Below are 57,671 nucleotides of genomic sequence, written 5' to 3'. Positions count from 1 at the left end.
AAAGCTTCAGTTCCTTCATTTGTTAAGATAACTACACGTTTTGGATTAGCAGGAACTTCTGTTTTACCCATTGCATGTTCTACAGTAACCACTTCTTTTTTATTATCTTCTTTTGTAGATTCTTCTTTGTTATTTGATTTTCCACAAGCGCTTAAAAGCATTGAAAATGCTAGTAAAAATACAAATACTGTAAACGATTTTTTCCGCATGAAATTCATTATGTACCCCCTACATGTTGAGAATATTTTTCAATAGCAAGCATGATATTAAGTCTTTATCTTTTGATTGTCAATACATATGGTTGAAAATAATTCTCATTTCCGTTGACAATAAGAATTAAGTTGAAATACACTTACAACGTATCATTATACATTGAAGGGGAAACGCTGCATGTTATTAAAAACAAATCAAGCAAAATGGATTGGATTATTTGTTGGAATCATTGCAGTCGTTATTTGTATTTGGGGAAGTATTATTTTCGGATATACAAATACGAGCTGGAAATTAGCGCTAGATGCTTTTTTCCATTTTAATGGTTCTAATGAACATATTATTATTCAAAATGTGCGCCTTCCAAGGGCACTTATAGCAGCAAGTGTTGGTGCTAGTTTAGCCATCGCGGGTTGTCTTATGCAAACTTTAACTAAGAATCCACTTGCTTCTCCAGATTTTATTGGATTAAATTCAGGTGCTGCGTTCTTCATAGTTGTAGCAATTGTAATCTTTTCAGTAACATCATTATCAGCTTTCACATGGATTGCCTTTTTAGGAGCGGCGGTTGCCGCTGTACTTGTATTTGCTTCTAGTTCTTTAGGAAAAGAAGGGACTACTCCTCTTAAGTTAACGTTAGCAGGGGTCGCAATTAGTGCGTTATTTTCATCATTAACGCAAGGATTACTTGTGTTAAATGAAAAAGCGCTTGAAGAGGTATTATTTTGGCTTGCCGGATCTGTGCAAGGGAGAAAGTTAGAAATTTTACAATCTGTATTCCCATATTTATTAATAGGATGGATTGCATCTCTTATGATGGCAGGGAAAGTAAATACATTGATGATGGGAGAAGACGTCGCGAAAGGACTTGGACAACGAACAATTTTAATGAAATCATTCGTGTTACTTATTATTGTACTATTGTCTGGTGGTTCAGTTGCGGTTGCTGGCCCAATTGGATTTATTGGAATTATTACTCCGCATTTTGCTAGATTTCTTGTTGGAGTTGACCACAGATGGAGAGTGCCTTATAGCGGATTGTTAGGTGCAATACTACTAATATTGGCTGATATAGCAGCAAGATATGTCATTATGCCACAAGAAGTACCAGTAGGAGTTATGACAGCATTTATTGGAGCACCGTTCTTTATTTATATTGCACGTAAGAGAGGGCTTAGCAAATGAAGAAATATATTCCGTTTCGTATAGGAAAAGGCGAGCTCTCGTTTTTAATGTATAAACGAGCTTGTCTCGTCTTGTTAAGTTTACTAGTTGTTTTAATAGGATTATTCTTTGCGAGCGCAGGTATGGGAGACATGAAAATTGCTCCTTATGACGTATGGCAAGCAATTACCGGAAATGGCGATGCAATGTCAAATATGGTTGTAAATAAGTTTCGTATGCCACGTATTTTAATTGCTATCCTCGTAGGAATTGCGCTTGCGGTAGCGGGCTGTATTTTACAAGGGCTCGTTCGAAATCCACTTGCTTCTCCTGATATCATCGGGATTACGGGCGGGGCAAGTGTCGCAGTTGTATTATTTTTAGCGTTATTTAGTGATAAAAATAATGCACTAACGGTAAGTATTCATTATATGCCGCTCGCAGCTTTTGCAGGAGCAACGATTGTAGCGGTTTTTGTATACTTATTTGCATGGCAAAATGATGGATTATCACCAATTAGTCTCGTTTTAATTGGTGTTGGATTTTGGGCATTAACGAAGGCGGCGACAACATTATTTATGTTGCTAGCACCAATTTATCAAGCGAGCCAAGCGAATGTATGGATTACGGGTACCGTTTACGGCTCTTCTTGGCAAAATGTTATGGTACTTGCGCCTTGGGTTCTCATTTTAACAGTAATATCATTTATCGCAGCTAGGCATTTAAATGCACAAGAGCTAGGGGATGATATAGCGGTAGGACTTGGGGTTCCTTTAACGAAGTCGCGTGTATTTATGTTATTACTTAGTACAGCTTTAATTGGTGGTGCGGTAGCTTTTGCCGGAGGGATTGGATTTGTCGGTTTAATGGCACCTCATATTTCACGAAGATTAGTTGGTTCTTTATACGGTGCATTACTCCCAGTTGCAGCTATTGTCGGTGCAATTCTAGTACTTGCTGCAGATTTAATAGGGCGTACAATTTTCACACCACTTGAAATTCCAGCAGGGGTATTTACATCAGCAATTGGTGCACCTTATTTCATTTATTTACTTTATAAAAGTCGGAATTCATAAAGGGAGATGAATATGCAAAAAGCATTGGAGACGAAACGCTTGACGTTGTCTTATGGTGAAACAATTATTATTGATGAGCTGAACTTAGAAATTCCAAAAGGAGAAATTACAATTTTTATCGGTTCTAACGGTTGCGGGAAATCAACTTTATTACGTTCACTAGCCAGATTATTAAAGCCAACAAATGGTGATATTTTGTTAGATAATCAAGCAATTCAAAGTATGCAAACGAAGCAAATTGCTCGTCAAATGGCGATTTTACCGCAAGGACCACAAGCACCAGAAGGACTTACAGTATTACAACTTGTAAAGCAAGGACGCTATCCATATCAAACATGGCTGAAGCAATGGTCAGAAAAAGACGAGGAAATGGTACTGAAGGCACTTGCAGCAACAGGTATGACAGAATTTGCTGAGCGTGATGTGCATGCTCTTTCAGGTGGGCAGCGTCAACGTGCTTGGATCGCAATGACACTTGCACAAGATACAGATATCATTTTACTGGATGAGCCAACTACATACTTAGATATGACTCACCAAATTGAAGTGCTAGATTTATTATTCGAATTAAATGAAACAGAACAAAGAACAATTGTTATGGTATTACATGATCTGAATTTAGCATGCCGCTATGCAGATAACATTGTAGCAATTCAAGATAAACAAATATATGCACAAGGTAAACCTGAAGAAGTGGTAGATGAGAAACTAGTACGTGATGTATTCCGAATGGAGTGTCAAATTAGTACGGATCCGTTGTTTGGAACACCGCTTTGTATCCCTCACGGAAGAGGAAGACGTGTAGTTAAAGAAGTTGCTCAGGCAATGAGATAAAAAAACGATGAGTGAGTCATCGTTTTTTTTATTTGGTACAAGAAAATAAGAGGAAGAGAGGAATACGTAAGCGACGTTTATACTCTTCTTCATCTTGAAAATAGGTTGGATTTGGTGTAGCTTCTTTTAATGATGTAATGGTAAATCCAGCTTGCTGTAATAATGTGAAATACTCTTCCGTTGTACGATGATATTTAATAACTTCTTGGTCAATCCATGGTTCAACCCGTTTGCCTAGTTTAAAATAATCATCGACGAGCCAACTCGTTCTTTTACCACTTGTTTGTAAGCTTTCAAATGAAGAAGTAATAACGGGATGTTGAACGCTAAAGATAAAGGTGCCATTTGTTTTTAAAGTTTGAAACACATTTTGAAAAATGATATCAAGATGTTCAATATAATGTAAGGCGAGTCTAGAGGTTACTAAATCAAAAGTGGAAGAGGGATAGGTATAATCTTTGAGGTTTAAAAAATGAACAGATCCATTTTTATTTTCTAGTTGTTTTTTAGCTTTTCCATACATAAGCTCGGAGCCTTCAATGCCGGTGTAAGAGTAGCATCCCTTTTCTAATAATTCCGCACCAAACTTAGCATCACCACAGCCTAAATCGAGAATTTGTTTTCCTTGCACATGACCAATGAGCTGAAAGAATACTGGTTTTTCAATGGATTCATTTGGGCTATTTTCTCGGTATTTTCGTTTCATATATTGTTCGAAAAATGCTGTGTTATTGTATACATCAGATTCTGTAAATGCCATGTTTGAAGCCTCCCTAAATATTTTTTTAATTCTATCAAATATGAAAAGTAAATGATAGATTTATTGTAATGAATCATATATAATCTAGAATTGTAAGCGGTTACTTTAAACTATTTTTCTATAATAAATTCTGAAAACGTGTTAAGCTAGTAGAGGGATTATTAGAACTATTAAGACAATAATCCGCTTACATGAACGATGGGAGGCTTCACAATGTCTAGTAAAACACTTGCGAAATTTTTAGAAGAAAATTTAGAGGATTTAAAATCAAAGGGGCTTTATAACGTAATTGATCCGCTTGAGAGTTCGAATGGACCAATCATTACAATTGGCGGAAAAGAATATATTAACTTATCTTCAAACAACTATCTTGGATTAGCAACAGATAGCCGTTTGCAAGAAGCAGCAATTGGTGCTATTCATAAGTACGGTGTTGGAGCAGGGGCTGTTCGTACAATTAACGGTACTTTAGATTTGCATATTAAGTTAGAAGAAACAATTGCAAAGTTTAAACATACAGAAGCAGCAATTGCTTATCAATCAGGATTTAACTGTAATATGGCAGCGATTTCAGCTGTTATGGATAAAAATGATGCGATTCTTTCAGACGAATTAAATCATGCATCTATTATTGACGGTAGTCGTCTATCAAAAGCAAAAATTATTGTTTATAAACATTCTGATATGGAAGATTTACGCCAAAAAGCAATCGCGGCGAAAGAATCAGGTCTTTACAATAAATTAATGGTAATTACAGACGGTGTTTTCTCAATGGATGGAGATGTTGCAAAACTACCAGAAATTGTTGAGATTGCAGAAGAGTTAGATTTAATGACATACGTAGATGATGCACACGGTTCAGGTGTACTTGGAAAAGGTGCAGGAACTGTAAAGCACTTCGGTCTTTCTGATAAAGTTGATTTCCAAATTGGTACATTATCAAAAGCAATTGGGGTAATTGGTGGATATGTAGCAGGGAAACAAAACTTAATTGACTGGTTAAAAGTTCGTTCACGTCCATTCTTATTCTCTACAGCATTAACACCAGCTGATGCGGCAGCTTGCATGAGATCAATTGAAATCTTAATGGAAAGCACAGAGTTACATGATCGTCTATGGGAAAACGGTCGCTATTTAAAACAAGGGTTAAAAGAACTTGGCTTTAACATTGGGGAAAGTGAAACGCCAATTACACCTTGTATTATTGGGGACGAAGTATTAACACAAGAATTTAGTAAACGTCTAAATGAAGAAGGCGTATACGCAAAATCTATCGTGTTCCCAACTGTAGCAAAAGGAACAGGTCGTGTTCGTAATATGCCTACAGCAGCTCATACGAAAGAAATGTTAGATGAAGCAATTTGTAAGTATGAAAAAGTAGGGAAAGAAATGGGCATCATTTAAGTAACGACATCTTTTGAATAGCTTGCAAATGAGGAGTGGGGAAAATGAAAAAAATTCTAGTAACCGGTTCTTTAGGGCAAATTGGTTCTGAACTAGTAATGAAACTTCGTGATGTATACGGCGCATCAAATGTTATTGCAACAGATATTCGTGAAACAGATAGTGAAGTAGTAACGTCTGGTCCATTTGAAACGTTAGATGTAACAGATGGACAAAAACTACATGATATCGCAAAGCGTAATGAAGTAGATACAATTATTCATTTAGCAGCTTTACTTTCAGCAACAGCAGAAAAAAATCCGTTATTTGCATGGAACCTAAATATGGGTGGACTTGTAAATGCTCTAGAAGCAGCTCGTGAATTAAACTGTAAGTTCTTCACGCCAAGTTCTATCGGTGCATTCGGTCCATCAACGCCAAAAGATAATACACCGCAAGATACAATTCAACGTCCTACTACGATGTATGGGGTAAACAAAGTAGCGGGAGAATTACTGTGTGATTATTATCATCAAAAATTTGGCGTAGATACGCGCGGTGTCCGTTTCCCAGGTTTAATTTCTTACGTAGCTCCTCCAGGAGGCGGAACAACTGATTATGCAGTTGAAATTTATTATGAGGCGATTAAAAAAGGTGCATACACCTCATACATTGCTGAAGGAACGTACATGGACATGATGTATATGCCTGATGCTTTACAAGCGATCATTTCATTAATGGAAGCTGATCCAAGTAAGCTAGTGCATAGAAATGCATTTAACATTACAGCAATGAGCTTTGAGCCAGAGCAAATTGCAGCGTCAATTCGTAAACACATTCCGACGTTTACAATGGATTATGCAGTAGATCCAGCTCGTCAAACAATCGCTGATAGCTGGCCAAACTCTATTGACGCAACAGCAGCAATGAAAGAGTGGGGCTTCAAAGCAGAATACGATTTAGATAAAATGACAACTGACATGCTGGCTAAGTTAAAAAAAAAGCTTGCAGCTGAGTTAGTGATGAATTAATAGGAAGGGTCGATTCTTAGGAATCGACTCTTTTTATTTGTATTTTGGGAATATGCAAATAATTACAAATGTGATAGAATGAGTTAATTTGTGTGTAAAGGGGAGACAAGGAATGGAGAAATGGGAGTTAGCAAAGGAAATTTACAATACGTCACGTTTAACGGGAACATTTAAACTTCGATCAGGACAAGTATCAAATCAATACTTTGATAAGTACTTATTTGAATCTAATCCAGTACTGTTATTAGAAATTACTAAACAGTTGAAAGAGCTCATTCCTCCTGATACAGAAGCACTCGCTGGTTTAGAGATGGGAGGAATTCCAGTAGCAACGGCATTATCTTTACAAACAGGTATACCAGTCGTATTTGTAAGAAAAGAAGCGAAGAAGTACGGCACATGTAAGTTGGCAGAGGGTGTTGATATTGCTGGGAAAAATGTTTGTGTTGTTGAAGATGTCATTACGACAGGCGGTCAAATATTATTAAGCACGAAAGATTTAAGAGAACTAGGTGCGAAAGTTAATCATGTTCTAGGTGTGATTGAACGAACAAAAGAAGGAAGAGATAACTTATTAGAAGATGGATTGCAGTTGCACTCCTTATTTACAATGGATGAGTTAATTGAAGGGGAAATGCAACATGCAAAGAGTTGATGTCGTATATGCACTAATACATGACGAAGAAACAGATAAAATATTAATGGCACATAATGTAGAACAAAACGTTTGGTCATTGCCAGGCGGGGCTGTGGAAAAAGGTGAAATATTAGAGGAAGCACTAATAAGAGAAGTGAAAGAAGAGACAGGTTTAACTGCTGCGTTAGGTGGACTTGTTGCGATCAATGAAAAATTCTTTGAAGAATCAGGGAATCATGCACTATTTTTTACATTCCGAGCGAATGTAGTAAAAGGTGAACTTATTGCGGAAGATGAAGGTGAAATTTCTGCAATAGAGTGGGTGGGTCGAACAATTGCGAATGAGCGCTTCCCATACTATGACGGAGGATTTGAATCTTTGTTAGAAGTAGCCATTCCATACAAGTTTCAACCAGAAACAAAGTAATTGAACGAAAAAACAGGAGCCACAAGGCTCCTATTTTCTATTCAATCGTCTTCAGTAATAACTTTTTCAATAGTGGTTTAATCTTTAGACGTAAATCTTCAGCGTGATTTGCAACTAAGAAGTGATGGTTATAAATGTTTTTCATCAATTGATAAGTTGCTTCTTTCGCTTCGCCTTCTTCGATGAAGATACCGATTACTTCCATACCACTTTTACGCGCGAGTTTAACAGCTTCATGCGTATCTAAAATTCCGTCTTGTTGATAGTCTAGCGCAGAAGGCTCACCGTCTGTGAAGACTAGTAAGAATTTATGTTTCTCAGGTCTTTTGGCAAGCTTTTCAGAAACGATACGAATAATATATCCGTCGCGGTTATCTTCTTCTTCACGAAGTTGCATAATTTCTGGACCAACGTTTGGTAACGTTGAGTTTTTATAATTTACAACTTCATGGATAACGTTCGGCTTATCTTCAGGTTTAGCGCTAGAGGCATCTTCCCAAAATCCGCTAATAGCGTGCGGGATTTTTAAAGATTTTAAAGCTTCATGGAATAGTACAACACTCTTCTTCGTTTCTTCCATTTTGTTATACATAGAACCAGAACAGTCAACTAACAGTTGGAATGCAACATCGAGTTCTTGTGACTCTTGTCCTTTTTTATAAAACATCCGCGGTTGTTTTTCGGTATAAATACGGAGGAATTTCTTACGAAGTCTTCCGTAATATTTATCACTATTCGCATTCGTTTTATTTTCAATCGTTTTTTCGATAATTTTCTTTAATTCTTTTACATCTTTATTGACGACTGATTTGATAGCTTGGTAATCTTTTTTCTCATCAATATTTACTTTGCGAGCTTCTTTAAATGTATGAGAAGCACCTACATTATACTTCCCATATGCACCGTCGTGCTGGCTAGAAGCGTGTGAAGCCCTTGCTTCTTCTGTATCAGCGCCATCAAAGTTGGATTGTGTACTTTTTTGAGAAGTACCTTGTACAGAACCAAGTGCTTGGTCGCCATCTTCTGATTCACGAGCAGTATCGCCCATCATGTTTGTTTTTGTTCCGCTTTCTAATTCAAAGCGTAAAAAGTTCTCGTTTTCGTTATTTTTATTTTCACGATGCCATGTGGAGAAACTTTCATCCATTTTGTTTTTATTTTCATCGTCATCTATAAGCTGCGTATCATCATTTGCTAAATCTTCGACGCGACAGTTCTTTTCGTCTGCAAGAACAGATAAGTAAAGTGGAGCATGTCCGAAATAGTTGTTAAGCATATCACTTTCAAGAAGCGCCTCTAAGCGATAGCGAATTTTCTCAACGATATACATAATATCTTCTGTATTACGTGCTTGGAATGTTTCATGTAAAATCGCTTCAATTTGCTCGAAATATTCATTATTAAACATTTCATATTTATCGCTCGTTAATGAAAGATAGCATAGGCAAAATAGACGATCAGCGTGATAATTACGAACACGGTTTATTTCATTTTGGGAGCCGAAGTAATTGCGGTACATTTCTTTTCGGCGTTTAAAAACATGCTTTGTGCCAGGACGTAAGTTCTTTACGATTTCCTCAACGCGTAAATCTTCTAATAGAACAAATAATTGTGTTAAAAACTTTCTTAGGGGCGATTCTTGCAATTCAATTGCATAAGAACGAATTAAAGTCATGTCCGAGTAATGTTTATTACCAAGTGCTTTTAAGAACACTTCGCTTTTTAATCCGATTACTGTATCTTCTTCTTTTCGATCATCCCAAAAGTGACTAATGACAACTTTCTTTTCAATTTCGTCGTAGTATGCTTTATAGCCATATTCAAGATAGGCATCGTCTTCTTTTAGAAGGGCATACATTAAGTTTTCCATTTGTAGAAACAGCGACGCATCAATTTTTTTGTCACTAAAAATTTGTCTCATAAATTATCCCTCAAAGAAATAACTTTCTGCTAATTCACGGACAGTCATTTGTTCTGTTTCATCATTAAGTTTTGCAATTATGCTTCGTTCAATCGCTCGCATAACAGGAATATATACACCTAAATCACATGCGTCGATAATACCACGAATACTTGCTGCTTCTTCACTTACACGTCCATCGCGAGCTAAAGGCATAAGGTCGCTTGCAAATGCAACAAACTTTTCAATTGTTGCAACATCATTTAATTTTGATTCTGCTAATAATAGTTCTTTTAATGTGTCACCTTGAATGTAAGGAACTTCAATAATAACGAAACGGTTTTTTAATGCTTCATTTAGTTCACTTGTTCCAACGTAACCTTCGTTAATCGCAGCAATTACACGGTATTCGTCATCACCGTATACAACCTCTTGTGTAAATGGGTTTGTGATCATTTTACGGTAATCTAATGCGCCGTGAAGTAGCGGTAAAGTTTCAGGTTTTGCCATATTGATTTCGTCAATATATAGGAAGTGACCGTTCTTCATTGCTTTCATAAGAGGACCGTTAACGAATGAAACTTCAGATGCACCATCGTTCGTTTGTAGTGTGTTGTATCCTAAAATACCTTCTACATCTAAGTCGACAGAGCAGTTAATGCTATGCATTGGTTTTTGGAATAAAGAAGAAAGAGTTTCCGCTAGTACTGTTTTACCACTACCAGTCGGTCCTTTTAATAGAATGTTCTTGCCAAGAAGAAGTGCTGTAATCGCATCTTCAATAATGCTATTATCAGACGCTTTATATATTTTCGTTCCGATTAAATGTGCATTTTCACCAGCTTCTTGTTTATTCTTTTCATGAATCGTAGAAAGCTGTTGTTTTAAATCAGAATGTATATGAAATTGTTCTAACATGTATTTCCCACCTAACATTATTTTCATAAAGTAATACATCTTATGATAACTTGTTTTAATATGGTATGCAAAGAAAAGGAAGGAGGATAAAGGGAAAAGAAAAAGCAATCAAGATGAAGTTGATTGCTTACAGTAAAGGAGAAATGAGCCTCATGAAAGACTCCAATATGCGTTTTTTTATACTTCTTTTTTGGAAAGAGTTCCATTTAATTTCAGTTGAATGTTTAAAGTCTTCTTCAAAATCATGTTTAATATCGTGAACTGTTTTTGATTCATAAAGTACGCTAATAATTTCGTAATTCAATTCAAAGCTACGTACATCCATGTTTGCTGTTCCAATAGTTGCAATTGTATCATCAACGAGTACAATTTTTGCATGCATAAAACCATCTTTATAACTGTAAATAGAAGCACCAGCCTTTAAAAGCGGAGTGAAATAGGATTGAGATGCTTGATCACTAATGATGCTATCACTTTTACCTGGATATAAAATCCGTACATCTATTCCGGCAATTGCACTTAAGCGTAATAATGTTAAAGTTTCTTGATCTGGAATAAAGTAGGGTGTAGCAATCCAAATTGATTTTTTTGCAGAGCCCATAACAGCTAATAATGTATTACGAATACTTTTATCATCGGAGCTTGGTCCGCTGGCTACGATTTGAACAGCACCTTCTGCATTTGAAATCTCTTTACCTGGGAAGTATTGTCTATTCATGAATTGATCCCAGGAATAAGTATTTAAACCACTAGAGGCATAGAGCCAGTCTTCTAGAAAGATTGCTTGTAATTTATATAATGCTTTTCCTTCTATTTTTAAATGACTATCACGCCAAACAGGAAATTTCTTTGAACGGCCAAGATATTCATCACCGACATTGAGTCCTCCGGTAAAACCAATTTCTCCATCTACAATAACAATTTTTCGATGGTTACGATAATTGACAGTTTCAAGTAACCAAGCTGAAAAAATAGGGTCAAATTCTACAATTTCAATCCCAGCTTCTTTCATAGGTTGTAAAAATCGTCTTCTTAACGTATTACTTCCAAGGCCATCATAAAGGAAGCGTACAATAACACCATCTTTTGCTTTTTGTATTAAAGCATCTCGAACTTTTGTACCAATTTCATCAGATTTATAAATGTAGTATTGAATATGTATATGATGTTTTGCCTGCTCTATAGCTCGCAAAATTTCTGAAAATGTTTGATCTCCGTTTGTTAAAAGTTTTGTAGTTGTTTTATCTGCGGCAGGACCGCCTCCAAATTTTTGTATGACTTCTGTTAAATGTAAGGAACGTTCATTTAGTGGGACTGTGAGTAATAACTCTAGTCTTCTTCCTTCTAATATTTCACGGAATAATTTTCTTTGTTCTTCTGAACGATGGAGATGTTTTTTTCTTCTCCAGCGGCTGCGTCCAAAAATAGCGTATAAAAGCACACCTATAATAGGAAGAAGTGCTAATACTAAAAACCATGCTAATGTACTTTGTGGAGATCTATTTTCTATAAAAATAACGAATGAAATTCCTACGATTGTGATGGACCATAGAGCACCGACAAATGTATATAACGAGATATACGATGTATTTAATAGGAACAGAACGATAGATACAATTGTAAATATTAATAGTAATTGAACGATAGGCTTCTTCATTTCTATATAATTCCCCTAATCTTTTTTCAATATAGACTTCTTAAATAGAAGATGTAATATGACATCTTTATTATAAGGTGTTTTGCTTTTTTTACAAAATATAGACATTTCACCTATACTTTCCGCATTTGTCCTACATACAGTGTACTATCCCATTTTTTATCTCACTCTTAACGCATATGAAAATGAAAAAATCGAAAAGGAGCGGAGAAACATGAATTATATAGAAAATAATGGATTGTACTATCGGAATCATCATGGAGGACACAATCATGGTGGGCATAATCATAACGGCGGACATCATCACCATGGAGGACACAATCACTATGATCACCATCATCATCACGGAGGCGGATGGGGCTGGGGTGGTGGTAGTTCATGGGGAGGCGGATTTTTCCCTGGAAGCTTTGCAGGAGGAGTGTTAGGCGGACTGACAGCGGGTGCGTTAACAGGTGCAACAAGTGGAGGATATTATCCGGCTCCATATCCAGTAGCTTATCCATCACCATACCCTGTAACGTATCCAATGCCATACCCAGGTTATCAGCAAATACCATATTCGTATTAAACTAAAAAAGAGGCTATCCTCTTTTTTAGTTTAATACGGTATTTATTTATAAAATACTTCCAAAATTAAGGTGAAAATATGTTAATATTTTGTTATTGTAATTCAAAAACATATACATTGATGTAGAGTTTTATATTATTATTCGTGAATAGTTATGTAGTATGTTCTAATTTCTATTTCGTTATTAAAAACAAAGAGATCAGATGTGAGTGGTATTAGTTGGAAATAAGGCTTGCATAGAGCCACTTAAAGGGATTGCAGTATAATAAGGCGCGAAATAATTAGGGAGATGAGAAGCTACTAGTTATAATTGGAACGGTATAATATTGCTTTTTATTACAAATAATATTATGTTATTTTAATCGGTCTATTTAAAAAGATAATTTATGTAATGGGCTAGTGTTAGAAAATGAAATATCTCTATTTCTATGAAGAGAAACAGGTTGTGTTTTAGTCAGATAGAAGCAAGGAGAGATGCGCATGCTAGAACAGAGAGGTCATGCATTATATGACTCTTCATTGCGAGATTTAAAGTTAGCATTAGATGAGTCTTCAATTGTTGCAATTACAGATCGAAAAGGTCTTATTACATATGTAAATGATAAATTTTGTGAAATCTCTAAATACAAAAGAGAAGAATTAATTGGAAAAGATCACCGTATTTTAAATTCAGGACATCATCCAAAAACCTTTTTTCAAGACTTATGGAAACGTATTTTGAATGGGAAAGTATGGACAGGTGAGATTCGGAATCGAGCAAAAGATGGTACATATTATTGGGTCAAAACAACAATTGTTCCATTTTTAAATGAAAAAGGAGAGCCATACCAGTTTATCGCAATTCGAAATGATATTAGTAGTAGAAAAGAAGCGGAACATAGATTGCGGCTAAGTGAAAGTCGTTATAGGGAACTTGCCTATCATGATGCTTTAACGAGTTTGCCTAACCGTTTACAATTAATAACGACCGTTAATAAATTGATTGCAGATAAAAAAGAATTTGGTATGATTTACTTTGATTTGGACCGTTTTAAATTAGTAAATGATACGTTAGGTCATATGATAGGGGATTTACTTTTAAGCGAAGTTGCTTCACGGTTGCATTATGTACTAGGAGAGAAAGATGTTCTGGCTAGGCTAGGTGGCGACGAATTTGTGCTGTTAACAAAAAATCATAGACAAGATGATATGAGTCAGTTAGCGACATCTGTGTTGTCATGTTTTCAGGCACCATTTATGCTGGAAGGCCATGAAGTATACATTTCAGCTAGTCTAGGACTTTGTTCTTATCCACAAGACGGACAAGATGTGGAAACTTTATTGAAAAACTCTGACTTAGCTATGTATAGTGCAAAAGAACAGGGGAGAAACGCTGCGTGTTTCTTTACAGATGAGCTACGCGCGAAAATAAATCGTAGAATGAAAGTTGAGTTTGCTTTGCAAAAGGCAATTCGTGATGAAGAGTTAGATGTAGCATTGCAGCCTATTATTGATTTGAAAACGAAGAGATATTCTGGTATAGAAGCTCTAGTACGTTGTATGACAGAAGACGGACCTATTTCACCAAGCGAATTTATCCCTGTTGCTGAAGAGTCTGGACTTATTATAAAGCTAGGAGACTGGGTATTAGAAAAGTCATGCCGATTGTTTAAAACTTTGCCAAATTATCAAGAAGGACTAAAGTTATCTGTGAATTTATCTATACAACAATTAATGCAGAAACGTTTTATTTTGTCTGTACGTAGCATTTTAAAGAGAACTGGTTTTCCTCCGAACCGTTTAATATTAGAAATAACGGAAAGCATTGCAGTTCGCCATTTTGATTATATTATTGCTACATTACAAGAATTAAGAAATATGGGTGTTTTAATTGCTTTGGATGATTTCGGAACTGGCTATTCTTCCTTATATTATTTAAAACAACTACCACTGGATATTGTAAAAATTGATCGTAATTTTATTCGTGAATTTCATTATGATCATGCACAACCAGAACGAACGATTGTAAAATCCGTTATTGAAATTGCTCATAGTTTAAATTTAGCAGTAGTTGCTGAAGGGGTAGAAACAGTAGAGCAAGAGAGTTTGTTACAATCAATGAGCTGTGATTATGTACAGGGATTTTATTATGCGAAACCTTTATCTGTAGGAGAGCTAAAAGAAAAGTTAATTACAGATTTTTAATAAAAAAGAGAAGCCAGCAGCTTCTCTTTATTTAATCCGTTTTTTGTGAGTCTTTCATTAGTACAGGATAAAGAATAAGACCTAATACGAACAATCCAATTCCTAAGAAGAACGTTTTTAAGTCAGCAGTTCCTGTTTTGATAACCCAAATTGAGTATATAAATGCTAATGTAGTGATGATTCCGTCCTTTATTCGAGAACCAGGCATTATATCATACGTTTCTCCTGTAATAACCAGTTTGAATTGGTACAGAGTAGAAACAAGGTATGGAATTAAATAGGCTAATGTTGCTACGACGATAGCGAAACTATACGCTTCTGAAACAGTACCAGAAATCGTTGAAAATAAGAAGATTTGCGTCATTACATTTGTAATCAATAATGATTTTGAAGGACTACCTTTTTTATTTGTTTTCCCGAAAAACTTAGGGAAAAGTCCATTCTTTGCTGCCTGGTAAGGTACTTCTGAACTAACAACAATCCAGCCAACTGTAGATCCAAATAAAGATATAAGAGCGAGTAAAGCCATGATATATGCGCCTTTATTTCCAATTGCTAAATTTAATGCGTCTACTAATGGTTTTTGAGACTCTTTTAAAGCATCTTGCGGAAGAGCTCCCATTGTAAGTAAAGTAATTGACATGTAAATAAGAAGAGCGATAATTAATCCGAAAATCGTAGCTTTTTTTACATCGCGCTGTGATTTTGCACGATTAGAAAGCATAACTGCTGATTCAATACCGATAAATGCCCAGAGTGTTGCAATAGCAGCTGAATTGATTTGTCCCCCTAACGAGATGGATTGTCCTGCTTCATTCATAAAGGTTTGACCGTCTCCGAAATTAGAGGCATTGAAAATGAATAATGTAATTACAATAAACATTGTAAATCCGATAATTTTTGCAATGGTAGCAAGTAGATTCATGTTTCCAGCTCGATCAATATTTTGAGAAAGAATATATTGAATTCCCCACAGCATAAGGCTACATACGAGTAAAGTTAATCCTTTTCCGAGTTCCAGTGAAAATCCATTTATTGAAAAAAGAATTTGCTTACTTTGTAAAACTGGAAAGAATGTTGATAAATATCCAGCAAAGGAAATAATAACAGATGCTGTTGCAGCCCAGTTAGCAGCCCAATATCCCCATGCCATACTATATCCTGCAACTTTACCAGCTTTTTTTGAAGGAAACATAGCTTGAGCATAGCTTTGTGGTCCAGCTTTTAATTCTGGTTTCCGAATCGCTAAATTTCCAAATACAAGTGCAATCATAAATACGCCAAGTCCTGTAATACTCCATGCGAGTGTAGAACCCATCGGACCTGATACTTGTGCTAAATTTGCTGGAAGCATAAATACGCCACCGCCAACCATATTCCCGATAACAAATGCTGTTAAAACCCATAATCCCCATTTTTTCGTTTCCATTTTTGTTAACTCCTTTGTAGTAAGTTTTGCTTAAACATCATTTTTTACTAGCTTTTTGACAATAAAAAAAGAGCCATGTAGATAAAAAATACCTACATGGCTCTTTGCCTAACGTAGGTACAACGGGAATAACCCTTGTACCTACGCGTAATTTTTCCGCTAGGTTTCAAGGGTTACGTATGATGATGATGTTTTTGTGCAAATGTAACTACAGTTGTTGTATAAGTAAGCATAGTTCTTTGCTCCCTTTCTCCTCTGATTTTGAAGTTAGTATACTACATGTTTTTTTGAATGAAAAGAAAAATATAAAAATTTTTATAAAAATACGTTTTAAAGATTAAATATTTACCTATATTTTTCTTGTACTGGAAAATAAGTGAGAGATTGGCAGAAGAGTGAAGCATGTTATAATACATATAGAATTAGAAGGTGACAAGGGGCTATTGTAGATGATGAGTAAGTATGAACAAATTTATACAGAAATCAGTAAATCTATTGATAATAAACAATTAAAAGAGGGATGCAAAATTCCATCAGAAACAGAATTAATGAAGCAGTATGAGGCAAGCCGAGGCACGGTAAGAAAAGCTGTAGATTTACTGCAAGAGCGTGGATATGTGCAAAAAATTCATGGAAAAGGTGTTTTTGTTTTAAAGCGAAAAAATATTGAATTTAATTTTGGCGGTATTGTAAGTTTCCAAGAAGAAAATGAACGTTTAGGACGTCATTGTATTACGGAAGTTGTGGAAATGGACAAAGAAAAAGCCACAAAAGAAATTGCGAAATTATTAAATGTAAAAGAAAAAACAGAGATTGACCATATTAAACGTGTACGAAATATTGATGGAGAAAAAGTAATTTTAGATATAAATCATTTTGTATCTGAATTTATTCCAGGATTAACGAAAGAAATTGCAACAGCATCGATTTATAAATACATCGAGAAAGAGCTTGGGCTACATATTAGTTATTCGCAGAGGGTAATAGAAGTACAGCCATGTACAGAGGATGACAGAAAGTATTTAGATTTAAATGGAACAGACTATGTTGTCGTTGTGAAAAACTTTACACATTTGTATGATGGAAGTCAGTTCGAATATACAGAATCACGCCACCGTTTAGATATTTTTCATTTTTCGGATGTGGCACGCAGGAAGTAAAGAGGTGGAACAAAATATTGTTTCATCTCTTTTTTTATAAAAAAAAAACACGAACTCGTATATACGAGTGTTGACTAACTTATATATACGAGTTAATATGTAATTGTAAACGGTATCAAAAAAAGAAAAGAGGGACGGGAATATGGGGAAAGACTATCGTAAAACAGCAGAGGAAGTGTTGCAGTATATTGGTGGGAAAGACAATATTGAACAAGCTGCACATTGTGTGACGAGGCTCCGTATCGCTTTAAAAGATGAAAGTAAAATAGATAATGATAAATTACAGTCTGTTTCATTAGTGAAAGGAGCGTTTCATAACGCTGGTATATTTCAAGTTGTAATTGGTCCAGGGGATGTAGATCGTGTTTACGCTGAATTGATAACGCTTGCAGGTATGAAAGAATCGACTGTAGCTGACGTAAAAGACTCTGGAAATCAGAAGTTAAATCCAGCTCAAAAGTTTGTAAAAATATTTTCGGATGTATTTATGCCTATATTACCAGCGATCGTAACGGCTGGTTTACTAATGGGTATTAACAATCTATTAGGGGCAAAGGACTTATTTTTTGATGGGAAAAATTTATTAGATGTTTATCCGAACTTAGGTGGGCTTTGGGATTTAATTAATATGATGGCCAATACAGCATTCGTATTCTTACCAGCACTTGTCGGGTGGTCAGCAACGAAGCGTTTTGGTGGTAGTCCAATACTAGGGATTGTTATGGGATTAATGCTTGTGCACCCGGCCTTATTAAACGCTTGGGACTATGGAAAAGCAGCGACTGGTTTAGAGGGTCAAAAGATTGAGTACTTCAATATTTTAGGACTATTCCAAATTGAGAAGGTAGGATATCAAGGACAAATTTTACCTGTTTTAGTAGCAGCATTTGTATTAAGTAAAGTGGAAATTTTCTTAAAGAAACATGTACCAAATGCAATTCAATTATTAGTTGTACCAATTACAACAATCGTTGTGACAGGTGTGTTAGCACTAGGAATTATCGGTCCGGTTACACGTCATATTGGAGATTTATTAACAGTAGGATTAGTAGGTGTATATGAAACAGTACCAGTAGTTGGAGCAGTATTATTTGGAGCGTTATATGCACCCCTTGTAATTACAGGTATGCATCATATGTTTATTGCAATTGATTTACAATTGATTGCACAACATGGCGGTACATTTATTTGGCCGATGATCGCTCTTTCTAACATTGCGCAAGGTAGTGCGGCACTTGCGATGTTCTGGATTTCTAAAAATCAAAATGATAAAAGTATGGCATCAACATCAGCCATTTCAGCATACTTCGGTATTACAGAACCAGCGATGTTTGGTGTGAATTTACGAAATAAGTTCCCGTTCTATGCAGCGATTATAGGGTCTGCTGTGGCAGCGATATTCATTACATTAAATGGTGTATTAGCACCTGCTATCGGAATTGGCGGATTGCCAGCATTTATTTCTATCATTCCGAAATCGATTCCAATGTTTATTGTAGGAATGATTATTGCAGTTGTAATCCCATTTACTTTAACATGGTTATTTGCAAAAAGAGTCAAACAGAAGTAGGAGGAAGTTAAACATGAAGGATTGGCATAAAAGTGTAGTCTATCAAATTTATCCGAAGAGCTTTAATAGTTATTACAATAGAGAAACCGGTGATATAAAAGGGGTTACAGAGAAACTAGATTATTTAAAAGAACTCGGAGTGGATTATATATGGTTAACACCGATATACCAATCACCACAAAATGATAATGGATATGATGTAAGTGATTACTACAGCATTGATCCATCTTACGGAACGATGGAAGAGTTTGAAGAACTTTTAGCAGAAGCGAAAGTACGTAACATTGAGATTATGCTTGATATTGTTGTAAATCATAGTTCGACTGAACATAAGTGGTTTAAAGAAGCGAAGGAAGATAAAAATAGTCCATATCGTAATTACTATATTTGGCGTGATGAAAAAAATAATTGGCAGTCTAAGTTTGGTGGATCTGCTTGGAAATATGAGGAGAAGACGGAGCAATATTATTTACATTTATTTGATGAAACACAAGCAGATTTAAATTGGGAAAATGAAAAACTTCGTGAAGAAGTATATGATATGATGCGTTTTTGGCTGGATAAAGGGGTAACAGGATTCCGATTAGATGTCATTAACTTAATTTCAAAAGACCAATGCTTTTTAAACGATGAAGGTAGTACTGCGACAAGTGATGGACGCAAGTATTATACAGATGGTCCGCGTGTTCATGAATATTTACAAGAGATGAACCGAAATGTTTTTGCAGGAAAAGATGTCATTACAGTTGGAGAAATGTCATCTACGACAATTGATAATTGTATTAAATATTCTAATCCTGAGCGTAATGAATTAAGCATGACGTTTAGTTTCCATCATTTAAAAGTAGATTATCCGAATGGTGATAAGTGGACGAAAGCAGAGTTTGATTTTATTAAATTAAAAGAGATTATGTCTAACTGGCAAATTGAAATGCAAAAGGGCGGAGGATGGAATGCGTTATTTTGGTGTAATCATGACCAGCCTCGCATCGTGTCACGCTTTGGTGATGATGGAAAGTACCGAAACGAATCTGCAAAAATGTTAGCGACAGCCATGCACATGCTGCAAGGAACGCCTTATATTTATCAAGGGGAAGAAATCGGTATGACGAATCCTAAATTTGAGTCCATCGAGCAATATCGTGATGTAGAATCGTTAAATATATACGATATAAAGCTAAAAGAAGGGCTATCAAAAGAAGAGATTATAGGGATTTTAAAGCAAAAATCTCGTGACAACTCTCGCACTCCGATGCAGTGGAATGAAGAGATGAACAGTGGTTTTACAACAAGTACACCTTGGATTTCAGCGGCTGAAAATTTTAAAGAAATAAACGTAGAGAAAGCATTAGAAGATAAAGAGTCCGTATTTTATCATTATAAAAAGTTAATAGAGCTTAGAAAAACGTATGATGTAATTACAGAAGGAGAATATGCTATTTTGGATAAAAATGATCCTAAAATTTGGGCATATACTCGTACTACAGAAAGTGAAGTACTACTTGTTATAAATAACTTCTATGGAGAAGAAATAACGTATTCAGTACCAGCGCACGTTCAGTTAGATGGAATGAAACAAGAAGTACTACTTTCGAATTATAAAGATGCCAGCAAGGATATTGCAAAACTTAACTTAAGACCATATGAATCAATTGTGTATCGATATACGAAATAAAAAGGTTGTATGCCCGAGCGGCATACAACCTTTTTATTTTAAGACACCACTATACAAAATGCTTACTTCTACTTCAGGTTTGAATTTTACTTTTGCATAATCTTTATTCCAATTTTTTTTCTTCCATAAGTTAGGATGATAAGCGATAAGATGTCTTCCAATACCGAAAGCATCACAATTTGCTTTTTGTAGTTTTCGTGTTATTTTTTTCGCTTCTTTCGTGAGTTGTTTAGAAAGTTCTTTATTTAGTTTTTCTCTATCGTCCATTGTATACATATTATCTCTTGGAGATTCAAGTGCTATAACTTTTAATTGGAGCTTAATGTGAGCATAAACATTTCCTTTTTTATCTGTTGTTATTTTTAAGTCGCGTTTTAATTTTCGATTACTAATTTCCATTGTTAAATAATCAGATGTCTTCTCAGATTCATCACTAGTCAGTTTTTGGGTTATACGGGCACTTGTTCCCATTTTTCCGGTTAATAACACGAATAAAACAGATTGTTTCAAAGGTAAATGCCCAGTTAATTTATCATTGTTAAATAAAGCTAACCCGTTTGTAACTACTTCTTTTCCTTTTATTTTTATAGAAGGAAGGGTAAAGTCTTTACCGGGATCTAACATTTTTGTAGCAGCTGTTTCTAAAGTTTCTTTTGGAAATACACTCATATCTTCTAAGCTTTTCACTTTTTTCTTTAGAAAATCTCCAATTAGTAAATTTCCTATTTTCTTTTTTTCGAGTATCTCCGATGTTTCACCATCTACTGCAATAAGTTTTACTAAAGCAGTTGGGTTTGTTGGATCTCGAAAGCTGACATCTAAATAGGGGAGTATACCCTTTTTTAGAATTTTGGTTCCGAGTAATTGAACACCATATTTAAAATAGCGAATATTCCCAGTCACATTTTTTTTTAGGGCATCGCCTGTATCCATTATGTTATGCCCGGTTGCTGAATATATTTCATTCTCAAATGAAGATTGCTCTCCGCTTGAACTTTTTACGAGCTCGATTGTTTGCTGGAGTTTATTCTCTTCCGTAATATCAGCTCCAACGCTATAAGCTAAACTTGCCTCCCTTAATGGTTCTTGATCCCAACAGCCAGAAAGGAGGGAACTAGCACATAATATTAAAAGTAATTTAACTCTTTTTTTGAACATACTGTTCTCCTTTCTTATTTCGTATCACAGAATAAAGTAGAAATAAAAGAGGAAGGACAACTATGAAAATATAGGTGAACTTATCAGTGAAAGTTGAAATTACTTTTAATTCTTCAGGTGTATCTATAAATAAGGCTACACTAAAAGCAATAATACCAACGATTGGAACAGCCTTTTTATGATTAGCAAGGTTGAATATATGTCCAATTCCGATTGAAGCAGCGCAGTAATAACTAGCAATAGAAGCGACAACTGTTATCATCCAAATTGGGATGAAGATTAGGTCCGTTCGATCTATAATTCCAATATGCAAGGAGCGTAATAAGTAAGCAACTGGCTCTGGAATAAGCTCAATTTGCTTTGGACTAAATACGATAAAGCAAATCCAAACGGTAAAAGTATAAAAAAGAGTTACAAATCCATTGGCGATAGAAATGGCCTTCAGTTTTGCGATAGAACTCCCATTTACTTTTGGGAAAGCGATAAGAATAATTTCAAAACCATACATGGCTGTAATTGTTTCCTTGGATGCTTGAATTATATTCCACCATCCGGCTTCTGTAATAGGAAAAATATAAGAGAAATCAGCTCGTGAAAGCCCTAGGGCAATTAAAAGGGCCATTGGAATAATGAGAATAGAGGCCATGACATAAAATCGTACGATGACTTTAAATGTGTTATAAGCTACATAACAACAAGCTACTGTACATAATATGAGAATTGCAGACCACGGAGTTGCGTGTAAAACCCATACTTTAATGACGTTACAAGCATTCAACATAACCGTCATACCGATAAGGGTAAAATAAAAAACATAAGAAAAGCCCAATAGTTTTCCTAACTTATTACCAAATAGCATACAAACACTTTTATACATATCTGCATCAGGAAATCGTTTTAAGAAAAGCCACATAAGTAAAATAATAAGTTGAATGGCAAGCCCCGCGATGAGCGCAGAAATCCAACCACCACCTTTTGCTATCGGATGAAGCCGGTTAGGTAGAGATAGTATACCGACCCCAATTTGGCATTGAATAACGAAAAAGGTAAATTGAACAAGTGAAATTTTACTTTGCGTGTTTGTCACCGTCCTCATCCTCTCTCGTTACAGGTTGGCGCTGCATTTTTTTCGGTTTTGGATCATGTGGTCTTTCCCAAAATGACCAAATTGGTAGTCTTATGAAAGAATCTTTCATATCTTTAATCCGCATCGGGGCAACAGGAGAAAGATATGGTGTATGAAATGAATGAAGCTGACATAAGTGAACGAAAGTTATAATGAGACCGAATGATATTCCTACATATCCGAATATGGCAGCAAGGAGCATTAATGGAAAACGAAGAATCCGAACTGCTGAACTCATATCGTTTGATGGAACGAGGAAAGATGAGATTGCAGTTAAAGCTACAACGATGATCATTGTGTAAGAAACGAGTCCAGCTTTTACAATTGCATCCCCAATTACTAAACCACCTACAATACCGATTGTTTGTCCAACGCGGCTCGGCAAGCGAATACCAGCTTCTCGTAATAACTCGAAAATTAACTCCATTAAGAGAGCTTCAAAAATAGGAGGAAGCGGTACTTTCTCTAATGAAGCTTTAATCGTATACACAAGTTCGAGCGGTAACACATCAGGATGAAAAGCGACAGTTGCAATATATAAAGCTGGTAAGAGAAAGGCAATTAAAAAACTTACTAAGCGAATCATTCGGACGAAAGAACCGACAATCCAACGGTTATTATAATCATCTGGTGATTGATAAAAAGCGAATAACGTAACCGGTACGATGAGTGCTGTTGGATCTCCGTCAGATAAAATAGCAACACGCCCTTCCATTAAATTAGCAACAGTTCTATCTGGACGCTCTGTATTTAATTGCTGCGGAAATGGGGAGAAAGACGTATCCTCTATAAATTCTTGTATGTATCCTGGTGGCATAAGTGCATCCGTTTTAATGGTTTCCAATCTTCTTTTCACTTCTATAACTAAATCGTCATTCGCTATATTTTGCATATAAGTAATTGCCACTTTCGTGTGCATTTCTTCACCGAGTGTAAAATATTTAACAACTAAATTTGGACTCTTAATGAGTTTACGAATAGAGGTTAAATTAGTTGCTAGATCCTCTACAAAACCAGTATGTGGACCGCGCACAACTCCTTCATTATCAGGCTCTGCTATATCTCTCTTTAAAGATAAGGCTGTTTCGAAAATACAAAAACTGTCGACGTGTTCATGAAAATATAAGGATTTACCTTGTAATAAAAGTTGTATCCCATAATTTAAATTCGTTTCTTTTTTCATATTTAACGTAGAAAAAGCTTTATCTAAAGATAAATCTGATCGCGTTAATAATGGCTCAAGGACTAACTGATGAATTAGATTTGGATCTGCTAAAGATTCGATATATAAGATTGTTCCTTTTCCGTTTTGAAAAGGGAGATCTAATTTTTTTATATCATCAGAATGAGAAAGTTTATTTTCAATGTAATTAATGTTCTCCGGAAGTGATGGAAACATATGCTTTTGGTTTTTACTCTCTTGTTGTTCTTTTTGCTCTGTCATAATTTCCACCTCTCTTAAAGTGCAATTGTTTCTGTTAATTTTTGTTGTTTGTGAGAAATTTATGCTTGAATTATTTTAAAAAAAAGAGGATTGAAGGTTACGTTACATTGTCTTTTGTGCATTATTCAATTTCATAGCAGTACTTCTAACATTTGTGTCGAATTAAGAAGATATATAGGAGGGATATATATGGAAATAGCTGTAGAACGTGTTTTTACGAAAGAGATTTTAAAAAGAGCAGCGAATTTGTTTCATGTAACAGTAGAAGAAAAGCCACTTGGAGATTTTGAGAATTATATTTTTAAGGCGAAGGGTGATAATGATGAAGATTACGTATTACGTTTAACACATTCTTCTCATCGTTCTAAACAAGAGGTAGAGGCTGAACTAGATTTTTTACGATATGTTGCGGAGAATGGGGCAAAGGTAGCAGGACCTCTTTATTCAACGTCTCGAAATCTCGTAGAAGAAATCGTAGCAGAGGATGGGACTTTCTTTTTCGCTTCTTTATTTACATATGCAAAAGGTGAGCCAGTAAAAGGAGCAGAATCGCCTTATTGGGGAGATGCTTATTTTGAAGCGTGGGGAAAAGCGATTGGGCAACTGCATCGCCTTACAATGGATTATCCTAAAACAGACTACCGTGAAACGTGGGAAGAAGACGAAAGTGGAATTGTTAATGAATTAGAAGATGGTCAAGTGAAAGAGATTGCAGCGGTATTAATGGATGAAATTAAGGCTCTTCCAGTTGAAAGAGAAACGTTCGGTCTTATGCACGGTGATATCCATCAAGGTAATTTCCATTATGATGGAAAAGAGCTTACAATCTTTGATTTTGACGATGCAGCTTATAATTACTTTATACATGATTTAGCGATGGTTCTATACTACTCTGTTCTATTTACACCGTGGACAGCAGAAGAGAAGACAGATTTTGCTCGTAAACAGTTACAAGTGTTACGAAAAGGATATGAGTATGAGCACAGGCTGGCGGATAGTTGGTATGAATCGATACCACTATTTTTACGTTTACGTGATATAGGTTTATATGGAACGCTTCAGAAGAAGTTTAAAGGGAAAGATATGCCTGATAACTTCTTGAAATTATCAGAAGAGCTATACGAAAGAATTATTAAAAGAGAAGCAATTGTGAATATATAATACATTTAGTTCAAAACAAAGTATATAAAACAAATATATACTTTGTTTTTTTATACAAAAATATGTTTACTTTATTAAAATAATATTGTCCTGGATTCGGTATACACTTATAATTTTATATATATTCTGAATATTCTTTATAAAGAAGGAGGGGGAATGTTGGAAGCTTTCGTAAATTGGTTAAATAATATTGTTTGGAGTCCAGCACTTGTTTATTTATGTTTAGGAGTAGGTTTATATTTTTCCATTCGAACGAAGTTTTTACAAGTAAGGCACGTAGGAGAAATGGTGAAGCTAACATTTCAAGGAGAAAAATCAGAAGCTGGTGTTTCTTCATTCCAAGCGTTAGCACTTTCATTATCAGGACGCGTTGGAACAGGAAATATTGCTGGAGTAGCAACAGCGGTTGCATTCGGTGGACCAGGAGCTGTATTTTGGATGTGGGCAGTAGCCTTTTTAGGGGCAGGATCAGCTTATGTAGAATCAACACTCGCGCAAATATATAAGACGAAACATCAAGGGCAGTTTCGTGGTGGGCCTGCTTACTACATCGAAAAAGGTCTAGGAGTTAAATGGTATGCTTTAGTATTCGTTGCAGCGACAATTCTTGCAACAGGACTTTTATTACCAGGTGTACAAGCAAATAGTATTGCTGTAAGTTTAGAAACAGCTTTTGGTATTAATACTACCGTATCAGGGGCTATATTAGTTGTCGTATTAGCTCTTATCATTTTCGGTGGAGTAAAGCGGATTGTTAACGTAGCGCAAGTTGTCGTACCGTTTATGGCAATAGGCTATATTTTAGTAGCTTGCGTCATTGTTGCTATGAATATTGAAAAATTGCCAGAAGCATTTATGTTAATTATAAGAAGTGCATTTGCATTAGAAGCTGCATTTGGTGGTATTATCGGTTTAGCAATTTCTTGGGGAGTAAAACGTGGTATTTATTCTAATGAAGCAGGGCAAGGAACTGGGCCACATGCAGCAGCAGCAGCTGAAGTATCACATCCAGCTAAACAAGGTTTAGTGCAAGCATTTTCCGTTTACATTGATACATTATTTGTTTGTTCAGCAACAGCATTTATGATGATTATTACAGGCATGTATAACGTATTTGATGCAAGCGGAAAAAACTTTATCGTTAATAAATTAAATGGTGCTCAGCCAGGACCAGGATATACACAGGCAGCGGTAGAATCTGTTTTCCCTGGATTTGGAAACGGTTTCATTGCAATCTCGCTATTATTCTTCGCGTTTACAACAATTATGGCGTATTACTACATTGCAGAAACGAATATAGCGTACTTAAATCGTGATAAGGATCGTCCTTGGCTGTCCATGATACTAAAGTTTGTATTTTTAGGAGCAGTATTCTATGGCTGTATAAAAACAGCAGCAACGGCTTGGGCTTTAGGCGACATTGGGGTAGGAATTATGGCATGGGTAAATATCATTGCGATTTTACTATTACAAAAACCTGCATTAGTCGCATTAAAGGATTATGAAAAACAGAAAAAAGAAGGAAAAGATCCAGTATTCGATCCAGGGCCATTAGGAATTAAAAATGCTGATTTTTGGGAGCATGAATACGGGAAAGATAAGAAAGAAGAAGTATCTTAATAGAATAGAAATGAAGAAGCAAAGGGGAAACCCTTTGCTTTTTTTTATGGACAAATTGAAGCTAAAAGTTATTTTTGGGACTATTTTTGAATATAAAAAGAATGTACATGCGTTGTTAGGGGAAGGGGGGAGTATGTTGATAGAATTTCGTAATGTAAATAAATATTATGGTAACTTTCAAGTTTTGAAAAATATTAATGTGCAAGTGAAAAAAGGCGAAGTAGTAGTAGTTGTCGGGCCTTCAGGATCAGGAAAAAGTACATTGCTTCGATGTATAAATCAATTAGAGGCAATTACAGATGGAGAATTAATTGTACAAAATACAGAGGTACACAATAAAAAAACGGACATGAATGAATTGCGGCGAAATATTGGGATGGTCTTTCAACATTTTTATTTATACCCACATAAAACAGTTCTGCAAAATATTACATTAGCACCGATTAAAGTAAATAAAGTTTCCAAAGAAGAAGCAGAGAAAACAGCAATGCTTTATTTAGAGAAAGTAGGAATCCCAGAGAAGGCTAATGTATATCCGCATCAATTATCCGGAGGACAACAGCAAAGGGTAGCAATTGCTAGAGGACTTGCGATGCAGCCGGAAATTATGCTGTTTGATGAGCCTACGTCTGCTCTTGATCCAGAGATGATTGGAGAGGTACTTGATGTTATGAAGGCGCTGGCTAAAGAAGGGATGACGATGGTTGTCGTTACACATGAGATGGGATTTGCTAGAGAGGTAGCAGATCGGATTTTATTTATGGATGATGGTCAAATTATTGAAGATACAACACCGGCACAATTTTTTGCAAATCCTGAACAAGAAAGAGCTCGTTTATTTTTAAGTCGGGTGCTAAATCATTAGAGGAGGAATTTCATGCTTAAAATGAAAAAGTTATTTACTTTAATCGTATTTTCATGTTTATTCGTGCTTGTTGTTGCTGGATGCGGAAGTAAAAAAGATGAGGCGAAAGAAACAAATACGAAGCAAGGCGGGGCTGTTGAACAAATTAAGAAGCGCGGGAAACTAGTAGTTGGAGTGAAGAATGATACGAACTTATTTGGCTTGAAAAATCCTTCAACAGGGCAGGTAGAAGGATTTGATGTTGATATCGCAAAGGCGCTTGCGAAAAAAATCCTTGGAGATGAAAAGAAACTAGAATTAAAAGAAGTAACGTCTAAAACGCGTATTCCACTACTGAAAAACGGTGACATTGATACAATTATCGCAACAATGACAATTACGGAAGAACGTAAAAAAGAAGTTGATTTTTCAGATGTATATTTTAAAGCAGGACAATCGTTACTTGTGAAAAAAGGAAGCAACATTAAGAGTATAGATGATATAAAACAAGGTGTGAAAGTATTAGCTGTAAAAGGCTCAACATCTACAAATAACATTCGTCAAAAGTCACCAGAAGCGACTGTATTAGAATTTGAAAATTACAGTGAGGCATTTACGGCGTTAAAAGCAGGAAAAGGTGATGTTTTAACGACAGATAATGCAATTCTTTACGGCATGGCAAAACAAGATTCAAATTATGAAGTTGTAGGGAAAATTTTCACGGATGAACCGTACGGAATTGCAGTGCAAAAAGGGGCAGATGATTTAACGAAAGAGATTAATACTTTAATTAAAGACATGAAAGCAAGCGGGGAGTATGACAAATTATATGAGAAATGGATTGGACAAAAACCAGAAAAGTAGATAGTAAAAGTGAGAGGATGAGAGTACTCATCCTCTTCTTGTAAAGAAAGAGGGGAGAATATGTGCCTGATTTTTCTATATTAACGAATAACATTGATATGTATTTAGAAGGGTTTAAATATACAGTTATGTCTAGTGTAATTGCATTGATAGGTAGTTTTATTTTAGGAGTAATTTTGGCAGTAATGCGTATTGCACCTATTCGTATTTTAAATTGGATAGGATCAGCTTTTGTGGAGTTTGTAAGAAATATTCCACTCGTATTAATTGCATTTATATTCTATTTTGCTTTACCTGTAATAGGAATTACTTTAAATGGTTTTGTAGCAGGAACAGTTACGCTTACGGTATATACGGCAGCTTTTATTGCAGAAGTAATTCGCGCTGGTATTTTATCAGTTGCGAAAGGGCAGATGGAAGCTGCTCGCTCTTCAGGGCTAACGTATGTGCAGGCGATGTATTATGTTGTCTTACCCCAAGCAGTGAAAATTGTAATTCCCCCTTTAGGAAACCAGTTTCTCAATTTAGTTAAAAACTCCTCAATACTTGGAATTATTGCTGGTGCTGATTTAATGTATCAAGGAGATTTAATTTCAACGAAGACGTTTGTTACGTTTGATGTTTATATATTTGTCGGGATGTTTTATTTAATATTAACAATTCCGCTCAGTATGCTAGTGCGTTATTTAGAAAAACGCTTAGCAAAGGAGGCGGTGTAAATGGATTTTAAGGGAGCTATAACAGGTGATCATATCCTCTTTTTATTAAAAGGATTGCTCATTACATTAGAGGTAGCGCTCGTAGCAATTGTACTTAGTTTTATTATTGGAAGTGTAATCGGTATATTGCGCTACACGAAAATACCTGTCGTCTCACAAGTATTAGGAATTATCGTTGAAGTGATTCGAAACTTACCACTACTGTTAATTATATTTTTCACTTATTTTGCACTTCCAGAAGCAGGCTTGAAATTAGAAATTATAACAGCTGCAATTGTTGCTTTAACAATATTTGAGGCAGCAATGATATCTGAAATTGTTAGAAGTGGTCTATTGTCTATTGAAAAAGGGCAGGTCGAAGCCGCAAGATCTTCGGGATTAACGTATGTGCAAGCGCTTTGGCATATTATTTTGCCACAAGCATTAAGGAGAATGGTTCCGCCGCTTGTCAGTCAATTTATTTCATTGCTGAAGGATACATCGCTAGCGGTTGTTATATCACTCCCTGAGCTTATACATAATGCTCAAATTATTAGCGGGCAAAATGTGAATTACATGATTCCAACGTTTATAGTAGTAGCTTGTATGTATTTTATCGTAAATTATAGTTTATCAATTTTATCGAGAAGATTAGAACTTCGTTGACTCTTACAATATATGTAAGGGTTTTTCCTTGTTTCTCCTTATTTTCCTCTAAATAGAATCTAAATCTTGCAATAATTCGATTTTTATATTATTTTATCAGAAAAGTTTTAATTTTATATAGAAAATGTAATCGCTTTCGTGTATATTTTTATTATCAGAAAATTTTAACAAGACATAGGGGTATGGTAGGGGGAGGATTTAGATGCAGCAACCAACGAATGAGAAATTACATCGTACGATGAAGAGTAGACATTTATTTATGATCGCACTAGGTGGTGTAATCGGAACTGGTTTTTTCTTAGGTTCAGGTTACACTATTAATCAGGCTGGACCAGGGGGGGCCATCCTTTCATATTTAGTAGGCGGATTTATTATGTATTTAACAATGCTTTGTCTTGGAGAGTTAACGGTAGCAATGCCAGTTTCAGGTTCTTTCCAAAAGTATGCAACGAAGTTTATTGGACCAGGAACGGGCTTTATGATCGGCTGGCTATATTGGCTTGGCTGGGCAGTAACAGTAGGACTAGAATTAACGTCAATCGGTTTAATGATGAAAAGATGGTTTCCAAATGTTGATGTTTGGGTATGGTGCCTTGTATTCGGCGTTATTTTATATGCTTCAAACGCAATTTCGGCGAAAAGTTATGCCGAATTAGAATTTTGGTTTTCTAGTATTAAAGTAATTACAATCCTTGCATTTGTTGTTCTTGGTGGTAGTGCATTATTAGGATTTATATCATATGACGGAAAAGAAGCAGCACCTCTTTTCTCTAACTTTGTAAGCGATGGTGGACTTTTCCCAAATGGACTAGCTGCCGTATTACTTACAATGATTACAGTTAACTTCTCGTTCCAAGGAACAGAGTTAATCGGAATTGCAGCGGGAGAAAGTGAAAATCCAGAAAAAACAATTCCACGTGCGATCCGTAATACAGTATGGCGTATTATGTTATTCTTCATTTTAACAATGACAATTTTAGTAGGATTAATTTCTTGGAAAGAAGCAGGCGTAATTGAAAGTCCATTCGTAGTTGTATTTGATAAAATCGGTATTCCATATGCAGCTGATATTATGAACTTCGTTATTATTACTGCGTTATTATCTGTAGCGAACTCTGGATTATATGCAGCGACACGTATATTATGGTCACTTGCAAATGAAGGAATGGCACCAACTTCTTTCAAGAAAGTAAATAAACGTGGTATTCCAATTACAGCGCTAGTCGTAACGATTGCGGTAGCTGGATTATCTCTATTCACAAGTTTCCTTGCAGAAGATACAGTATACATGTACTTATTATCGATAGCTGGTTTATCAGCTGTTTCAAGTTGGATCATTATTGCTCTATCGCAACTTCGCTTTAGAAGTCAGTATATAAAAGGCGGAGGAAAGTTAGAGGACTTAAAGTATAGAACACCACTATATCCGATTGTTCCAATTTTAGCTTTAATTACAAATAGCATCGTTGTTATTAGTTTAGCGTTTATTCCTGAACAAAGAATGGCTTTATACTGCGGTATTCCATTTATCATTTTCTGCTATATATATTATTATTATATGAGTAAGAAACAGCAGAAACCGATGAAAGTGGAGATGGACAAAACAAATGAAACTAACAATCAAACACGATGATATAAAGGCAGATTTATCGTACGCTCAATTAGCGATTGGAAAAGAAAACGGGTATTCACCGTTACAATTACTCGTTTCTTCTATCGCAGGATGTAGTGCAATTGTCTTTCGAACAATTTTAGAAAAGAAACGTATTACATACGATACGTTTACGATCGAAACTGAAATTGGTAGAAGTGAAGCTTTATCCAAACCAGTTGAAAGTGTTCATTTGCACTATAAAATTAAAGCGGAAAACATTACAGAAGAGCAGTTGGACAAAGCATTGCAGCTTGCAGTGAAAAATTGTACGATTGTTCAATCTGTAAAAGATAGTATAAAGGTTACGGAAACAATTGAACTAATAAAATGAAACATAAAAACGTGAGAGCCGTATTCTCACGTTTTTATGTTTTTAGAAAGAGGGGAAAGTGTAGTGGACTGTTTAGGTTGTAAATTAGCAAACGAAGAGAAAAAAATATATAAAGTATATGAAGATGATTATGTAACTTGCTTTTTAGATTATGCGCCTTTCTACCCAGGACATACTTTAATTGTGCCAAAGCAGCATGTTGTAGAAGTAGACGAATTAGATGACGTTGTAGCAAGATCAATTATGGATGCTTCTAAGCTGATTGCAAAAGCGATTAAGGCATTATATAAACCAGATGGAATTACAGTTTGTCAAAATGGTGGAGTATTTAACGAGTTAACACATTACCATATGCATGTCGTACCAAGATATAAAGAGCGTTCGTTTGCTGAGTTTTATACGGTGCAACCGGAGGAAAAGAAGAATCATAACTTTGAAGAGACAAAGAATTTGGTAAAAGAAGCGATAGAGCAAATACTGTATATTGAAAAGGTGTAAAAGAATTTTTCTTAGAGATACAGTCAGGAAAATTCTAATATTAAAAAGCCCAATTTCTCAGTTACAATAGAGAAATTGGGCTTTTGTTTATTCTATTATTAAATTTTATCTATAAAAAGATTTTGCAGTGTCACAAAGTTACAGTGCTCATTCGTTATATAGAGTGAGAGGAGGAATTATATGAAAGTTACAAACAAAGATTATGAAAAGATGGAAGAGCTATATGAGTTGTATGAACAAAAAATTTATTCTGTAGCTTATTCTATTTTAAATAATATTCAACAGGCTGAAGATGCGGTTCAAGAGACGTTTATTACTCTTTATAAGAACTTGGAAAAGCTCCATAGCTTGAGCACTGAAGAGCTTAAACGCTATATTTTGAGGATCGCGAAAAACAAGGCGATTGATAGTTACCGGAAAAATAAACGACATGAAACATTTTTAGAAGAATATGAAAGAGAATCAATAGAAGCAGTAGATGAAAATATTGAAGAGTGGGAAAAACGTAAAATGTCTGAGGTTCAAATTGATACATTGCTAAAAGAGTTAAATGAATCTAACAGACAGGTGTTTAAGTACAAAGTCTTCTATAACTTAACGTATCAAGAAATTTCAAGTGTAATGGGGATTACGGAGGCTAATGTCCGCAAGCAGTTTGAACGCGCTCGAAAACGAGTCCAAAATATGATAGGAGGTATACAACATGACGAATTCAAAGAACTCCAAAGAAATATATGAACTTGCTGAAAAAATTGCTTTAGATGATTTTGATAAATCCGAAGAACAACATGAATTTTCACATACATATACGCGCAAAAAGAAACTGTTTATGGAGGAAATGAAGCTGAAGGGCGAGCAACAACAGAAAAAGAGTAAAAGAAATCGTATGTTAATCGCTGCTGCCTGCTTATTGATTGGTATGCCGACAACCGTTTTTGGTGCAGTAAAAGTCTATAATATGATTGTTCAAAAACAAAATTATGAAGTAAATGTTTCCTTAACAAATAAGGATTCGAAAAAGAGTGATCAGTGGTATAAGTTGAAGGTTGGTAAATTGCCAGAAAATATGGAAGCAATTGATGACACTGCTATGAAATATTCATTTAAAGATAACGACGCAAATGGAGGCTTTTCATTTAGTCTTTGGAGAGTAGGGGAAAATGCGGACTTTCAAACTTTATATTCAAAAAGCTACGAAGAAAAAGAGATAGGTGGCAAGAAAGCAGTAATTGTTCATAAAGAAACTGGAAACAACAATGTAATGTTTGATAGGAAGGTCTTTCTCTTTTTTGAGAAAGAAGGGATTATGTTAGAAAGTTTTATTGGATCAGATATAAATGAAGAACAAATGATAGATGTCTTAGGGAATATTTCACTTGAGCCCACGTCAAAAGAAAAGGCATCACATATATCAAATTATGATAAAAAGTATTTTAGCCAAGCAGATGAACCTAAAAAATCTAAAGTGATTCCTTTGAAAAAAGATAGCAAACGACTATTTCATATAGGGCAAAAGGTTCCAGTAACGATATCTATGGATAACAGCCAAATTGAATATGTGATAGAAAAAGTTGAAGTTTTTGATTCGATTAAAGATTTTAAACAAGAGAACTTTAATGAACTTGGCCTAGGGATATTAAGCAAGAAGAAGGCTTTAGATCAGACGGGAAAACTGCTATCGTACAGACGGGATGTATATAAATTAGGGAATGGTAAAGATTCAATTGATACATTAGTAGATTCGCAATTAGTTAATGTTAAATTTGTCTACTTGACAACAACAGTGAGAAATATTGGTAAACAGGCAACAGAAGAAATCTATATGCATCCATCCATAAAGCAGCTTAAATTTGAAGGGAATGCATGGAAATACGCTAAAGAAGAGGGAATGGATGCAACGCGTATTATGACGGGAGAAGTTGATTATTTAGAGCCTCACGGAGATGGGAAAAGCTTCTACAATATTGGCAGTATCCGACCAGGAGAAACGGTAAAAGTTAACTTAGGTTACTTTGTAGATGAAGATAAACTAGATTCAATCTTTTTGGATGCTTTCCATTACAGAGGGAATGGAAGTACTGAAAATATGAATGCGTCATATCGTTGGTGGATTGATATTCGTCAACAGTCAAAACAATAGGAACAAATACACAAAAAGCTGCTTATATTTAGCAGCTTTTTTCGTCTTCATACATATGTAAAACTTCTTTCGCACGTATACGTAAACCATCTATCAATTCTTTCGGTTCTAAAACTTTTGCATCTTTTCCAAGTCTATAAAATAAAGGAGTAATAAAGTTAATCTCACCTTTATCAATTGTTGAATTTATATATCCTGTCCCATCCTCGTTTACTATAACGAATTCCTCAAGATAAGGAACGCTTTTACATTGGCGTACGCCTTCTGTTGTCAGTAAAACATGTAACTGAGTAGGATTGTGTACTACGTTAGAGTTAGAGGCAAACCACTCTTCTAAATTCATGAATGTATCTGTATTTTCTTCCATCGATAATATTGAGAGAATACGATCAACGCGATACAGTAATACTTTTTTTCTACCGAAGTCATAGGACGGTAAGTACCATAACCCGTCGTGAGCATATACACCAATCGGATGAACATGTTTTGTTTTTATCCCTGATTTAGATTCGTATTGAAAGTGTAAATTTTTATTTTCAATAGCCGCTGTTAACACTTCGTTTAAAAGTGGGGTCTCAATTGTTCTCTTCGGATTCCAAAAGGCGATATAAGAACGTATTTTATCAACTTTCACTTTCGCCTCATGTTGTAGAGAGCTATATAGTTTATGAGTGACAGAATTGATTTCTGTATTAAAAGGTAAGTCTCTGTAGTAGCTTAAAGATTGAAAGGCAAAAAAGATGGAGACTGCTTCTTCTTCGGTAAATAAGATAGGTGGAATGACCCTAGTTGTTAATACTTTATATCCTCCGTTGCGACCTTGTTCAGCGTAAATGGGTAATCCCATATCACTTAAATCTAAAATATATCTATGGACAGTACGAACGGAAATATTAAATTCATCGGCTATTTCTTGAGCTGTAAATGCTTTTTTTGCAGAAGCAAATATAAGAATATCTAATAAGCGTTTAGCTTTTGACAAATGTATCACCTTTTTTCTTTTTAACATGACATAAATTGTCATGTTTTATTGTTAGTATATTGTTTACATCATATGTTATCAAGATGAGATGCAAGGAGGAAAAGATATGTCACGTGAAATAGTTTTATTTATAGCGGCGAGCTTAGATGGGTATATTGCGAAAGAAAATGATGATTTAGAGTGGTTAATGGAAACGGAAGGAGAGGGAGATAACGGTTATACAGAAATGTATGAAACAATTGATACAATAATAATGGGAAAGAGAACGTACGATTATGTAGTAGAGCATACAGAGACATTCCCGTATTTAGATAAAAAATGTTATGTGTTTTCTAATTCAGAAAAAGGCACGAACGGACATGTAGAGTTTGTAAATGAAGATGTAGTGGAGTTTACAAAAAGGTTAAAAGTACAAGAAGGATCTAAAATATGGATGGTTGGTGGAGGAGAGCTACTGAGAGAATTCTTTAAAAATAATCTAATTGATGAATATATTGTTACGATTACACCGCATATATTAGGCTCGGGTGTTCCATTATTTAAAGAAAAGAATCCAGAAATTAATTTAACTTTAACGGATACGAAACGTTTTGGGCAATTTGTAAATTTATATTATAAAGTAAAATGATAAAGTGAAACTTTAATCAGTGGGGGTTTTGTTCATCTCCCACTGATTATTAGTTGAACCAATCGGGCTTTTACGGGCAGTTGATCCCCCACCTAACTTCTTTGCTTCCGCTGAATTTTGATGTAGGGGTCTTACTGCCCGTTAATGCGGGATAAAGAAACACGACTACTGATGATAGTCGTGTTTCTTTATAGATGGTAATGAAATTATAAAGCAAGACCCGTGATTGACTTCACTCGTTACTGTAATATTCCCGCCGTGTAGCTCTACAATTTCCTTCACGATAGATAGTCCTAAACCAGTTCCACCTGTAGCTCGTGATCTAGCTTTATCAACACGATAAAAGCGGTCGAAAATGTGAGGGAGGTCTTCAGGCGGGATACCTTCGCCTTCATCTTCAATTGTAATGGAGATACGTTTATGTTCTTCTGTAATAGAAATGTTTATATGAGAATGTTCTTTTGAATGTCTATAAGCGTTATTTAAAATGTTTACTATAACTTGTTCAAATCGCTGTTCATCTAAGTTTACTAGCAGTGTAGGAGGACAAGAGAAAGAAACTTTAATGTATCTTTCTTTATACATGGCGTTTACTTTTTCAGCTATACGAGTAAGGAAGGTGTGTAAATGCACTTCCTTTACTTGAATAGAAAAGTTATGTTGTTCCATTTGTGCAAGTGAAAATAAATCTTGAACTAAGTTTGTAATGTAATCAGATTCATCTTTTATAATCGATAAATATCGCAAACGTTGCTCAGGAGGGGTGCTTTCTTTTAAAGCAATGTCAGCATAACCTCTTACGTATGTTAACGGTGTTCGTAATTCATGAGCAACACTTGCTAGAAATTCACTTCGCTCTGTTTTCATATAATGTAAATCATTTGCGAGCGTTTGAATAGATGATGCTAGTTCACCAATTTCATCATTTCGAGTAGTCGTTAACGAAACGGACAAATCGCCTTTACTCATTTTTTCAGTGGCATGTTTCATGTGTAACAATGGTTTTGTTAATAAACGTGATAATAGAAAGATGGTGATGGCTGTTAGTAGAAACGTAATGACTCCGGCAATAATGAATTGTCTTGTTAGCCCGTTAACCATTTCCTCGATTGATTCCGTCCCGAGAAACATATATACGTATCCTTCCGTTTTTCCAGCCACTACAATGGGGCTAACTGTACATATATAATTAGATGTTTTCCAATGATTCTCTATAATTGCTCCGTCATGATCTGTCCGTGTTTGCATCTTTTCAATATGCTTTTTTATAGTAGTATTTATTTCATTGGATTTAGCTAGTACCTCCTTATTTGCATTTGTAATAACAACAGTAGTTTCGGCTTCGGATTCCATTAGTGCAACATGGGAGATTGTTTGCTTATCAAAATACTTTTCAAGGACATCTCTGTGACTATTTCCGCGCTTTAATAAAGCTGTCATTTCTTCATTTACTCTATTGTTGACAAGGCTATAATAAAGCGAGACAAATAGAACACTTTCGATTAAAAGTGTAACAATCAAAAAATAAAATCCGAGCTGAATAGAAATTCGCTTCATTGCTTTGCTCCTTAATCTAGAGTATCAACCCATCGATATCCGACTCCGTAAACAGTTTTTAAATGGTAATCAATAGGGAAATTTGCTTTTCGCAATTTATCACGTAAATTACGAATATGTGAATCGACTGTGCGATCTTCTGTATTTGTGTTTAACCCCCAAATTCGTTCGATGAGCTGATCACGGCTTAATACGTAGTTCACATGGCGTAAAAATAATCCGAGTAAAGAAAATTCAATTGGTGTGAGAAGGAGTTCTTCATTATGGACAGAAACGAAGTGTTTTGTTTCATCCCATACAATACCGTGATATTGGATTTGTTTATGTTCATTTGTACGTCTTAAAACGGCTTCAATTCTTGCGAAAAGTTCTTCTTCATGGAAAGGTTTCGTTACGTAATCATCGGCTCCAAGTTTTAATCCTTGAACGACATCTACTGTTTGATCACGAGCTGTAACCATAATAATAGGAATGTTACTAAAAAATCGGATTTTTTTGCACGTTTCCCATCCGTCCATCTTTGGCATCATAATATCGAGTAAAACAAATTTAAAGTTTCGATTTTCTATATGTAAAATAGCTTCTTCTCCTGAAGTCGCACATACGCAGTTATATCCAATTGGGGTAAGATAAAGCGTTAATAATTCAAGCATTCTCGGTTCATCGTCTACGAGCAGTATATCAATCATAGAGAGCCCTCCATATTTATAATCGTTACTTAAAGTGTAATGCAAAATCATGAAGAAATGGTGCAGATTATGATGTGTCTGCATAATTTCTTCAGAATTGCTTGTTATTGTGGAGTTGAAATTACATTTTAGGTAATCATATTGGCTCAAAAATGATTAATACGGAGGCGGTATAATGAAAAAAATGACCCGAATTTTTGGGATAACAATAATTACAGCAGTTGGTCTTGCTGCATGCGGACAAACGAATACAGACCATAAAAACCATGAATCTACAAAAGAGAAAAAAACAGAGCAAAAGGAAATGAAAATGAATCAGGAGGTAACGGCGCCAAAAGAAATGAACGAAGGGGCATCGTATGATTTATTAACGACAAGTTTAAAAAATGTGACGAGGTTAAATACAAATGATCCCCTGCAAATGGCAGTGTTAACTTCGCAAACGATATGGCCAGCAACCCATAAAGAGAACCAGCCGGGTGCTGTTATTTTAGTACCAGCAAGCGAGTGGCAATTAGGTATTGCGAGTGCAGACCTTATTCATCATCCGAATAACGGGCCGATTTTATTTATAGAAAAAGAAAAGATACCGGAAATGACGTTAAAAGAAATAAAACGATTAAATCCAATCGGAACGAAAGATGGAACACAAATTATGGTGATGGGGGATGTAGGTACTAGCGCGCTTGAACAATTAAAAGGTTATAAAGTAAAACAAATAAAAGAAACGGACCCAGCTATATTTGCGAAAGATGTTGATAAGGAGTATGCCGATATAACAGGAAGCTACCCAAATAGTGTTATTATCGGTTCATCTGCAGAAGAAGGACGTTTATATACAACACCCGCTGTAAATTGGATTTCTCATATGCCGGAACCACTACTCTATACAGAAAAGAATAAAGTGCCAGAAGCGACAATAGAGGCATTAAAGATGAGAAAAGATAAAGCAAATATATATATATTAGGGCCAGAAAAAATTGTTTCAAAAGAAGTAGAAAAGGAGTTAAGCAAATACGGGAAAGTAACGCGTATTAGTGGAGAGACCCCTACAGAAAACTCGATTGCGTTCGCTAAATTTAAAGATGAAAAAACAAAATTTGGCTGGGGATTCACAAAACCTGGTCACGGTTTATCATTTGTTTCAAGCAAAACACCAGATTTAGCAGTTGCTGGGGCACCTTTTTCACATATGGGTAAACACGCACCTGTTGTATTATTAGAAGAAGGTAAAGTTTCACAACCAGTGTATGACTTCCTTGCAAGCATTCAGCCGAAGTTTAAAGATGATCCAACACTTGGACCATATAATCACGGTTTCTTATTAGGAAGTACGAGTGATATTTCATTTGAAACACAAGGAATACTAGATGAGAGGTTAGAAATTGTTCAGGAAAGTGGTCAAGGACACGGTGGACATTAATGAAATGAGAAAAGATGCTACTAAGGTAGCGTCTTTTTCTTTAGGAAACTTTTACATAGCAAAAAATCTTCTACTCGTTATATAATAGCTTTCGTGCAGTCGGCTAGATTTTCTTATGGAGAAAATCAAATTATAAAGGAGTAGAGGAGTGGTATTTTGTTTCAAATGATAAAAAATGACTGGTTTTCTAATGTGAGAGGGGACGTGTTATCAGGAATTGTCGTTGCTTTAGCATTAATCCCTGAAGCGATAGCCTTCTCTGTTATTGCAGGCGTGGATCCAACAGTTGGACTATACGCAGCCTTTTGTATTGCAGTTACCATTTCATTTGTTGGCGGAAGAACTGGAATGATTTCAGCTGCAACAGGTGCAATGGCATTATTAATGGTAACGCTCGTTAAAGATCATGGTTTGCAATATTTATTTGCTACAACAATATTAACAGGTATCGTCCAAATTATTTTTGGCGTGTTCAAACTGAGCTCATTTATGAAGTTTGTTCCGAAATCTGTTATGAGTGGTTTTTTAAATTCACTTGGAATTTTAGTTTTTACAGCGCAATTACCGCATTTTAAAAATGCAACTTGGCAAATGTATGCACTCGTTGTATTAGGACTTGCAATTATATATTTATTTCCACGTATTACAACGGTTGTACCTTCTACGCTTATTTCAATTATTATTGTGACGAGTATTGCACTTATGAGCGGATTACAGTTGAAAACAGTAGGGGATATGGGAAGCCTGCCGAAAGAATTACCGTTCTTTAGTATTCCTGATGTGCCATTTACATTAGAAACATTAGGGATTATTTTACCTTATGCAGTTATGCTTGCAATCATTGGTTTACTAGAGTCTTTATTAACAGCTTCAGTTTTAGATGATATGACGCATACAGAAAGTAATAAGCATAAAGAGGCACGCGGACAAGGGATCGCAAACATCGTTGCTGGATTTTTCGGAGGAATGGCAGGATGTGCAATGATCGGCCAATCTGTTATTAATATTAAATCAGGTGGACGAGGTCGCCTATCAACATTTGTAGCGGGCGGATTTTTAATCGTATTATTATTCGTTTTAGGAGATTATGTCGTTCATATTCCGATGGCAGCTTTAGTTGCGGTTATGATTATGGTTTCAATCGGAACGTTTGATTGGAACTCTGTAACAACGATTCATAAAGTACCAAAAGGAAACGCATTTGTTATGATCGTAACAGTTGTGATTGTCCTAATTACACATAACTTAGCATTAGGTGTAATTATCGGAACAGTAATTAGTGCGGTGTTATTTGCATTCAATATGGCAAAGATTCACGTGAAACATTTATATATTGAAAATAAGAAAATATACGAAATTCACGGTCAACTTTTCTTTGCATCCACAGCCGATTTCATAAATAATTTTTCATTTAATGAAGATGTAAAAGAAATTGAAATGAATTTTACTCATGCGCACGTATGGGATGATTCAGCGGTGGCATCAATTGATAAAGTTATCATAAAGTATGAGCAAAGTGGTGTGAAAGTAAGTATAACAGGATTAAATGAACGTAGCTCAAAACTTGTTGCAAATTTAGCTACTTATAATAAAAGAATTGCTAGTTAAAAGCCTCCTTTTTAGGAGGCTTTATTATATAATACGAGTAGGATAACGAAAAGGGGATTCAGCATATGTACAAACAAATTATATTAGCATGTGACGGTTCTGAACATGCACTTCGAGCAGCGGAACATGCAACATATATTGCGAAATGTAGCGCAGAAACAAATGTTGAAGTTGTGTACGTAGTAGATAATAGAACGGCAAAATCAGATATTATACAAGGTCAAACAGATTTAGAAACAATATCGGCTAGTCGAAAAGATAAATTAAAAGAGATTGAAGTTTTATTAAAGAAAGAGAACATATCTTATACAATTACGATATTACATGGTGATCCTGGAGATACAATTGTTCAATATGTAAATACAGGAGATATAGATCTTGTTATCGCCGGAAGCAGAGGGCTAAATACACTGCAAGAAATGGTACTTGGTAGTGTAAGTCATAAAATAGCAAAACGAGTGAAATGTCCGGTGATGATTATAAAATAAAATGTAACTAAAGACCTTAGTATAGCTGAGGTCTTTTTTATGTATAAAGAACTCTCATTTGTGGAAATACTAGATATATAAGTTGAAAAGATGTTAACTTACAAATTTGTAAGTTAGTTGTTAGAGAAATCGATGTTATGAAATTTTTCCCATTGGTAAAATAAAAGTATCAAAGGGGAGATAGGGAGGATGGAAGCAATGAAATCATTTCAAAATTTGTCATATAGTCAAGGGGTAAGCTTAATTTGTTTAGGGGGATTTGCTGGATCTGTTACGTTAGCTGTTTTAATAAAGGTATTTCATCAAATCTTTTAATATTAGAGTAGGGAAGGAATTGGTTGTTATCATTAGTAGGAAAAGCAATGAAAATAAAAAATAGCTCTTAGCATGTATGTAAATGCTAAGAGCTATTTTTATGTTTATTTTTCTACTTCTGGCTTCTCACTTGTTACAGTAACGTCTTTCCAATGTGAAGTTATTTGATTCACTTCAGTGTTGACATCATAATTTTTTACGCGCTTATTAACACCTGTTAAATCAAATGTGTAATGAATTGGAATCATCGGTGCTTCGTCATGAATTAATTTTTGCCATTTATCGTATACTTCTTTACGATATTTTTCATCAGTAGCTTTTTCTGATAATCCTGCTTCTAATAACTTCGTATTTTCATCATTTACCCAGCGTTGATAGTTGAATCCGGCATTTTTGCCCCATAGGCCAGAAAGGTCAGGGTCAGAGCCAGTGTTCCAAGCACCGGCAAAAATATCAACCTTCGGATCATCTTTTTTAATCATGTCACGCATAGCATTAAATTCGTGTAAGCGTCCATCAACAAGTTCTACTTTTAAGCCGATATCTTTCCAAGATTGAATGTAGAATTTAGCCAGCGGTTCACTTGTTTCACTACCACTACTAGTTAAGAAGTTAATCTTCAATTCATTACCTTTTGGATCTTCACGGAATCCATCACCATTTTTATCTTTATACCCAGCTTCATCTAATAGTTTTTTCGCTTTATTTACATCGAAATTATACGCACCAACATCATTATTATGGTACTTTGGCATAGATGGTGGAATTGGAGAGTTAGCTGGAACGCGAAGTCCGTGATATACTTTCTCTCCTAATTTTTCTCTATCAATTGCATGTGCCATCGCTTGACGTAAACGAACGTCTTTGAACTTATCGTTATCCATTACAGCTTCATTCTTTGCTTTGTCCATATGTCCGAACTTAAATCCGATATAAGTGTAAGCAAGGTCAGTTTTACCAATTAGTTGTGTGTTTTTTAATTTACTTACGTTCGGATATTGATCAGCAGTAATTGCTGCAATATCAATATCACCTTTTTTCAGAGATGCACTAACAATAGATGGATTTACAACTTTTAATGTTACATTTTTTAGCTTAGGTTTGCCGCCCCAGTAATCATCAAAACGCTCATACTCAACTGATTCACCAGGAACGATTTTCTTCACTTTAAATGGACCGAATCCAATTGGATTTTGACGGATTTTATCTGATTCAGCTAGTTTTTCAATTGGTACATCACCTAAATATTTTTTAGGTGTAGGATATGTCCAAATACCAGTTTTTAGTGAAGGGTTTACTTCTTTATAAGTAATGGAAATTGTTTTTGGATCGACTACTTTAATACCAGAAATTTTGTCAGCTTTTCCAGTGTGATATTCTTCCATACCTTCAATCATTTGCATTTGTGTATCGTAACGGATACCTGTATATTTGCTATTACCGATTATTAAGTAAGAATATTCTAAATCCTCAGCTGTTACAGGATTACCATCGTGCCATTTTACATTATCTTTAATTTTAATTGTAATTGTTTTTTTATCTTCAGAAATTGTATAAGTTGCAGCACCGTCATTTGTAATTTCCCAGTTTTTATCTGTAGCTAATAATTGTTCATCAAAGAAATCCATAATCTCTGAATCTGGAGCAACTTCATACAATACCCTACTTAAAACACCAGCGAAAGGTGAATTTGAAACGAGTCCATAAGTTAATGATCCGTCTTTAATTTCTTTACCGTCATTTTTTACAGCAGCACTAAATTTATTTGTTTCTACTTTTTTTGTGTTTGCCTTTTTACTACCGCTATCAGCACCCCCACATGCAGATAGTAATAATGTTGAAGCAGCAAGTGTACTTAATACTTTGTACAGTTTTGGTTTGTTCATAACTTCTCCACCCCTTATCCTTTTCTTTGTCTCGCATCAGCCGCACGCTTTAACGCTTGACCAATAAAATTTATACACAGCATCAACACTAAAATCATGATTGATGCGGGTAACCAAATCCACCACTTTTCTTGTAATACATCTGGGTTAGTTGCGTAACTTACAAGTGTACCAAGACTTGGTGTGCTCTCTGGTAGACCGAAGCCTAAGTAAGTTAAACTAGATTCAATTCCGATGTTACCAGCAAGATTTAATGTGATATTTACGATAATAATAGAACTTAAATTAGGTAATATTTGCTGGAAGATTATTTTCCAATTTGGTGTTCCTAATGTTTTTGATGCAGATACGTAATCAAGTTCTTTCTCAGTCAATACTTTAGAGCGTATAAGCCTTGCTTTTCCGACCCATAAGAAAGCGGTCATTATGAGAATAAATGTCGTAATATTGAAAGTTGGAACGAGTGAGATAAACACGATAACAATCATTAAGAATGGTAAAATCATCATAAAGTCGATAAAACGCATAATGATGTTATCGACAACTCCTCCAAAATAGCCAGCAATTAGTCCCGTCGTAAGACCGATAAGGGTTGCTAAAAGAGTGATGGCTAAACCAACTGTAAAGGAGTTACGTGTACCAATAATTAATTGTCCGAAAATATCACGGCCTCCATAATCAGTTCCTAACCAATGTTCAGCAGAAGGAGGGTCATAAATAGCGAACAAATCGACTCGGACGATATCTTCTTGCTTCATAATAAATGAAGTTGCGTAAACGGCTATTAATATTAAAGCTAAAAAGAATAGAGAAAACATTGCTAGTTTATCTTTACGAAATTCTCGCCACATAATGGAGAAACCAGAGGGGCTCTTTTCGTAATGAATGACTTCAGTTTGTTTTTCAGGATTTGCTAACATAACGTTTCTTCACCTCCATTAATCAATACGAATACGTGGATCAACGATGCTTAGAATAATATCGGAAAGAAGAGTCCCGAGTAGCGTTGCGAATCCAGTAAATAATACAAGAGCAGTTACGACACTGAAATCACGTTGAGTGATAGATTGGAAAAATAGTTGTCCAATTCCTGGATAGCCGAAAATATTTTCTAGAATAATAGAGCCTCCAACTAAACCTGTAATTTCATATCCTAAAAATGCTGCAATTGGTAAAAATGAATTTCTTAAAATATGTCTAGAATATACTTTAGATTCTGGTACACCTTTTGCTTTTACTGTGCGTACAAAATCTTTATGTTTCGTATCGATAATTTCACTTCGTAAATATTGTACAGTTCCTACAGTCCCAATTAATGCCCCAGATAAAGCTGGTAAAATCATATGATTGAATTTACTTAAATAGTAATCAAATGATCCTGTTGCAACTTGTGGATCAACGCTACCACTCGTAGGGAAAATTGGATATAAAAAGCCGAATAAGAATAACATTACTAACCCGAAAATAAATAGTGGTGTACCGAATCCTAAAAAGTTATAGAGCGTAATGAGTCGATCAGCCCACGTATCATTCCAACGTCCACTTATAACTCCAAGTGGAATAGCAATTAAGTAAGTAAGAATAAGAATAAGAAGAGCTAACAGTATGGTATTGCCAAGACGTTCCCCGATAATATCTGTTACTTTTATTTTATGTGCATAAGAAATACCGAAATCCCCTTGTACAGCATTTGAAATCCACCTTACATATTGAGTGGGAATAGGATCGTTTAAACCTAGTTTTTCACGTTGTTCTTCGAGCACTTTTGGATCGGCTTTTGGGTTTGCTAGTTCAGCGCCACTTAATGCATCACCTGGCATTGCCTTAGCCAGTGTAAAGACGAGTACGCTTAATATGAATAATTGCGGTATCATAACTAAAACCCGGCGTAATATAAATTTCCACATATTTTATCACTCCCTTAAGGTAATGCCACCCGGTGTGTTGGCGAGATTGTTTTTAAATCGTAAGCACGACCATTTTCGTTGAAATAGTTTTCGTATGATTTTTCGTATTCAGCGCTTACTTCACGACGTAATTTACGTTGTTGTTCGCGGTTTTCAGGACGAATATCAGGAATAGCTGATATTAAGCGCTTCGTATAAATATGTTGTGGATTATTATAAATTTCTGCACTTGTTGCTTCTTCAACGATGCGTCCGCGATACATAACACCGATACGGTCACACATATGGCGAATTACGCCTAAATCATGACTAATAAATAAGTATGTTAGTCCGAGTTCAGCTTGTAAATCTTGCAAGAAGTTTAAAACTTGAGCTTGTACCGACACGTCAAGTGCAGATACAGGTTCGTCCGCGATAATAAGCTTCGGTTTTAATGTAAGTGCCCGTGCAATACCAATTCGCTGTCTTTGTCCACCAGAAAACTCATGTGGATATTTATAAACAGATTCTGGATTTAATCCAACTATACTAAGATACTCTTGAACGGTTCTACGTTCTTCATCAGGTGAGAGCTTCTCAAAATTCCGAAGAGGTTCAGCGATAATATCGAGAACACGTTTTTTCGGATTTAATGATGAATAGGGATCTTGGAAAATCATTTGAATATCTTTTCGTTGTTCACGTAGCTCAGAGCGACTTAACTTTGTTAAGTCTTTATTGTTAAAATGAATGCTACCATTTGTCGCTTTCGTTAAATGCATAATTGCTTTACCTGTTGTTGATTTACCACTACCAGATTCACCAACGATTCCATATGTTTCACCCGGTTGTAATTCAAAACTTACGCCATCGACAGCGCGCACGTAATCTAATGTACGTCCGAAGAAACCACCTTTAATTGGGAAATGTACTTTTAAATCGTCTACTTTAAGCAGTGCCATGAGTTACGTCATCTCCTTTCTTATCTTGGAAGTTGAAATGCTTGTAGCAAGTACAACGTACCCAATGGTCTTGTTTTACTTCATGTAAAACGGGATTTTCTTCATGTTGATCAGGTCTAATCCATGGAATCCGTGCTTGGAATCGACAACCTGTGCGAGGTAACTTAGCTAATGTCGGTACAACGCCTTGAATAACATGTAATTTTTCTTTTTCAGCAGATGCAGACGGGATTGAATTTAATAAGGAACGAGTATATGGATGAAGAGGGTTATTAAAAATCTCTTCGACTGTTCCTGTTTCTACAACTTGTCCTGCATACATAACGACGATACGATCAGCGGTTTCGGCCACGACGCTTAAATCGTGTGTAATTAAGATGATGCCCATTTTCGTTTGTTCTTGAATGGAACGTAATAAATCTAAAATTTGCGCTTGAATGGTTACGTCAAGTGCAGTTGTTGGCTCATCTGCAATAATGAGCCCTGGCTTACAAGCAATTGCAATTGCGATAACAATTCTTTGTCTCATTCCGCCAGATAATTCGTGTGGGTATTGTTTATATGTAAGTTCTGGTTTTGGAATACCAACTTGATGGAGTAGTTCTAAGGTGCGTTCTTTCTTTTCAACTTTTGAAAGGCTTGTGTGGTAGTCTAAGTTTTCTTCGATTTGTTTTCCAACTGTCATAAGAGGATCGAGTGCTGTAAGAGGTTCTTGGAAAATCATTCCGATATTTGAACCGCGTACTTTATTTATTTCGGCGGTTGACATGCTAAGTAAGTCCTTATCTCTATAGTAAAGCTGCCCTTGTAATTTTGTATTTGCTTCATTATGCAGTCGCATAATGGAAAGGGCAAGTGCACTTTTTCCGCATCCTGACTCACCAACGATAGCAACAATTTCATTTTCATGAACAGTTAAGGATACATCATCAACTGCTGCATGATACTGATCTTGTATACGAAAGGAAGTTTGCAAGTTTTCAATACGAAGAAGTGGATTCTTCATGGCTATCCCTCCATCTTTTCTGAAAAGACTAAATATTTTGTATGTTGTTATTTTAATATAAATTGACAATGTTTGACAAGGATAAGTTGAAAAAATATTCAAAAATCTTTTTATATAAAAGTGGAATGCAGTTGTATTAGGTGTTGAAGTTATTTGGAAGCGCTAACATATATATGAGAGGAAAATGAATCTTTTGTAAGAAAAAAGATTTATATGTAGAAAAAAGAGAGGCATTCTGGAAAGAATGGTCTCTCTTTTTTTGATAAGTATAATATTTGTACTTAAGCTTGCTTTTGTTTTGTTGACCCTGTATTTAAAGTAAGGGCAAGGAAGAACATTGCAAGTATGCAAGATGCAAGTAATAAGATGAATCCGCCATCCCATCCGAATGCATCTACGATAAAGCCCATAGCGGCACTAGCGAAAGCAGCTCCGCCTAAGTAACCGAAGAATCCAGTTAAGCCTGCTGCAGTTCCAGCAGCTTTCTTTGGTGCTAAGTCTAGAGCGTGTAGACCAATTAACATAACCGGTCCGTAAATTAAAAATCCAATTGCGACAAGTGCGATACTATCAACCATTGGATTACCAGGAGGGTTTAACCAGTAAACAAGAACTGCGATAAATACACCAACCATAAATAAAATACCAGCAGGTGCACGACGTCCTTTAAATAGTTTATCACTCATCCATCCGCAAAGAAGTGTACCTGGAATACCAGCCCATTCATATAGAGCGTAAGCAGTACGTGAGCTACTATGAGTAAAGCTTTTTTCTTCTACTAAATAAGTAGGAGCCCAGTCTACAACGCCGTAACGTACGAAATATACGAAAACGTTCGCAATAGCGATGTACCATAAAAACTTATTGTTTAGTACGTATTTAAATAAAATTTCTTTTGCCGAAAGTTCGCGTTCGCGATCTTTTATTTTCTCATCTGGTGGATATTCTCCAGTATGCTCTTCAATAGAAGGTAGTCCACAAGATTGAGGCGTATCTTTCATCGTAATTAATACATAAATACCAACTAAAATTGAAAGAATACCTGGGAAGTAAAAAATACTTTTCCAGTCATTTGCAAAGAAGTATAAGCCTAATGTTACAAGAGAAGGCATAAGCGCGCCGCCGACATTATGAGCGACGTTCCAAATAGACATTTTTGTACCACGTTCGCTAATAGAGAACCAGTGAACCATCGTACGACCACAAGGAGGCCAGCCCATACCTTGTACCCATCCATTTAAAAACTGAAGTACAAACATAAGTATAATGCTCGTTGTAATGAAAGAAAATGAGCCGAAAATAATATTAATGATACCTGATAAAAATAGCCCAGCTGCTAAAAAGTAGCGAGGATTACAACGATCGGATACGATACCCATCAAGAATTTACTTAATCCGTAAGCGATAGATACTGCTGAAAGGATAACCCCAAGTTCCCCTTTACTAAAGCCTTGTTCGATTAAGTATGGCATTGCTAGTGAAAAGTTTTTTCGAACAAAGTAGTAACCTGCATAACCGATGAAGATACCTAAGAATACTTGTAAACGTAATTTACGGTATTCGCTATCAACGCGATCAGCTGGTAAGCGTTCCGCGTGGGGCGCAGGTTTAAATAATTGTGTGAAAAACATAAAATGAAAATCCTCCCCTAATTAATTCGAAGCGTTTTAAGACAGAGAATATAAAAAGGCCATGAAATATAAAAAAGTTTCCTTTTTTATGATTCATAGCCGTGTACTCCGTTTCTCCGTGACTGTCAATATTAACTTCGTCGAAAATTATACAACTTTGTGACAAAAATGTAAACGTTTTTATGAATAAAAGTATTGACGGATTTTGTTCGCGGGATTAATATTTAAATACGTTAAATATTTTATTGTTTAAATAAGAGGTGGATAACATGCCAAATGATATGACGCATATCGATAAAATTCAAGCTCTTGCCTTTTCGATTGGAAAGAAAATGCAGACGGAGTTATTAGAACAAATGCAAGCAACAGGACTTACACCACCGCAGTTTTATATTTTAAAGATTTTAGATCATTATGGGGCTTCAAGAGCGACAACATTAGCAAAAAAGATGTATGTGAAGCCTAGCGCGATTACAGTGATGATTGATCGTCTAATCGATCAAGAACTTGTAGAACGCTATCACGACAAAGATGACCGTCGTGTTGTCATCATCGAGTTAACGAAAAAGGGGAAAGCTAGAGTAGAAGAGGCAATGACAGCTCGCAACGAGCATATTGCAAAATACTTTTCACATTTAGAGTTGCAAGAAAGAGAAGATTTATTACGTCTCTTTGAGAAGTTAGCAACCATTATTTGCGGGACACAAGAGAAAAAAGAGAATAACTAAGAGGAATTGAGGAGATTACATGGAGCAACAAGAAAATCAAAATAGAAAGTTGTTGTTAATCGGTTTAGTAATCGCGATGCTATTTGCTGCATTAGATGGAACAATTGTTGGTACAGCAATGCCACGTATCGTCGGTGACCTAGGCGGATTAAGTTTAATGACATGGTTAACGACAGCTTATATGTTAACATCAACGACAGTTGTACCAATTGCAGGTAAATTAGCGGATTTACTTGGTCGTCGTAACGTATATATAACAGGGCTAGTTATTTTCATGATTGGTTCGGCGTTATGTGGTATGGCGAATGGTATGACAGAATTAATTATTTTCCGTGGTATTCAAGGTCTTGGTGGCGGTATTATGATGCCAATGGCTATGATTATTATTGGAGATATGTTCACGGGAAAAGAACGTGCGAAATGGCAAGGTATTTTTGGTGCGTTATACGGTCTTGCTTCTGTAATTGGACCGCAAGTTGGTGGTTGGATTGTAGATGCAGTGAACTGGAGATGGGTATTCTACATTAACTTACCGGTTGGTATTTTAGCAACAATCTTTATTGCAATGGGATTAAAATCACATAAACAAACAGGACCAATTAAAATTGATATCGCTGGAATCTTTACAATGATTCTAGGTGTTGTAAGTTTATTACTTGCGCTAACGTTTGGCGGAAAAGATTATGCATGGGATTCTTGGCAAATTATCGGTTTATTCGCACTAGCTGTAATTGGTATCGTTAGCTTTGTTATTGTTGAAACGAAAGCTGAAGAGCCGATTTTACCAATGCATTTCTTTAAAAATCGCACATTTACAATACTGAATGCGATTGGATTCTTTATGAGTATTGGAATGTTCGGCGCGATTATGTTCGTACCATTCTTCATGCAAGGTATTGTAGGAGTAAGTGCTGCTGAATCAGGAACAATTATGACTCCAATGATGATTACAATGATTGTAATGAGTATTATCGGTGGGCAACTTGTATTAAAAGTTGGTGTAAAACCACAAATTATCGCAGGTATGCTTATTATGGCCGGTGGTTTTTGGTTATTAACAACGATGGATATGCACACAACGAAGCTTACAGCTACTTCTTATATGATGGTTATCGGTTTAGGAATGGGTCTTGTAATGCCGACATTAACATTAGCGTTACAAGAAAGCTTCCCGAAAAAAGACCTTGGTGTCGTAACGTCATCAAGTCAGTTCTTCCGTCAAATTGGTGGAACATTTGGTATTACAATTTTAGGATCAATTATGAATAACACTTCAGGTACAACGTTAACAAATAAATTAGTACCTGTATTAGATACATTCCCGAAAGAAGCGGGACAAATGGTAACGAAATTTAAAGATATGATTCACACAGATCCACAAGGTTTATATTCGATGCTATTTAGCCCAGAGGCATTAAAACAAATGCCAGAAGCGTTTGCTAACAGCATTGTACCTATTTTGAAAAACTCTTTAGTAGACTCGCTTCATACTGTATTCTTAACAGGATTAGTATTTATCGTAGTAGGTGCCATCTTTACGATTTTCTTACAAAAAATTAAACTATCAGATCGTAAAAAAGATGCTGAAGAGCCTGCTGTAGAAGAAAAAGAAAAAACTGTATCATACTCGTAATGAAGAAGCATCGCCTTATGGCGGTGCTTTTTTGAGTATAACCTTAAAAGCTTTTTAGTGAGAAATGATTGACGTATTTTTAGAAATACGTTATATTATTTTCTGTAAACGGTTACATGAAATGAGGAGAAAAGAGAATGAGTACGATTAAAGACGTTGCGAAATTAGCGGGAGTATCTGTTGCGACCGTTTCCAGAGTTTTAAATAAAAATGGATATGTTCACGAAGATACATTAAAAAAGGTAGAGCGTGCAATTGAGATGTTAGATTATAAGCCTAGTACAGTAGCGCGTTCACTGTATAATAAAAAGTCTCGTTTAATTGGCTTAGTTGTTCCAAATATCGTGAATCCGTTCTTTCCAGAAGTTGCACGTGCCGTAGAAGATGTAGCACATAAACAAGGTTACACAGTTGTCCTTTGTAACTCTGATGAAAGTTTAGAAAAAGAGAAACAATACATTGATGTACTTAGACAAAATAATGTAGATGGATTTATTGTAGCAACAAATCCACAAAATAGTGTTAATTACATGAATTTATCTGTCCCGGTTGTTGCGATTGACCGTATGTTTAATGAGCGTATTCCTACTGTATATGCAGATAACTATACAGGAAGTCAGGCTGCGACAAAGCTGTTACTAGATAAAGGATGTAAACATATTGCACATATTCGCGGTCCACGTGATGTGAGTACTGCAAATGAACGTTTTGAAGGTTTTGTAGACGTTATTACGCAAAATAACCTTTCGTATATGATTGCGGAGAGTACGTTTGAGCCAGCAAATAGTGAGCGTGTAGCGATGGAATTATTAGAAGAATACCCGCATATTGATGGTATTGTTGCTGGGAATGATTTAATTGCGATTGGTATTGTAAAGGCTGCACTTCAAAAGGGGATTGCCATTCCAGATGATTTACAAATTATCGGATTTGATGGAATTTCTTTAACAGAAATGATGTATCCATCTATTACAACAGTTGCACAACCGATATATGAAATGGGGAAAATTGCAACAGAGTTGTTATTAGAGCAAATGGAAGGAAATACATTAGAAGAGAAACACTATCGTTTGCCGATTGAAATTATAGAACGAAATACAACGAAGTAAGGAGATGAAACAGATGCCAAATATTGCAGTAGTAGGAAGCATTTCAATGGACTTAGTGGCTGTTTCAAAAAAACGGCCGAAAGCAGGAGAAACAGTAATTGGTGAAGCGTTTCATACAATCCCAGGAGGGAAAGGGGCAAACCAAGCAGTTGCTGCAGCTAGGTTAGGAGCAAATGTAGCAATGGTTGGAGCGGTAGGAAATGATGATTATGGAACAGTAGTTAGAAAAAATTTAGAGAACGAACGCATTTTTATCGATTATGTGGTACCGGTTACAGATAGAACGACAGGAATTGCTCATATCGTTTTAGCAGAAGAAGATAACAGTATTGTTGTCGTACAAGGGGCAAATGCTCTTGTAAATAAGTCAGTTGTAGATCGCTCCAAAGACCTTCTTGTAAAAGCGGATATGGTTGTTCTTCAACTAGAAATTCCACTTGAAACAGTAAAATATGTATTGGCTATTTGTGAGGAACATAATATTCCTGTTATGTTGAATCCAGCGCCAGCACAAGTTTTATCAGAAGAAATTTTAGAAAAAGCAACTTATATTACGCCAAATGAACATGAGTGCCGCATCGTATTAGATGATTTTACATCACCAATTGAAGATTTATTGGCGAAGTATCCAAATAAATTATTGATGACAGAAGGTTCTAACGGTGTTCGTTTCCATAATGGCACGGAGATTGTACATGTTCCTAGCATTGCTGTTGATGTAGTGGATACAACTGGAGCTGGTGATACATTTAATGGTGCGTTAGCAGTTGCACTTTCTGAAGGAGAGACACTTCAAAAAGCAATTCGTTTCGCGAATATTGCCGGTGGTCTTTCTGTAACGAAACTTGGAGCACAGGGCGGTATGCCAACGAGAGATCGAGTACGTGAAGTGCAGGTGATTGTTGGATGAAAAAGCATGGTGTATTAAACAGTGAAATCGCGGCAGTCCTTGCTTCACTTGGGCATACAGATACGGTTGTAATTGCTGATTGCGGGTTACCGATTCCGGATGGAGTAAAACGAATTGATTTAGCTGTTGAGATTGGAAAACCGAGTTTTTTAGAGGTGTTACAAGTTGTAGCCGATGATATGGCAATCGAAAAAGTGACGTTAGCAGAAGAAGTCATTATAAATAATGCGGAAGTAAATAAAGAGATCGAGCAAAAATTAATAGAGCCAGCATTTGAGTATGTATCTCATGAACAATTTAAAGAGCATACAAAGAAAGCGAAGGCGATTATTCGTACAGGCGAGGCTACGCCTTATGCAAATGTAATTTTACATGCAGGCGTGATTTTTTAATAAAGGGAAGTGATGGGAATGCATATTGAAATGAAAAACATTTCAAAGGCGTTCAATGGCAATCCTGTTTTGAAGAATGCACAGTTTATGATTGAAACAGGAGAAGTCCATGCATTGATGGGGGAAAATGGAGCGGGTAAATCAACGCTCATGAAGATTTTAACAGGTGTATACAAAAAAGATGGTGGGACAATCACGATTGATGGGCAAGAGCGCACCTTTAAAAATGCGAAAGAAGCTGAAGAGTACGGCATCGCATTTATACATCAAGAACTAAACATATTGCCGAATTTAACAGTAGCTGAAAATATGTTTCTTGGTAAAGAGTTAATGTATGGGAAAACAGGTATTTTACGCACTCGACAAATGAACGCGATTGCGCAGCAGCAACTAGCAGAGCTAGGATTGCATGTAAGAGGTGCTATGTTAGCAGAGGAACTATCGGTTGGACAACAGCAAATTATTGAAATTGCGAAAGCGTTAATGACAAACGCGAGCGTTATTATTATGGATGAACCTACTGCGGCACTGACGGATCGTGAAATCGAAACGCTCTTTACAGTAATCAATAAGTTACGTAAAGAAGGTGTTTCATTCGTGTATATTTCGCATCGTATGGAAGAGATTTTCTCAATATGTGATGCCATTACGATTTTGCGTGATGGAGAATACGTTGGAAAGAGATTAATTCCAGAAACATCATTTGATGAAGTAGTGAGTATGATGGTGGGGCGCAGCATTGGTGAACGTTACCCAGAGCGAAATAGTCAAATCGGTGATGTCATTTTTGAAATGCGTAACGGAACGAAGAAAGGGAAATTTGAAAATGTTTCGTTTCAAGTGAGGAAAGGTGAAATCCTTGGTGTAGCTGGTTTGATGGGGGCTGGTCGCACTGATATTATGAAAGCGATATTTGGTTATGAACCTTTAGATTCTGGACAAATTTTTATAAATGGACAAGAAGTAAAGATTGATAGTCCGATAGATGCAATTAGACAAAGAATTGCTTTCATTACAGAAGATAGAAAGTCTGAAGGATTAGTGTTAGATTTTTCAATTCGAGAAAATTTAGCTTTACCGAATTTAGAAAGTCTTTCAAAGGGAAGTGTTCTAAGCAACGAGCTAGAACAACAGTTTACAGAGGATATGATGAAGCTTCTTAATGTGAAAGCATCTAGCGGAGAGCAGGCAGTGAAATCTCTTTCTGGTGGAAATCAGCAAAAGATTGTAATCGCAAAATGGCTAGGCATTCATCCGCAATTACTCATTTTAGATGAGCCAACAAGAGGTGTCGATGTTGGAGCGAAAAAAGAAATTTACTCTATCATGAATAAGCTTACTGAGCAAGGCGATGCCGTTATTATGGTATCATCTGAGCTTCCGGAAGTTTTAGGAATGAGTGATCGAGTTCTTGTTATTCATGAAGGAAAAGTCGGCGGCATTTTAGGGAAAGATGAGGCATCACAAGAGTCTATTATGGCACTAGCTACAGGGGGAGAGTAAGGATGGCTAAGAAGGGGAATGTATTACAACAACTCGGTTCTTTAATCGGTTTAGTATTAATTATCGTCGTAATTACAGCTTTAAATCCAGCGTTCATTGAAATTCCAAATTTATTTAATATACTGCGTCAAGTATCGATTAATGCGCTTATTGCATTCGGAATGACCTTTGTAATTTTAACAGGGGGTATTGACTTATCGGTAGGTTCTATTTTAGCATTATCAAGTGCACTTGTTGCTGGAATGATGGCAAGTGGCATGGATCCGTTCCTTGCAATGGCAGTTGGACTATTAGCAGGTCTTGTAATGGGAATTGTAAACGGTATCATCATTGCGAAAGGAAAAGTAGCTCCATTTATTGCAACTTTAGCAACAATGACTATTTTTCGTGGGTTGACGCTTGTTTATATGGACGGACGTCCGATCACTGGTCTTGGTGATCATTTAATGTTCCAAATGTTTGGCCGCGGTTATTTTCTTGGTATTCCGGTACCAGCTGTTACAATGATGATCGCTTTCGCAGTACTGTACTTCATTTTGAAGAAAACGACATTTGGCCGTCGTACATTTGCAATTGGTGGAAATGAAGAAGCAGCAGCACTATCAGGTATTAATGTTACGAGAATTAAAGTAATGATTTACGGTCTTTCCGGAATTTTGGCAGCGCTTGCAGGTATTGTCTTAACATCACGACTAGATTCTGCACAGCCGACTGCAGGTACTTCTTACGAATTAGATGCAATTGCAGCAGTTGTATTAGGTGGAACAAGTCTTTCTGGGGGAAGAGGATGGATTGTTGGTACATTCATCGGTGTACTAATTATCGGTGTACTAAATAACGGTTTAAATTTATTAGGTGTATCTTCTTTCTTCCAACAAGTTGTAAAAGGACTTGTAATCTTACTAGCTGTATTAATTGATCGCCGAAAAGAAGCGTAATGGAGGGACAGTTCATGAAGAAATGGTTACTTATACTCGTTGCATGTATTATGGTCATTACTGCTGGTTGTTCAATGGAACCACCAGAATGGGCAAAGGATTCTAGCGATAAAGGTCGAAATAAAACTATTAAAGTTGGATTCTCTGTTTCAACTTTAAATAATCCCTTCTTTGTAACTTTGAAAAAGGGTGCAGAAAAGAAAGCGAAAGATAGCGGCATCGAATTGATTGCTGTTGATGCGCAAAATGATGCAGCGAAGCAAACGAACGATGTTGAAGATTTAATTCAAAAGGGTGTCGATGTAGTTGTTATTAATCCGACCGATTCAGATGCTGTTGCTTCAGCGGTAAGTGCGGCAAATGCAGCAAATGTTCCTGTTATTACAGTAGATCGCGTTGCGAATTCAGGTAAGGTTGTTTCTCACATTGCATCTAATAATATCGAAGGTGGTCAAATGGCTAGTGATTACATTCGTGAATTAGTCGGCGAAGGAGCAAACGTTGCTGAGTTAGAAGGAATCCCTGGATCGTCTGCTGCTCGTGAACGTGGGAAAGGATTCCATAACGTAGCCGATAAGTCTTTAAAAGTAGTTGCCAAACAAGCGGCTGA

The 57,671-nt window shown here is 35.8% G+C and carries 54 protein-coding genes (2 of these 54 cut by a window edge); 36 read left to right on the top strand and 18 right to left on the bottom strand.

Annotated features, from left to right (window positions below; translation table 11 throughout):
* A protein-coding gene (locus tag AC1Q8M_RS25505) for an ABC transporter substrate-binding protein (protein WP_098361481.1) crosses the window boundary here: on the bottom strand, positions 1-218 show its 5' end (the start). It extends 751 nt beyond the left edge of the window; 218 of the gene's 969 nt are visible here — the first part of the coding sequence; its start codon is at positions 216-218; the stop codon falls past the left edge of the window.
* 172 nt (positions 219-390) lie between these two features.
* Between AC1Q8M_RS25505 and AC1Q8M_RS25500 the strand changes: the two genes are divergently transcribed.
* The 3 genes from AC1Q8M_RS25500 to AC1Q8M_RS25490 are packed head-to-tail and all read left to right on the top strand — an operon-like array spanning position 391 to position 3,284.
* A complete protein-coding gene (locus AC1Q8M_RS25500; protein WP_000925211.1) occupies positions 391-1,395 on the top strand; it encodes a FecCD family ABC transporter permease in 1,005 nt (334 codons plus the stop codon).
* Positions 1,392-2,450 (top strand): FecCD family ABC transporter permease, encoded by a 1,059-nt coding sequence (locus AC1Q8M_RS25495; RefSeq protein ID WP_000760059.1) that lies wholly within the window; start codon positions 1,392-1,394, stop codon positions 2,448-2,450. Before AC1Q8M_RS25500 ends, AC1Q8M_RS25495 begins: the two co-directional genes overlap by 4 nt.
* A 12-nt stretch (positions 2,451-2,462) precedes the next feature.
* A complete protein-coding gene (locus AC1Q8M_RS25490; RefSeq protein WP_098855761.1) occupies positions 2,463-3,284 on the top strand; it encodes an ABC transporter ATP-binding protein in 822 nt (273 codons plus the stop codon).
* A gap of 28 nt (positions 3,285-3,312) precedes the next feature.
* On the opposite strand, the gene AC1Q8M_RS25485 is transcribed toward AC1Q8M_RS25490, so the two are convergent.
* Positions 3,313-4,044, bottom strand: coding sequence for a class I SAM-dependent DNA methyltransferase (locus tag AC1Q8M_RS25485; protein ID WP_000885964.1), 732 nt, complete (start codon positions 4,042-4,044; stop codon positions 3,313-3,315).
* Between the two features lie 213 nt (positions 4,045-4,257).
* On the opposite strand from AC1Q8M_RS25485, the gene AC1Q8M_RS25480 reads away from it, so the two are divergent.
* From AC1Q8M_RS25480 to AC1Q8M_RS25465, 4 genes are all read left to right on the top strand, one after another.
* Positions 4,258-5,448 carry a glycine C-acetyltransferase gene (locus AC1Q8M_RS25480; protein WP_000095904.1) on the top strand — a complete coding sequence of 397 codons (1,191 nt, stop codon included), beginning with the start codon at positions 4,258-4,260 and terminating at the stop codon, positions 5,446-5,448.
* A gap of 44 nt (positions 5,449-5,492) precedes the next feature.
* Positions 5,493-6,458: an L-threonine 3-dehydrogenase gene (locus tag AC1Q8M_RS25475; protein ID WP_000723124.1), complete on the top strand. Its 966-nt coding sequence runs from the start codon at positions 5,493-5,495 to the stop codon at positions 6,456-6,458.
* A 112-nt stretch (positions 6,459-6,570) separates the two neighbouring features.
* Positions 6,571-7,113 (top strand): orotate phosphoribosyltransferase, encoded by a 543-nt coding sequence (gene pyrE / locus AC1Q8M_RS25470; protein ID WP_000417032.1) that lies wholly within the window; start codon positions 6,571-6,573, stop codon positions 7,111-7,113.
* Positions 7,100-7,522 (top strand): NUDIX hydrolase, encoded by a 423-nt coding sequence (locus AC1Q8M_RS25465; RefSeq protein ID WP_098855763.1) that lies wholly within the window; start codon positions 7,100-7,102, stop codon positions 7,520-7,522. Before pyrE ends, AC1Q8M_RS25465 begins: the two co-directional genes overlap by 14 nt.
* 37 nt (positions 7,523-7,559) lie before the next feature.
* Here the strand turns inward: AC1Q8M_RS25465 and AC1Q8M_RS25460 are convergent, their stop codons facing one another.
* From AC1Q8M_RS25460 to AC1Q8M_RS25450, 3 genes are all read right to left on the bottom strand, one after another.
* Positions 7,560-9,443, bottom strand: coding sequence for a vWA domain-containing protein (locus AC1Q8M_RS25460; RefSeq protein ID WP_001248879.1), 1,884 nt, complete (start codon positions 9,441-9,443; stop codon positions 7,560-7,562).
* A gap of 3 nt (positions 9,444-9,446) precedes the next feature.
* Positions 9,447-10,340, bottom strand: coding sequence for an ATP-binding protein (locus tag AC1Q8M_RS25455; protein WP_000892992.1), 894 nt, complete (start codon positions 10,338-10,340; stop codon positions 9,447-9,449).
* Positions 10,341-10,467: 127 nt separating this feature from the next.
* The gene (locus tag AC1Q8M_RS25450) at positions 10,468-11,997 is read right to left on the bottom strand and encodes a cardiolipin synthase (RefSeq protein WP_000743035.1); all 1,530 of its coding nucleotides are present in this window, start codon (positions 11,995-11,997) and stop codon (positions 10,468-10,470) included.
* 214 nt (positions 11,998-12,211) lie between these two features.
* On the opposite strand from AC1Q8M_RS25450, the gene AC1Q8M_RS25445 reads away from it, so the two are divergent.
* Positions 12,212-12,565 (top strand): hypothetical protein, encoded by a 354-nt coding sequence (locus tag AC1Q8M_RS25445; RefSeq protein WP_001106379.1) that lies wholly within the window; start codon positions 12,212-12,214, stop codon positions 12,563-12,565.
* A 480-nt stretch (positions 12,566-13,045) separates the two neighbouring features.
* A complete protein-coding gene (locus tag AC1Q8M_RS25440; protein ID WP_000893346.1) occupies positions 13,046-14,749 on the top strand; it encodes a putative bifunctional diguanylate cyclase/phosphodiesterase in 1,704 nt (567 codons plus the stop codon).
* Positions 14,750-14,780: 31 nt separating this feature from the next.
* On the opposite strand, the gene AC1Q8M_RS25435 is transcribed toward AC1Q8M_RS25440, so the two are convergent.
* On the bottom strand, positions 14,781-16,178 hold the full coding sequence (locus tag AC1Q8M_RS25435; protein WP_492334209.1) for an amino acid permease: 1,398 nt from the start codon (positions 16,176-16,178) through the stop codon (positions 14,781-14,783).
* A gap of 449 nt (positions 16,179-16,627) precedes the next feature.
* Here AC1Q8M_RS25435 and treR point away from each other — a divergent pair, with 449 nt between their 5' ends.
* The 3 genes from treR (at position 16,628) to treC (ending at position 20,583) form a co-directional block, all read left to right on the top strand.
* Complete coding sequence (gene treR / locus AC1Q8M_RS25430) at positions 16,628-17,338, top strand: trehalose operon repressor (RefSeq protein WP_000987242.1); 711 nt, start codon at positions 16,628-16,630, stop codon at positions 17,336-17,338.
* 142 nt (positions 17,339-17,480) lie between these two features.
* Positions 17,481-18,908, top strand: coding sequence for a PTS system trehalose-specific EIIBC component (gene treP, locus AC1Q8M_RS25425; RefSeq protein WP_000513942.1), 1,428 nt, complete (start codon positions 17,481-17,483; stop codon positions 18,906-18,908).
* A gap of 13 nt (positions 18,909-18,921) precedes the next feature.
* A complete protein-coding gene (treC, locus tag AC1Q8M_RS25420; protein ID WP_000656151.1) occupies positions 18,922-20,583 on the top strand; it encodes an alpha,alpha-phosphotrehalase in 1,662 nt (553 codons plus the stop codon).
* Between the two features lie 33 nt (positions 20,584-20,616).
* Here treC and AC1Q8M_RS25415 read toward each other — a convergent pair whose 3' ends face one another.
* The 3 genes from AC1Q8M_RS25415 to gerKA are packed head-to-tail and all read right to left on the bottom strand — an operon-like array spanning position 20,617 to position 24,311.
* Complete coding sequence (locus AC1Q8M_RS25415; protein ID WP_000474045.1) at positions 20,617-21,741, bottom strand: Ger(x)C family spore germination protein; 1,125 nt, start codon at positions 21,739-21,741, stop codon at positions 20,617-20,619.
* The gene (locus AC1Q8M_RS25410; RefSeq protein ID WP_000185797.1) at positions 21,722-22,828 is read right to left on the bottom strand and encodes a GerAB/ArcD/ProY family transporter; all 1,107 of its coding nucleotides are present in this window, start codon (positions 22,826-22,828) and stop codon (positions 21,722-21,724) included. Before AC1Q8M_RS25410 ends, AC1Q8M_RS25415 begins: the two co-directional genes overlap by 20 nt.
* Positions 22,809-24,311, bottom strand: a complete 1,503-nt coding sequence (gerKA, locus tag AC1Q8M_RS25405) for a spore germination protein GerKA (RefSeq protein ID WP_016513624.1) — start codon at positions 24,309-24,311, stop codon at positions 22,809-22,811. Before gerKA ends, AC1Q8M_RS25410 begins: the two co-directional genes overlap by 20 nt.
* Before the next feature lie 189 nt (positions 24,312-24,500).
* On the opposite strand from gerKA, the gene AC1Q8M_RS25400 reads away from it, so the two are divergent.
* The 11 genes from AC1Q8M_RS25400 to AC1Q8M_RS25350 all read left to right on the top strand — a co-directional run bounded on the left by AC1Q8M_RS25400 (position 24,501) and on the right by AC1Q8M_RS25350 (position 34,787).
* Complete coding sequence (locus tag AC1Q8M_RS25400; protein ID WP_000401646.1) at positions 24,501-25,472, top strand: phosphotransferase enzyme family protein; 972 nt, start codon at positions 24,501-24,503, stop codon at positions 25,470-25,472.
* A 159-nt stretch (positions 25,473-25,631) separates the two neighbouring features.
* The gene (locus AC1Q8M_RS25395) at positions 25,632-27,092 is read left to right on the top strand and encodes an alanine/glycine:cation symporter family protein (RefSeq protein ID WP_492334208.1); all 1,461 of its coding nucleotides are present in this window, start codon (positions 25,632-25,634) and stop codon (positions 27,090-27,092) included.
* A gap of 10 nt (positions 27,093-27,102) precedes the next feature.
* Positions 27,103-27,957 (top strand): amino acid ABC transporter ATP-binding protein, encoded by an 855-nt coding sequence (locus AC1Q8M_RS25390; protein ID WP_307839161.1) that lies wholly within the window; start codon positions 27,103-27,105, stop codon positions 27,955-27,957.
* 12 nt (positions 27,958-27,969) lie between these two features.
* Positions 27,970-28,800 carry a glutamine ABC transporter substrate-binding protein GlnH gene (gene glnH / locus AC1Q8M_RS25385; protein ID WP_098855749.1) on the top strand — a complete coding sequence of 277 codons (831 nt, stop codon included), beginning with the start codon at positions 27,970-27,972 and terminating at the stop codon, positions 28,798-28,800.
* A gap of 62 nt (positions 28,801-28,862) precedes the next feature.
* Complete coding sequence (locus tag AC1Q8M_RS25380; RefSeq protein WP_001112667.1) at positions 28,863-29,519, top strand: amino acid ABC transporter permease; 657 nt, start codon at positions 28,863-28,865, stop codon at positions 29,517-29,519.
* Positions 29,520-30,164: an amino acid ABC transporter permease gene (locus tag AC1Q8M_RS25375; protein WP_072940986.1), complete on the top strand. Its 645-nt coding sequence runs from the start codon at positions 29,520-29,522 to the stop codon at positions 30,162-30,164.
* Positions 30,165-30,366: 202 nt separating this feature from the next.
* A complete protein-coding gene (locus tag AC1Q8M_RS25370; RefSeq protein ID WP_001187093.1) occupies positions 30,367-31,797 on the top strand; it encodes an amino acid permease in 1,431 nt (476 codons plus the stop codon).
* Complete coding sequence (locus tag AC1Q8M_RS25365) at positions 31,772-32,149, top strand: OsmC family protein (RefSeq protein WP_000778853.1); 378 nt, start codon at positions 31,772-31,774, stop codon at positions 32,147-32,149. The genes AC1Q8M_RS25370 and AC1Q8M_RS25365 overlap by 26 nt, the downstream gene beginning before the upstream one ends.
* A 63-nt stretch (positions 32,150-32,212) precedes the next feature.
* Positions 32,213-32,647 carry an HIT family protein gene (locus AC1Q8M_RS25360; protein ID WP_098855747.1) on the top strand — a complete coding sequence of 145 codons (435 nt, stop codon included), beginning with the start codon at positions 32,213-32,215 and terminating at the stop codon, positions 32,645-32,647.
* A gap of 180 nt (positions 32,648-32,827) precedes the next feature.
* Positions 32,828-33,385 (top strand): RNA polymerase sigma factor, encoded by a 558-nt coding sequence (locus AC1Q8M_RS25355; protein WP_000869255.1) that lies wholly within the window; start codon positions 32,828-32,830, stop codon positions 33,383-33,385.
* Positions 33,351-34,787, top strand: coding sequence for a DUF4367 domain-containing protein (locus AC1Q8M_RS25350; protein ID WP_098365808.1), 1,437 nt, complete (start codon positions 33,351-33,353; stop codon positions 34,785-34,787). Before AC1Q8M_RS25355 ends, AC1Q8M_RS25350 begins: the two co-directional genes overlap by 35 nt.
* Before the next feature lie 28 nt (positions 34,788-34,815).
* Here AC1Q8M_RS25350 and AC1Q8M_RS25345 read toward each other — a convergent pair whose 3' ends face one another.
* Entirely contained in the window at positions 34,816-35,811 is a 996-nt protein-coding gene (locus AC1Q8M_RS25345) for a helix-turn-helix transcriptional regulator (protein WP_171004495.1), read from the bottom strand.
* 64 nt (positions 35,812-35,875) lie between these two features.
* Between AC1Q8M_RS25345 and AC1Q8M_RS25340 the strand changes: the two genes are divergently transcribed.
* Positions 35,876-36,397 (top strand): dihydrofolate reductase family protein, encoded by a 522-nt coding sequence (locus AC1Q8M_RS25340; RefSeq protein WP_061661019.1) that lies wholly within the window; start codon positions 35,876-35,878, stop codon positions 36,395-36,397.
* Between the two features lie 165 nt (positions 36,398-36,562).
* Here the strand turns inward: AC1Q8M_RS25340 and AC1Q8M_RS25335 are convergent, their stop codons facing one another.
* Together AC1Q8M_RS25335 and AC1Q8M_RS25330 are read right to left on the bottom strand one after the other, a co-directional pair.
* The gene (locus tag AC1Q8M_RS25335) at positions 36,563-37,954 is read right to left on the bottom strand and encodes a sensor histidine kinase (protein ID WP_065229751.1); all 1,392 of its coding nucleotides are present in this window, start codon (positions 37,952-37,954) and stop codon (positions 36,563-36,565) included.
* Between the two features lie 11 nt (positions 37,955-37,965).
* Positions 37,966-38,643: a response regulator transcription factor gene (locus AC1Q8M_RS25330; protein WP_071714259.1), complete on the bottom strand. Its 678-nt coding sequence runs from the start codon at positions 38,641-38,643 to the stop codon at positions 37,966-37,968.
* 175 nt (positions 38,644-38,818) lie between these two features.
* Here AC1Q8M_RS25330 and AC1Q8M_RS25325 point away from each other — a divergent pair, with 175 nt between their 5' ends.
* The 4 genes from AC1Q8M_RS25325 (at position 38,819) to AC1Q8M_RS25310 (ending at position 42,477) form a co-directional block, all read left to right on the top strand.
* Positions 38,819-40,066: an ArsR family transcriptional regulator gene (locus AC1Q8M_RS25325; protein WP_072940974.1), complete on the top strand. Its 1,248-nt coding sequence runs from the start codon at positions 38,819-38,821 to the stop codon at positions 40,064-40,066.
* Between the two features lie 156 nt (positions 40,067-40,222).
* A complete protein-coding gene (locus AC1Q8M_RS25320) occupies positions 40,223-41,674 on the top strand; it encodes a SulP family inorganic anion transporter (RefSeq protein WP_064532039.1) in 1,452 nt (483 codons plus the stop codon).
* 65 nt (positions 41,675-41,739) lie between these two features.
* Positions 41,740-42,162, top strand: a complete 423-nt coding sequence (locus AC1Q8M_RS25315) for a universal stress protein (RefSeq protein WP_000277991.1) — start codon at positions 41,740-41,742, stop codon at positions 42,160-42,162.
* Positions 42,163-42,360: 198 nt separating this feature from the next.
* A complete protein-coding gene (locus tag AC1Q8M_RS25310) occupies positions 42,361-42,477 on the top strand; it encodes a DUF4027 family protein (protein ID WP_002094283.1) in 117 nt (38 codons plus the stop codon).
* A gap of 104 nt (positions 42,478-42,581) precedes the next feature.
* Here the strand turns inward: AC1Q8M_RS25310 and opp4A are convergent, their stop codons facing one another.
* The 6 genes from opp4A to glpT form a co-directional block, all read right to left on the bottom strand.
* On the bottom strand, positions 42,582-44,363 hold the full coding sequence (gene opp4A / locus AC1Q8M_RS25305) for an oligopeptide ABC transporter substrate-binding protein (protein WP_001039730.1): 1,782 nt from the start codon (positions 44,361-44,363) through the stop codon (positions 42,582-42,584).
* 14 nt (positions 44,364-44,377) lie between these two features.
* Positions 44,378-45,283, bottom strand: coding sequence for an ABC transporter permease (locus AC1Q8M_RS25300; RefSeq protein WP_000880730.1), 906 nt, complete (start codon positions 45,281-45,283; stop codon positions 44,378-44,380).
* Between the two features lie 18 nt (positions 45,284-45,301).
* Positions 45,302-46,270, bottom strand: coding sequence for an oligopeptide ABC transporter permease (opp4B, locus tag AC1Q8M_RS25295; protein ID WP_000265452.1), 969 nt, complete (start codon positions 46,268-46,270; stop codon positions 45,302-45,304).
* A 14-nt stretch (positions 46,271-46,284) separates the two neighbouring features.
* Entirely contained in the window at positions 46,285-47,211 is a 927-nt protein-coding gene (locus tag AC1Q8M_RS25290) for an ABC transporter ATP-binding protein (protein WP_090978408.1), read from the bottom strand.
* The gene (locus AC1Q8M_RS25285; RefSeq protein ID WP_098855745.1) at positions 47,198-48,217 is read right to left on the bottom strand and encodes an ABC transporter ATP-binding protein; all 1,020 of its coding nucleotides are present in this window, start codon (positions 48,215-48,217) and stop codon (positions 47,198-47,200) included. Before AC1Q8M_RS25285 ends, AC1Q8M_RS25290 begins: the two co-directional genes overlap by 14 nt.
* Before the next feature lie 281 nt (positions 48,218-48,498).
* On the bottom strand, positions 48,499-49,848 hold the full coding sequence (gene glpT, locus AC1Q8M_RS25280; protein WP_000466388.1) for a glycerol-3-phosphate transporter: 1,350 nt from the start codon (positions 49,846-49,848) through the stop codon (positions 48,499-48,501).
* 269 nt (positions 49,849-50,117) lie between these two features.
* Between glpT and AC1Q8M_RS25275 the strand changes: the two genes are divergently transcribed.
* The 8 genes from AC1Q8M_RS25275 to rbsB form a co-directional block, all read left to right on the top strand.
* Positions 50,118-50,576 (top strand): MarR family winged helix-turn-helix transcriptional regulator, encoded by a 459-nt coding sequence (locus tag AC1Q8M_RS25275; protein ID WP_098855743.1) that lies wholly within the window; start codon positions 50,118-50,120, stop codon positions 50,574-50,576.
* 19 nt (positions 50,577-50,595) lie between these two features.
* Positions 50,596-52,209 (top strand): MDR family MFS transporter, encoded by a 1,614-nt coding sequence (locus tag AC1Q8M_RS25270; protein WP_000437647.1) that lies wholly within the window; start codon positions 50,596-50,598, stop codon positions 52,207-52,209.
* A 137-nt stretch (positions 52,210-52,346) separates the two neighbouring features.
* Positions 52,347-53,318, top strand: a complete 972-nt coding sequence (gene rbsR / locus AC1Q8M_RS25265) for a ribose operon transcriptional repressor RbsR (protein ID WP_000104054.1) — start codon at positions 52,347-52,349, stop codon at positions 53,316-53,318.
* A 13-nt stretch (positions 53,319-53,331) separates the two neighbouring features.
* Positions 53,332-54,228 (top strand): ribokinase, encoded by an 897-nt coding sequence (rbsK, locus tag AC1Q8M_RS25260; RefSeq protein ID WP_001132865.1) that lies wholly within the window; start codon positions 53,332-53,334, stop codon positions 54,226-54,228.
* A complete protein-coding gene (rbsD, locus tag AC1Q8M_RS25255; RefSeq protein ID WP_000716151.1) occupies positions 54,225-54,620 on the top strand; it encodes a D-ribose pyranase in 396 nt (131 codons plus the stop codon). The genes rbsK and rbsD overlap by 4 nt, the downstream gene beginning before the upstream one ends.
* A gap of 18 nt (positions 54,621-54,638) precedes the next feature.
* Positions 54,639-56,123 carry a ribose ABC transporter ATP-binding protein RbsA gene (rbsA, locus tag AC1Q8M_RS25250; RefSeq protein WP_002163845.1) on the top strand — a complete coding sequence of 495 codons (1,485 nt, stop codon included), beginning with the start codon at positions 54,639-54,641 and terminating at the stop codon, positions 56,121-56,123.
* A gap of 2 nt (positions 56,124-56,125) precedes the next feature.
* On the top strand, positions 56,126-57,061 hold the full coding sequence (locus AC1Q8M_RS25245; RefSeq protein ID WP_001074641.1) for an ABC transporter permease subunit: 936 nt from the start codon (positions 56,126-56,128) through the stop codon (positions 57,059-57,061).
* A 14-nt stretch (positions 57,062-57,075) separates the two neighbouring features.
* Positions 57,076-57,671, top strand: the 5' portion of a protein-coding gene (gene rbsB, locus AC1Q8M_RS25240) for a ribose ABC transporter substrate-binding protein RbsB (RefSeq protein WP_000758975.1). Its footprint extends 331 nt past the window's final position; only the first 596 of its 927 coding nucleotides appear in the window; it begins with the start codon at positions 57,076-57,078; its stop codon lies off the right edge, out of view.

It is taken from the genome of Bacillus sp. GW823-FHT06A10 (assembly GCF_058795375.1).
The sequence above is the reverse complement of the archived record's forward strand: the minus strand, read 5'-3'. Positions and strand labels throughout refer to the sequence as shown.

Coding starts and splice junctions, on each gene's coding strand:
- AC1Q8M_RS25500 (WP_000925211.1), top strand. CDS start 391: ATGTTATTAAAAACAAATCAAGCAAAATGGATTGGATTATTTGTTGGA.
- AC1Q8M_RS25495 (WP_000760059.1), top strand. CDS start 1,392: ATGAAGAAATATATTCCGTTTCGTATAGGAAAAGGCGAGCTCTCGTTT.
- AC1Q8M_RS25490 (WP_098855761.1), top strand. CDS start 2,463: ATGCAAAAAGCATTGGAGACGAAACGCTTGACGTTGTCTTATGGTGAA.
- AC1Q8M_RS25485 (WP_000885964.1), bottom strand. CDS start 4,044: ATGGCATTTACAGAATCTGATGTATACAATAACACAGCATTTTTCGAA.
- AC1Q8M_RS25480 (WP_000095904.1), top strand. CDS start 4,258: ATGTCTAGTAAAACACTTGCGAAATTTTTAGAAGAAAATTTAGAGGAT.
- AC1Q8M_RS25475 (WP_000723124.1), top strand. CDS start 5,493: ATGAAAAAAATTCTAGTAACCGGTTCTTTAGGGCAAATTGGTTCTGAA.
- pyrE (WP_000417032.1), top strand. CDS start 6,571: ATGGAGAAATGGGAGTTAGCAAAGGAAATTTACAATACGTCACGTTTA.
- AC1Q8M_RS25465 (WP_098855763.1), top strand. CDS start 7,100: ATGCAAAGAGTTGATGTCGTATATGCACTAATACATGACGAAGAAACA.
- AC1Q8M_RS25460 (WP_001248879.1), bottom strand. CDS start 9,443: ATGAGACAAATTTTTAGTGACAAAAAAATTGATGCGTCGCTGTTTCTA.
- AC1Q8M_RS25455 (WP_000892992.1), bottom strand. CDS start 10,340: ATGTTAGAACAATTTCATATACATTCTGATTTAAAACAACAGCTTTCT.
- AC1Q8M_RS25450 (WP_000743035.1), bottom strand. CDS start 11,997: ATGAAGAAGCCTATCGTTCAATTACTATTAATATTTACAATTGTATCT.
- AC1Q8M_RS25445 (WP_001106379.1), top strand. CDS start 12,212: ATGAATTATATAGAAAATAATGGATTGTACTATCGGAATCATCATGGA.
- AC1Q8M_RS25440 (WP_000893346.1), top strand. CDS start 13,046: ATGCTAGAACAGAGAGGTCATGCATTATATGACTCTTCATTGCGAGAT.
- AC1Q8M_RS25435 (WP_492334209.1), bottom strand. CDS start 16,178: ATGGAAACGAAAAAATGGGGATTATGGGTTTTAACAGCATTTGTTATC.
- treR (WP_000987242.1), top strand. CDS start 16,628: ATGATGAGTAAGTATGAACAAATTTATACAGAAATCAGTAAATCTATT.
- treP (WP_000513942.1), top strand. CDS start 17,481: ATGGGGAAAGACTATCGTAAAACAGCAGAGGAAGTGTTGCAGTATATT.
- treC (WP_000656151.1), top strand. CDS start 18,922: ATGAAGGATTGGCATAAAAGTGTAGTCTATCAAATTTATCCGAAGAGC.
- AC1Q8M_RS25415 (WP_000474045.1), bottom strand. CDS start 21,741: ATGTTCAAAAAAAGAGTTAAATTACTTTTAATATTATGTGCTAGTTCC.
- gerKA (WP_016513624.1), bottom strand. CDS start 24,311: ATGACAGAGCAAAAAGAACAACAAGAGAGTAAAAACCAAAAGCATATG.
- AC1Q8M_RS25400 (WP_000401646.1), top strand. CDS start 24,501: ATGGAAATAGCTGTAGAACGTGTTTTTACGAAAGAGATTTTAAAAAGA.
- AC1Q8M_RS25390 (WP_307839161.1), top strand. CDS start 27,103: ATGAAGAAGCAAAGGGGAAACCCTTTGCTTTTTTTTATGGACAAATTG.
- glnH (WP_098855749.1), top strand. CDS start 27,970: ATGCTTAAAATGAAAAAGTTATTTACTTTAATCGTATTTTCATGTTTA.
- AC1Q8M_RS25375 (WP_072940986.1), top strand. CDS start 29,520: ATGGATTTTAAGGGAGCTATAACAGGTGATCATATCCTCTTTTTATTA.
- AC1Q8M_RS25370 (WP_001187093.1), top strand. CDS start 30,367: ATGCAGCAACCAACGAATGAGAAATTACATCGTACGATGAAGAGTAGA.
- AC1Q8M_RS25365 (WP_000778853.1), top strand. CDS start 31,772: ATGAAACTAACAATCAAACACGATGATATAAAGGCAGATTTATCGTAC.
- AC1Q8M_RS25355 (WP_000869255.1), top strand. CDS start 32,828: ATGAAAGTTACAAACAAAGATTATGAAAAGATGGAAGAGCTATATGAG.
- AC1Q8M_RS25350 (WP_098365808.1), top strand. CDS start 33,351: ATGACGAATTCAAAGAACTCCAAAGAAATATATGAACTTGCTGAAAAA.
- AC1Q8M_RS25345 (WP_171004495.1), bottom strand. CDS start 35,811: ATGACAATTTATGTCATGTTAAAAAGAAAAAAGGTGATACATTTGTCA.
- AC1Q8M_RS25340 (WP_061661019.1), top strand. CDS start 35,876: ATGTCACGTGAAATAGTTTTATTTATAGCGGCGAGCTTAGATGGGTAT.
- AC1Q8M_RS25335 (WP_065229751.1), bottom strand. CDS start 37,954: ATGAAGCGAATTTCTATTCAGCTCGGATTTTATTTTTTGATTGTTACA.
- AC1Q8M_RS25330 (WP_071714259.1), bottom strand. CDS start 38,643: ATGATTGATATACTGCTCGTAGACGATGAACCGAGAATGCTTGAATTA.
- AC1Q8M_RS25325 (WP_072940974.1), top strand. CDS start 38,819: ATGAAAAAAATGACCCGAATTTTTGGGATAACAATAATTACAGCAGTT.
- AC1Q8M_RS25315 (WP_000277991.1), top strand. CDS start 41,740: ATGTACAAACAAATTATATTAGCATGTGACGGTTCTGAACATGCACTT.
- AC1Q8M_RS25310 (WP_002094283.1), top strand. CDS start 42,361: ATGAAATCATTTCAAAATTTGTCATATAGTCAAGGGGTAAGCTTAATT.
- opp4A (WP_001039730.1), bottom strand. CDS start 44,363: ATGAACAAACCAAAACTGTACAAAGTATTAAGTACACTTGCTGCTTCA.
- AC1Q8M_RS25300 (WP_000880730.1), bottom strand. CDS start 45,283: ATGTTAGCAAATCCTGAAAAACAAACTGAAGTCATTCATTACGAAAAG.
- opp4B (WP_000265452.1), bottom strand. CDS start 46,270: ATGTGGAAATTTATATTACGCCGGGTTTTAGTTATGATACCGCAATTA.
- AC1Q8M_RS25290 (WP_090978408.1), bottom strand. CDS start 47,211: ATGGCACTGCTTAAAGTAGACGATTTAAAAGTACATTTCCCAATTAAA.
- AC1Q8M_RS25285 (WP_098855745.1), bottom strand. CDS start 48,217: ATGAAGAATCCACTTCTTCGTATTGAAAACTTGCAAACTTCCTTTCGT.
- glpT (WP_000466388.1), bottom strand. CDS start 49,848: ATGTTTTTCACACAATTATTTAAACCTGCGCCCCACGCGGAACGCTTA.
- AC1Q8M_RS25275 (WP_098855743.1), top strand. CDS start 50,118: ATGCCAAATGATATGACGCATATCGATAAAATTCAAGCTCTTGCCTTT.
- AC1Q8M_RS25270 (WP_000437647.1), top strand. CDS start 50,596: ATGGAGCAACAAGAAAATCAAAATAGAAAGTTGTTGTTAATCGGTTTA.
- rbsR (WP_000104054.1), top strand. CDS start 52,347: ATGAGTACGATTAAAGACGTTGCGAAATTAGCGGGAGTATCTGTTGCG.
- rbsK (WP_001132865.1), top strand. CDS start 53,332: ATGCCAAATATTGCAGTAGTAGGAAGCATTTCAATGGACTTAGTGGCT.
- rbsD (WP_000716151.1), top strand. CDS start 54,225: ATGAAAAAGCATGGTGTATTAAACAGTGAAATCGCGGCAGTCCTTGCT.
- rbsA (WP_002163845.1), top strand. CDS start 54,639: ATGCATATTGAAATGAAAAACATTTCAAAGGCGTTCAATGGCAATCCT.
- AC1Q8M_RS25245 (WP_001074641.1), top strand. CDS start 56,126: ATGGCTAAGAAGGGGAATGTATTACAACAACTCGGTTCTTTAATCGGT.